Source organism: Citrobacter sp. VF227 (assembly GCF_052950715.1).
Genome location: NZ_JBRFVF010000013.1, coordinates 1 through 57,671, shown reverse-complemented (window position 1 = coordinate 57,671; position 57,671 = coordinate 1). Strand labels below are relative to the sequence as shown.

General features: G+C 53.0%; 52 protein-coding genes, 6 tRNA genes and 1 pseudogene (1 of these 59 running past the window's edge). 15 read left to right on the top strand and 44 right to left on the bottom strand.

The genetic code is table 11. From position 1 onward, the window contains the following. Nucleotides 1-97, top strand: partial view of a homoserine/homoserine lactone efflux protein gene (rhtB, locus tag ACU8YC_RS23115; RefSeq protein WP_003828938.1) — the final stretch only. 524 nt of this gene lie to the left of the window's left edge; 97 of the gene's 621 nt are visible here — the last part of the coding sequence; its start codon lies off the left edge, out of view; its stop codon occupies nt 95-97. Between the two features lie 44 nt (nt 98-141). On the opposite strand, the gene rhtC is transcribed toward rhtB, so the two are convergent. The 3 genes from rhtC to pldA all read right to left on the bottom strand — a co-directional run bounded on the left by rhtC (nt 142) and on the right by pldA (nt 3,614). After that, nucleotides 142-762, bottom strand: a complete 621-nt coding sequence (gene rhtC, locus ACU8YC_RS23110) for a threonine export protein RhtC (RefSeq protein ID WP_151217236.1) — start codon at nt 760-762, stop codon at nt 142-144. 64 nt (nt 763-826) lie between these two features. After that, the gene (gene recQ / locus ACU8YC_RS23105) at nt 827-2,656 is read right to left on the bottom strand and encodes an ATP-dependent DNA helicase RecQ (protein ID WP_151217238.1); all 1,830 of its coding nucleotides are present in this window, start codon (nt 2,654-2,656) and stop codon (nt 827-829) included. 88 nt (nt 2,657-2,744) lie between these two features. After that, nucleotides 2,745-3,614 (bottom strand): phospholipase A, encoded by an 870-nt coding sequence (gene pldA / locus ACU8YC_RS23100; RefSeq protein WP_151217240.1) that lies wholly within the window; start codon nt 3,612-3,614, stop codon nt 2,745-2,747. A gap of 165 nt (nt 3,615-3,779) precedes the next feature. Between pldA and yigI the strand changes: the two genes are divergently transcribed. Continuing rightward, nucleotides 3,780-4,247 (top strand): acyl-CoA thioesterase YigI, encoded by a 468-nt coding sequence (gene yigI / locus ACU8YC_RS23095; RefSeq protein ID WP_003017917.1) that lies wholly within the window; start codon nt 3,780-3,782, stop codon nt 4,245-4,247. Between the two features lie 51 nt (nt 4,248-4,298). Continuing rightward, nucleotides 4,299-5,192: an EamA family transporter RarD gene (gene rarD, locus ACU8YC_RS23090; RefSeq protein WP_151217242.1), complete on the top strand. Its 894-nt coding sequence runs from the start codon at nt 4,299-4,301 to the stop codon at nt 5,190-5,192. A 41-nt stretch (nt 5,193-5,233) separates the two neighbouring features. Here rarD and corA read toward each other — a convergent pair whose 3' ends face one another. The 8 genes from corA to lptM all read right to left on the bottom strand — a co-directional run bounded on the left by corA (nt 5,234) and on the right by lptM (nt 12,167). Then, the gene (corA, locus tag ACU8YC_RS23085; RefSeq protein WP_003017920.1) at nt 5,234-6,184 is read right to left on the bottom strand and encodes a magnesium/cobalt transporter CorA; all 951 of its coding nucleotides are present in this window, start codon (nt 6,182-6,184) and stop codon (nt 5,234-5,236) included. Nucleotides 6,185-6,339: 155 nt separating this feature from the next. Then, entirely contained in the window at nt 6,340-6,396 is a 57-nt protein-coding gene (gene ysgD, locus ACU8YC_RS23080) for a YsgD/CorL family protein (RefSeq protein WP_212723238.1), read from the bottom strand. A gap of 148 nt (nt 6,397-6,544) precedes the next feature. Next, complete coding sequence (gene uvrD, locus ACU8YC_RS23075; RefSeq protein ID WP_003017922.1) at nt 6,545-8,707, bottom strand: DNA helicase II; 2,163 nt, start codon at nt 8,705-8,707, stop codon at nt 6,545-6,547. A gap of 64 nt (nt 8,708-8,771) precedes the next feature. Then, nucleotides 8,772-9,488 (bottom strand): 5-amino-6-(5-phospho-D-ribitylamino)uracil phosphatase YigB, encoded by a 717-nt coding sequence (gene yigB, locus ACU8YC_RS23070; RefSeq protein WP_151217244.1) that lies wholly within the window; start codon nt 9,486-9,488, stop codon nt 8,772-8,774. Beyond that, complete coding sequence (gene xerC / locus ACU8YC_RS23065) at nt 9,488-10,390, bottom strand: tyrosine recombinase XerC (protein ID WP_114681699.1); 903 nt, start codon at nt 10,388-10,390, stop codon at nt 9,488-9,490. The genes yigB and xerC overlap by 1 nt, the downstream gene beginning before the upstream one ends. Continuing rightward, a complete protein-coding gene (locus ACU8YC_RS23060; protein ID WP_151217245.1) occupies nt 10,387-11,094 on the bottom strand; it encodes a DUF484 domain-containing protein in 708 nt (235 codons plus the stop codon). Before ACU8YC_RS23060 ends, xerC begins: the two co-directional genes overlap by 4 nt. Beyond that, complete coding sequence (gene dapF, locus ACU8YC_RS23055) at nt 11,091-11,915, bottom strand: diaminopimelate epimerase (protein ID WP_151217298.1); 825 nt, start codon at nt 11,913-11,915, stop codon at nt 11,091-11,093. The genes ACU8YC_RS23060 and dapF overlap by 4 nt, the downstream gene beginning before the upstream one ends. A gap of 48 nt (nt 11,916-11,963) precedes the next feature. Then, a complete protein-coding gene (lptM, locus tag ACU8YC_RS23050) occupies nt 11,964-12,167 on the bottom strand; it encodes an LPS translocon maturation chaperone LptM (RefSeq protein ID WP_003017937.1) in 204 nt (67 codons plus the stop codon). 138 nt (nt 12,168-12,305) lie between these two features. On the opposite strand from lptM, the gene cyaY reads away from it, so the two are divergent. Then, nucleotides 12,306-12,626, top strand: coding sequence for an iron donor protein CyaY (cyaY, locus tag ACU8YC_RS23045; RefSeq protein ID WP_151217248.1), 321 nt, complete (start codon nt 12,306-12,308; stop codon nt 12,624-12,626). Between the two features lie 40 nt (nt 12,627-12,666). Here cyaY and cyaA read toward each other — a convergent pair whose 3' ends face one another. Beyond that, nucleotides 12,667-15,213, bottom strand: coding sequence for a class I adenylate cyclase (gene cyaA, locus ACU8YC_RS23040; protein ID WP_040230071.1), 2,547 nt, complete (start codon nt 15,211-15,213; stop codon nt 12,667-12,669). A gap of 391 nt (nt 15,214-15,604) precedes the next feature. On the opposite strand from cyaA, the gene hemC reads away from it, so the two are divergent. Genes hemC through hemY form a run of 4 tightly spaced genes read left to right on the top strand, consistent with a single transcriptional unit; the run spans nt 15,605 to nt 19,682 of the window. Then, nucleotides 15,605-16,546 carry a hydroxymethylbilane synthase gene (gene hemC, locus ACU8YC_RS23035; RefSeq protein ID WP_151217250.1) on the top strand — a complete coding sequence of 314 codons (942 nt, stop codon included), beginning with the start codon at nt 15,605-15,607 and terminating at the stop codon, nt 16,544-16,546. Next, nucleotides 16,543-17,283, top strand: a complete 741-nt coding sequence (hemD, locus tag ACU8YC_RS23030) for a uroporphyrinogen-III synthase (protein ID WP_151217251.1) — start codon at nt 16,543-16,545, stop codon at nt 17,281-17,283. Before hemC ends, hemD begins: the two co-directional genes overlap by 4 nt. A 21-nt stretch (nt 17,284-17,304) precedes the next feature. Continuing rightward, nucleotides 17,305-18,480, top strand: coding sequence for a uroporphyrinogen-III C-methyltransferase (gene hemX / locus ACU8YC_RS23025; RefSeq protein ID WP_151217253.1), 1,176 nt, complete (start codon nt 17,305-17,307; stop codon nt 18,478-18,480). Nucleotides 18,481-18,482: 2 nt separating this feature from the next. Then, the gene (gene hemY / locus ACU8YC_RS23020) at nt 18,483-19,682 is read left to right on the top strand and encodes a protoheme IX biogenesis protein HemY (RefSeq protein ID WP_446895781.1); all 1,200 of its coding nucleotides are present in this window, start codon (nt 18,483-18,485) and stop codon (nt 19,680-19,682) included. Nucleotides 19,683-20,087: 405 nt separating this feature from the next. On the opposite strand, the gene ACU8YC_RS23015 is transcribed toward hemY, so the two are convergent. The 20 genes and pseudogenes from ACU8YC_RS23015 to trxA all read right to left on the bottom strand — a co-directional run bounded on the left by ACU8YC_RS23015 (nt 20,088) and on the right by trxA (nt 37,241). Next, a tRNA-Pro gene (locus ACU8YC_RS23015) sits at nt 20,088-20,164 on the bottom strand. A gap of 41 nt (nt 20,165-20,205) precedes the next feature. Then, a tRNA-Leu gene (locus tag ACU8YC_RS23010) sits at nt 20,206-20,291 on the bottom strand. Nucleotides 20,292-20,311: 20 nt separating this feature from the next. After that, nucleotides 20,312-20,387, bottom strand: a tRNA-His gene (locus ACU8YC_RS23005). Nucleotides 20,388-20,443: 56 nt separating this feature from the next. Continuing rightward, a tRNA-Arg gene (locus ACU8YC_RS23000) sits at nt 20,444-20,520 on the bottom strand. Between the two features lie 102 nt (nt 20,521-20,622). Beyond that, nucleotides 20,623-22,007: pseudogene (thrP, locus tag ACU8YC_RS22995) on the bottom strand (bifunctional threonine/serine APC transporter ThrP). 277 nt (nt 22,008-22,284) lie between these two features. Beyond that, nucleotides 22,285-23,025 (bottom strand): lipopolysaccharide N-acetylmannosaminouronosyltransferase, encoded by a 741-nt coding sequence (gene wecG / locus ACU8YC_RS22990; RefSeq protein WP_187254150.1) that lies wholly within the window; start codon nt 23,023-23,025, stop codon nt 22,285-22,287. Continuing rightward, on the bottom strand, nt 23,025-24,380 hold the full coding sequence (gene wzyE, locus ACU8YC_RS22985; protein WP_187254149.1) for an ECA oligosaccharide polymerase: 1,356 nt from the start codon (nt 24,378-24,380) through the stop codon (nt 23,025-23,027). Before wzyE ends, wecG begins: the two co-directional genes overlap by 1 nt. Further along, nucleotides 24,377-25,456, bottom strand: a complete 1,080-nt coding sequence (locus ACU8YC_RS22980) for a TDP-N-acetylfucosamine:lipid II N-acetylfucosaminyltransferase (RefSeq protein WP_151217257.1) — start codon at nt 25,454-25,456, stop codon at nt 24,377-24,379. The genes wzyE and ACU8YC_RS22980 overlap by 4 nt, the downstream gene beginning before the upstream one ends. Beyond that, complete coding sequence (wzxE, locus tag ACU8YC_RS22975; protein ID WP_187260253.1) at nt 25,453-26,703, bottom strand: lipid III flippase WzxE; 1,251 nt, start codon at nt 26,701-26,703, stop codon at nt 25,453-25,455. Before wzxE ends, ACU8YC_RS22980 begins: the two co-directional genes overlap by 4 nt. 1 nt (nt 26,704) lies before the next feature. After that, nucleotides 26,705-27,835, bottom strand: a complete 1,131-nt coding sequence (gene rffA, locus ACU8YC_RS22970; RefSeq protein ID WP_278238713.1) for a dTDP-4-amino-4,6-dideoxygalactose transaminase — start codon at nt 27,833-27,835, stop codon at nt 26,705-26,707. 4 nt (nt 27,836-27,839) lie between these two features. Next, complete coding sequence (gene rffC, locus ACU8YC_RS22965; RefSeq protein ID WP_446895779.1) at nt 27,840-28,517, bottom strand: dTDP-4-amino-4,6-dideoxy-D-galactose acyltransferase; 678 nt, start codon at nt 28,515-28,517, stop codon at nt 27,840-27,842. Continuing rightward, nucleotides 28,495-29,376 (bottom strand): glucose-1-phosphate thymidylyltransferase RfbA, encoded by an 882-nt coding sequence (gene rfbA, locus ACU8YC_RS22960; protein WP_151217262.1) that lies wholly within the window; start codon nt 29,374-29,376, stop codon nt 28,495-28,497. The genes rffC and rfbA overlap by 23 nt, the downstream gene beginning before the upstream one ends. A 33-nt stretch (nt 29,377-29,409) precedes the next feature. After that, nucleotides 29,410-30,477, bottom strand: coding sequence for a dTDP-glucose 4,6-dehydratase (gene rffG, locus ACU8YC_RS22955; RefSeq protein ID WP_151225753.1), 1,068 nt, complete (start codon nt 30,475-30,477; stop codon nt 29,410-29,412). After that, nucleotides 30,477-31,739, bottom strand: a complete 1,263-nt coding sequence (gene wecC / locus ACU8YC_RS22950) for a UDP-N-acetyl-D-mannosamine dehydrogenase (RefSeq protein WP_151217265.1) — start codon at nt 31,737-31,739, stop codon at nt 30,477-30,479. Before wecC ends, rffG begins: the two co-directional genes overlap by 1 nt. Beyond that, the gene (gene wecB / locus ACU8YC_RS22945) at nt 31,736-32,866 is read right to left on the bottom strand and encodes a non-hydrolyzing UDP-N-acetylglucosamine 2-epimerase (protein ID WP_210905537.1); all 1,131 of its coding nucleotides are present in this window, start codon (nt 32,864-32,866) and stop codon (nt 31,736-31,738) included. The genes wecC and wecB overlap by 4 nt, the downstream gene beginning before the upstream one ends. Nucleotides 32,867-32,921: 55 nt before the next feature. After that, entirely contained in the window at nt 32,922-33,968 is a 1,047-nt protein-coding gene (wzzE, locus tag ACU8YC_RS22940; RefSeq protein ID WP_446895778.1) for an ECA polysaccharide chain length modulation protein, read from the bottom strand. 12 nt (nt 33,969-33,980) lie between these two features. Next, on the bottom strand, nt 33,981-35,111 hold the full coding sequence (gene wecA / locus ACU8YC_RS22935) for a UDP-N-acetylglucosamine--undecaprenyl-phosphate N-acetylglucosaminephosphotransferase (RefSeq protein WP_247605080.1): 1,131 nt from the start codon (nt 35,109-35,111) through the stop codon (nt 33,981-33,983). Nucleotides 35,112-35,313: 202 nt separating this feature from the next. After that, entirely contained in the window at nt 35,314-36,573 is a 1,260-nt protein-coding gene (rho, locus tag ACU8YC_RS22930; RefSeq protein WP_002437993.1) for a transcription termination factor Rho, read from the bottom strand. A gap of 64 nt (nt 36,574-36,637) precedes the next feature. Beyond that, nucleotides 36,638-36,781, bottom strand: coding sequence for a hypothetical protein (locus tag ACU8YC_RS22925; protein WP_252839018.1), 144 nt, complete (start codon nt 36,779-36,781; stop codon nt 36,638-36,640). Nucleotides 36,782-36,911: 130 nt separating this feature from the next. Next, nucleotides 36,912-37,241: a thioredoxin TrxA gene (trxA, locus tag ACU8YC_RS22920; protein WP_001280776.1), complete on the bottom strand. Its 330-nt coding sequence runs from the start codon at nt 37,239-37,241 to the stop codon at nt 36,912-36,914. Nucleotides 37,242-37,384: 143 nt separating this feature from the next. Here trxA and rhlB point away from each other — a divergent pair, with 143 nt between their 5' ends. Both rhlB and gppA read left to right on the top strand, forming a co-directional pair. Further along, nucleotides 37,385-38,653: an ATP-dependent RNA helicase RhlB gene (gene rhlB / locus ACU8YC_RS22915; protein WP_423390995.1), complete on the top strand. Its 1,269-nt coding sequence runs from the start codon at nt 37,385-37,387 to the stop codon at nt 38,651-38,653. An 8-nt stretch (nt 38,654-38,661) separates the two neighbouring features. Then, nucleotides 38,662-40,146 (top strand): guanosine-5'-triphosphate,3'-diphosphate diphosphatase, encoded by a 1,485-nt coding sequence (gene gppA, locus ACU8YC_RS22910; RefSeq protein ID WP_278238711.1) that lies wholly within the window; start codon nt 38,662-38,664, stop codon nt 40,144-40,146. An 11-nt stretch (nt 40,147-40,157) separates the two neighbouring features. On the opposite strand, the gene ACU8YC_RS22905 is transcribed toward gppA, so the two are convergent. Then, on the bottom strand, nt 40,158-41,114 hold the full coding sequence (locus ACU8YC_RS22905) for a hypothetical protein (RefSeq protein WP_151217277.1): 957 nt from the start codon (nt 41,112-41,114) through the stop codon (nt 40,158-40,160). A 59-nt stretch (nt 41,115-41,173) separates the two neighbouring features. Continuing rightward, on the bottom strand, nt 41,174-43,195 hold the full coding sequence (gene rep / locus ACU8YC_RS22900) for a DNA helicase Rep (protein ID WP_187254142.1): 2,022 nt from the start codon (nt 43,193-43,195) through the stop codon (nt 41,174-41,176). Between the two features lie 84 nt (nt 43,196-43,279). Here rep and ppiC point away from each other — a divergent pair, with 84 nt between their 5' ends. Beyond that, a complete protein-coding gene (gene ppiC, locus ACU8YC_RS22895; protein ID WP_003017999.1) occupies nt 43,280-43,561 on the top strand; it encodes a peptidylprolyl isomerase PpiC in 282 nt (93 codons plus the stop codon). 52 nt (nt 43,562-43,613) lie between these two features. Here the strand turns inward: ppiC and ilvC are convergent, their stop codons facing one another. Next, entirely contained in the window at nt 43,614-45,089 is a 1,476-nt protein-coding gene (ilvC, locus tag ACU8YC_RS22890) for a ketol-acid reductoisomerase (RefSeq protein ID WP_151217281.1), read from the bottom strand. 158 nt (nt 45,090-45,247) lie between these two features. Here ilvC and ilvY point away from each other — a divergent pair, with 158 nt between their 5' ends. Both ilvY and fabV read left to right on the top strand, forming a co-directional pair. Then, nucleotides 45,248-46,150 (top strand): HTH-type transcriptional activator IlvY, encoded by a 903-nt coding sequence (gene ilvY, locus ACU8YC_RS22885; RefSeq protein WP_446895777.1) that lies wholly within the window; start codon nt 45,248-45,250, stop codon nt 46,148-46,150. Nucleotides 46,151-46,325: 175 nt separating this feature from the next. Continuing rightward, nucleotides 46,326-47,519 carry an enoyl-ACP reductase FabV gene (gene fabV, locus ACU8YC_RS22880; protein ID WP_446895776.1) on the top strand — a complete coding sequence of 398 codons (1,194 nt, stop codon included), beginning with the start codon at nt 46,326-46,328 and terminating at the stop codon, nt 47,517-47,519. Nucleotides 47,520-47,582: 63 nt separating this feature from the next. Here fabV and ilvA read toward each other — a convergent pair whose 3' ends face one another. The 6 genes from ilvA to ilvL all read right to left on the bottom strand — a co-directional run bounded on the left by ilvA (nt 47,583) and on the right by ilvL (nt 54,135). Then, the gene (gene ilvA / locus ACU8YC_RS22875) at nt 47,583-49,127 is read right to left on the bottom strand and encodes a threonine ammonia-lyase, biosynthetic (protein ID WP_151217287.1); all 1,545 of its coding nucleotides are present in this window, start codon (nt 49,125-49,127) and stop codon (nt 47,583-47,585) included. A gap of 5 nt (nt 49,128-49,132) precedes the next feature. Beyond that, nucleotides 49,133-50,983, bottom strand: coding sequence for a dihydroxy-acid dehydratase (gene ilvD, locus ACU8YC_RS22870; RefSeq protein WP_003844609.1), 1,851 nt, complete (start codon nt 50,981-50,983; stop codon nt 49,133-49,135). A gap of 60 nt (nt 50,984-51,043) precedes the next feature. Further along, nucleotides 51,044-51,973: a branched-chain amino acid transaminase gene (locus tag ACU8YC_RS22865; protein ID WP_151217290.1), complete on the bottom strand. Its 930-nt coding sequence runs from the start codon at nt 51,971-51,973 to the stop codon at nt 51,044-51,046. Nucleotides 51,974-51,990: 17 nt separating this feature from the next. After that, nucleotides 51,991-52,254, bottom strand: coding sequence for an acetolactate synthase 2 small subunit (ilvM, locus tag ACU8YC_RS22860; protein WP_003018017.1), 264 nt, complete (start codon nt 52,252-52,254; stop codon nt 51,991-51,993). Then, nucleotides 52,251-53,897 (bottom strand): acetolactate synthase 2 catalytic subunit, encoded by a 1,647-nt coding sequence (gene ilvG, locus ACU8YC_RS22855; protein ID WP_210905541.1) that lies wholly within the window; start codon nt 53,895-53,897, stop codon nt 52,251-52,253. Before ilvG ends, ilvM begins: the two co-directional genes overlap by 4 nt. Before the next feature lie 139 nt (nt 53,898-54,036). Continuing rightward, on the bottom strand, nt 54,037-54,135 hold the full coding sequence (gene ilvL, locus ACU8YC_RS22850; RefSeq protein WP_001311244.1) for an ilv operon leader peptide: 99 nt from the start codon (nt 54,133-54,135) through the stop codon (nt 54,037-54,039). Nucleotides 54,136-54,487: 352 nt separating this feature from the next. Here ilvL and ACU8YC_RS22845 point away from each other — a divergent pair, with 352 nt between their 5' ends. Then, complete coding sequence (locus ACU8YC_RS22845; RefSeq protein ID WP_187260247.1) at nt 54,488-56,008, top strand: YifB family Mg chelatase-like AAA ATPase; 1,521 nt, start codon at nt 54,488-54,490, stop codon at nt 56,006-56,008. Between the two features lie 25 nt (nt 56,009-56,033). Here the strand turns inward: ACU8YC_RS22845 and maoP are convergent, their stop codons facing one another. Beyond that, entirely contained in the window at nt 56,034-56,372 is a 339-nt protein-coding gene (gene maoP, locus ACU8YC_RS22840) for a macrodomain Ori organization protein MaoP (RefSeq protein ID WP_003018025.1), read from the bottom strand. 106 nt (nt 56,373-56,478) lie between these two features. Between maoP and hdfR the strand changes: the two genes are divergently transcribed. After that, entirely contained in the window at nt 56,479-57,324 is an 846-nt protein-coding gene (gene hdfR, locus ACU8YC_RS22835) for an HTH-type transcriptional regulator HdfR (RefSeq protein ID WP_151217296.1), read from the top strand. A gap of 99 nt (nt 57,325-57,423) precedes the next feature. Here the strand turns inward: hdfR and ACU8YC_RS22830 are convergent. Both ACU8YC_RS22830 and ACU8YC_RS22825 read right to left on the bottom strand, forming a co-directional pair. Then, nucleotides 57,424-57,499, bottom strand: a tRNA-Trp gene (locus tag ACU8YC_RS22830). 52 nt (nt 57,500-57,551) lie between these two features. Further along, nucleotides 57,552-57,628 (bottom strand) — tRNA-Asp (locus tag ACU8YC_RS22825). Nucleotides 57,629-57,671: the final 43 nt, after the last annotated feature.

The following is a 57,671-nucleotide window of genomic DNA, read 5'->3' as shown; positions in this document are numbered from 1 at the left end:
GATTAAAGGGCCAAAGCAAATGAAGGCGCTGAACAAAGTGTTTGGTTCGCTATTTATGCTGATAGGCGCCCTGCTGGCATCGGCAAGGCATGCCTGATTACAGGACCGGACCCGCTAACGCTTATCGGGTCTGGAACGAACTCAGCGCGAAATGATCAGGTGGATACCGAAGCCCGCGAACAGCGCGCCAGCAAAACCGTCAATCCACTTCGCCAGGCGCTGATAGCCACGACGCATTTTCGGCAGCGCAAACAGGCTGGCAACCACGGTAAACCACGCCAACGTTTCCACGATGATCAGGGCAAAAATTCCCCAACGCGCGCCAGTTCCCACGTTGTCGCCAACGAATAATGAGAAGACAGAGCCAAAATAGATAATGGCTTTAGGATTCGCCAGATTGGTCAGCAGACCTTTCAAGAAGCTGCGTCCGCTCTGCGCCAGCTCAACCTGCGGATTGGAAGGAGCCACGTCCTGTTTTTTAAACGCGCCGCGCAGCATCTGATACCCCATCCAGCACAGATACAGACCCCCGCCGACCATAATAATGGTATGTAGCCAGGCCATTTTTTCAATAATCAGATGCAGGCCGAGCAGCGCCACGCCAGCCCAGACCATGACGCCACAGGTAATACCCAGCACGCCCATCATCGCTTCTTTGCGCGAACGGCTAACGGCCGTTTGAGAGACAAAGAAAAAATCGGGGCCGGGACTCATCAGCGCAACGATGTGCACCAACGCAACGGTGAAAAATAGCGTTAACATAAAAAATGACTCGCGGGGGAATAGTTCAGTGAGTCACCATCCTGGCACTTTTTTGCCCGGCTGACTACTCTTCGTCGTCACCATCCACATGTGCGCGGATAAGTGCCATAAACTCTTTGCCAAAACGCTCAAGTTTACGCATTCCCACGCCATTAACGCTCAGCATTTCGCTCGGTGAAACCGGCATTTGTTCGGCCATTTCAATCAGTGTGGCGTCGTTGAACACCACGTAAGGCGGGATATTCTCTTCATCAGCAATGGCTTTACGCAGCTTACGCAGTTTGGCGAACAGTTTGCGATCGTAATTACCGCCAAAGGATTTCTGCATTGCGCGCGGTTTCAGCGCCACAATACGCGGCACGGCAAGCTGTAGTGGAACGTCACCGCGTAGCACCGGACGCGCGGCTTCGGTTAACTGTAATGCCGAGTGATGGGCAATATTCTGCGTCACCAGACCAAGATGAATAAGCTGGCGAATAACGCTGACCCAGTGTTCATGGCTTTGCTCACGACCAATGCCGTAGACCGGCAGCTTGTCATGGGCCAGCTCGCGAATACGCTGGTTATTCGCCCCACGCAGAACCTCGACGACATAACCCATACCAAAACGTTGATTCACACGGTAGATGGTCGACAGCGCTTTACGCGCATCCATGAGTCCGTCGTACTGCTTTGGCGGATCGAGACAAATATCGCAGTTACCACACGGCTCCTGACGCCCCTCGCCAAAATAGTTCAGCAGCACCAGACGACGACAGGTTTGCGCCTCGGCAAACGCCCCCATCGCATTGAGTTTATGCCGTTCGATATCCAGCAGTTGTCCGGCGGGTTTCTCTTCGAGACAACGGCGTAGCCACGCCATATCTGCCGGATCGTAAAACAACATTGCTTCCGCAGGCAGGCCATCACGCCCGGCGCGACCGGTTTCCTGGTAGTAAGACTCGATGTTACGTGGAATATCGAAATGCACCACGAAACGTACGTTGGGTTTGTTGATCCCCATGCCGAACGCCACGGTTGCCACCACAATTTGCAGATCATCGCGCTGGAATTTCTCCTGCACGTCGGCGCGTACGGTATTTTCCAGCCCGGCATGATAAGCCCCGGCACTGATGCCCCGGCTTTGCAGGCGCGCGGCGGTGTCTTCAACTTTAGCACGGCTGTTACAGTAGATAATGCCGGACTTACCGCGCTGCTCTTGCACATAGCGCATCAGTTGATCGAGCGGCTTAAACTTCTCCATCAGCATGTAGCGAATATTTGGGCGGTCGAAGCTGCTGATCTGAATTAACGGGTCGTTGAGGCCCAGCAGACGCACAATGTCCAGCCGGGTGGTTTCGTCCGCGGTGGCGGTCAGCGCCACAAACGGCAGGGTTGGGAAACGTTGACGTAACTGTCCCAGCGCCGCGTATTCCGGGCGGAAATCATGTCCCCATTGCGAAATACAGTGCGCTTCATCTACCGCCAGCAGCACCGGGTTCCAGTGCGCCAGGTTTTCAAGGAAGTTATCCAGCATCAGGCGCTCAGGCGCAATGTACAGCAGGCGAATCTGTCCGCTGCGACAGCCTGCCATCACCTCAAGCTGCTGCTCGCGACTTTGAGTGGAGTTAAGGCATGCTGCCGCCACGCCGTTGGCCAGCAGTTGATCGACCTGATCTTTCATCAGAGAAATCAGCGGAGAAACAACAACGGTGAGCCCGTTGAGCAATAATGCGGGAATCTGATAGCACAGGGATTTACCGCCGCCGGTCGGCATAACGACCAGGCAGTCGCGACCAGAGATCACGGTATCAATGATTTCTTCCTGACCCGGGCGAAACTGTTGGTAGCCAAAGGTTTCTTGCAAAACCTGTTTAGCGCCCATTTCCAGATTCAACACTTCCGCCTGCGCCACATTAACCCCATTAGCCTGAAATAAAAACAGGCGCTATTTTCAGCGCCTGAGAGAGAAACTGCAATGATTAAAATACTCTCAATACCTGTCAGAAGATATCGTTGAGCATCACGCCCACGCCAACACGGGTCTGATTGAAGTTATAGTCAATCAGCGATTCGCCGTAACCGCTGTAAACCTGGGTGTAAAAGCGCACATGCTTCGTAATGGGGTAACTGACACCCAACTCAGCACCGCCGTAACCGGTATTCCAGTTGTACTGACCTTTCGCACTTAAGACGGCGTCACCGAGGTGATAACCCAGTTTGAGCTGATAGTAGCCCATATATTTTGTGATATCCGGGTTATCGTCGGTGCTGCCGATGACGTACCACGGCTTAACTTCCACCAGCCAGTTACCGTTTTCAGCCATCAAACGCGTGTAAAGACGATTCCAGCTACGTGAAGTGGGGTCAGACCGACCGTTGGAGTCATGGTTATAACCCATTTCGACATCGCGGAGCGTCCAACCAGCGAAGCGATAGTCGGTAGCGAAACCAAGGAACAATTGCGGTTCATAATTGGTTTCGCGAAATGGGGAAGATTCTTCGCTATTCGAAAGCTGCCACCAGGACTTCTGGGTATAGGAGCCGCCAAGTACCGAGTTCGGACCTAAGATCCCGCGCCAGAGCGGAAACGCCAGGCTTAGCTGAAACTTAACCTCATCTTTGCGCGCATTTTCGGACCAGCTATAGCTGCTGATCGCTTCTTTGTTCATGTCGCTGGTATTGGTGTAGATAAGATAGTTGGTGTCATAAGGATAAAGCGTGAAAGGATTGTCATGCTCCTGCAGCATGTTGGCGATAATACTGCCGCGAACCGCGGGTGCATCATGAATCTCTTTCACTGTCGCTTCCTGCGCATACGCGGTCAACGGCAGCATGACTGCTGGTAGTAACCATCCCAGAATCGCCCGCATCGGTACTGTTCTCCTGAACCAAAATATTGATGAATTGTATAATTATCTGGCAAGTATTCTACATACTTAGCGAGTTCCTCGTTAGTTATCCCGTCCTAAAGTAGAAAACAACAAATAATAAGCATAATATCAACATTTCATTAACCATTAAGATGTAGGGATCGTATGTCTGCCGTACTTACTGCTGAGGAAGCGCTGAAGTTAGTGGGTGAAATGTTCGTCTATCATATGCCGTTTAACCGGGCACTGGGACTGGAGCTTGAACGCTATGAGAAAGAATTCGCTCAATTAGCCTTTAATAACCAACCGATGATGGTCGGCAACTGGGCGCAAAGCATTTTGCATGGCGGCGTGATCGCCTCGGCGCTGGACGTCGCCGCCGGTCTGGTGTGCGTTGGCAGTACGCTAACCCGCCATGAGACGATCAGTGAAGACGAATTACGTCAGCGGATGTCACGCATGGGAACCATCGATTTGCGCGTTGATTACCTGCGCCCGGGGAGAGGGAATCGCTTTACCGCCACCAGCAGCCTGCTGCGGGCGGGTAATAAAGTCGCCGTGGCGCGCGTGGAACTGCATAACGAAGAACAGCTTTATATTGCCAGCGCAACCGCCACTTATATGGTGGGGTAAGCAGCCAAAAAAAGGTAAACTGCTGTTACATTTCTGCAATGAGTTTTCCCGATGGATGCTAAACAAACGCGGCAGGGCGTGTTACTCGCTCTTGCTGCTTATTTTATTTGGGGTATCGCACCTGCCTACTTCAAGCTGATTTACTATGTCCCGGCGGATGAAATCCTGACGCACCGCGTCATCTGGTCATTTTTCTTCATGGTGGTGCTGATGAGCATCAGCCGCCAGTGGTCGGGTGTCAAAACATTACTCCAAACGCCAAAGAAGATATTCCTGCTGGCACTCTCTGCAGTGCTCATTGGCGGAAACTGGCTGCTGTTCATTTGGGCAGTCAATAATCACCATATGCTGGAAGCCAGCCTCGGCTATTTTATTAACCCGCTGGTGAATATTGTGCTGGGAATGCTTTTCCTCGGCGAGCGCTTCCGTCGCATGCAGTGGCTGGCGGTACTATTAGCCGCCTGTGGCGTACTGGTACAGCTGTGGACCTTCGGATCGCTGCCAATAATTGCGCTGGGACTGGCGTTCAGCTTTGCTTTTTATGGTCTGGTGCGCAAGAAGATTGCCGTCGAAGCACAAACCGGCATGCTGATCGAAACGCTGTGGCTTTTACCCATCGCGGCCATCTATCTGTTTGGCATTGCCGACAGCCCAACCAGCCATATGGGGCAAAACCCAATGTCGCTCAATCTGCTGCTGATTGCTGCGGGTGTCGTGACCACCATTCCGCTGCTGTGCTTTACCGGCGCCGCAACCCGCCTGCGTCTGTCGACGCTGGGTTTCTTCCAGTACATTGGCCCTACGCTGATGTTCCTGCTGGCGGTAACGTTCTACGGTGAAGTCCCGGGTGCGGACAAGATGGTCACCTTCGCGTTTATCTGGGTCGCACTGGCGATTTTCGTAATGGATGCGATTTATACGCAACGACGGGCGCGCCGGAGCTGAAGAAGTGCCGGATGGCGGCTGCGCCTTATCCGGCACAGTCCTTACAGCCAGTTTTTGCGCTTAAAGTACAGATACGGCGCCAGACCGGCGAGCATCATAAAGACAATTGCCCCCGGATACCCGAAGCTCCAGTGCAGTTCCGGCATGAACTCAAAGTTCATCCCATAACTTGAAGCTACCAGCGTCGGCGGCAGGAACACCACAGAGACCACCGAGAAGATCTTGATGATGCGGTTCTGCTCAATGTTGATAAAGCCCATCGCCGCCTGCATCAGGAAGTTAACCTTCTGGAACAGCGATTCGTTGTGCGGCAGCAGAGATTCGATATCGCGCAGGATCTCACGCGCCTGTTCCAGCTGGCTGCCCGGCAACCGCGCTTTACGTACCAGGAAGTTCAGTGCGCGTTGGGTATCCATCAGACACAAGCGTACCTTCCAGCCGATATCTTCAAGTTCCGCCAGCGTCGACAGCGCTTCGTCATATTCATCGCCCTGACGCCCTTCCATGATCACACGGCTGAGTTTTTCCAGGTCGCTGTAGATATTTTCGATCTCATCCGCCAGCTGTTCAATTTTTGTTTCGAACAAGTCGAGCAACAGCTCGTAGGCGTTGCCATCCACCATCGCCTGGTTACGCGCACGCATGCGGTACAGGCGAAAGGCCGGTAATTCGCGCTCGCGCAGGGTAAACAGTCGACCTTCGCGAATAGTAAATGCGACGGTTGAGTTACCCGCGTGATCGTCGGCGTCTTCATAAAAGAAGAAGGAGTGAATGTGCAAACCGTCTTCGTCTTCAAAAAAACGCGCGGATGCTTCGATGTCTTCCAGTTCAGGGCGCGTAGCCAGATTCTGGCCCAAGTCCTTTTGCACACGGTTTCGTTCTTCGTCATCCGGCTCGACTAAATCGACCCAAACCGAACTGGCCAGGTGCTCGATCTCGTCTGCCTCAAGGCGAGTTAAACGATTGTTTTCCAGTTGAAATGCGCTCAGCATGACCGGGACTCCCAATGCAAAAAATTATCGGACAGTTCGGAGGGCACACAGAAACAAATTGGGTTTCAGACCATTAAACAGCCTGACTCAGCGCGACGGGAAAAAAACAGAAGGTCGCTGACAACCGCGAAGGCTATCAGCAAAAAGGGATAGCCTTAGGAGTTGATCCTGGATGACAGGATAATGAGCCAGTATCTACTGGGTGTGTCCAAGGCGAATGTCCTCTTAGCGTAATCGTGCGCGCATGTTACGCCAGCAAAATTTTGACGTCAACACGCAACGAAACGCTAGCCTGGATAAATTACCTGCTCATCAGTAAGGCTAGCAGATCGTTACAAAATAATGATATTTTTCTGAAAGTTATACCGTTTCCAGTCGGGCATAGGCTGCCACCAGCCATTTGATCCCCTGCCCCTGGAACGCGACCTGCAAACGACTGTGCTCACCGCTGCCTTCCAGATTGACAATGGTGCCCTCGCCAAACTTGGCGTGGCGCACGCGCTGGCCAAGCTTATAGCCAGTGTCGTTTTCCGCCATTGGCGTGCCCATCCGCTGATGGCTCACCGGACGGCTGACCGTGGCGCGCAAACGTACCTCTTCAACGCACGCTTCCGGCAGTTCACCAATAAAGCGTGACGGACGATGGTAAACCTCTTTGCCATACAAACGACGCGTTTCAGCGTAGGTTAGCGTCAGCTTTTGCATCGCACGGGTCACGCCGACGTAGGCCAGTCGGCGTTCCTCTTCGAGACGTCCGCCTTCGTCCAGCGACATCTGGCTGGGGAACATGCCTTCTTCCATGCCGACGATAAACACCTGAGGGAACTCCAGACCTTTCGCCGAGTGCAGGGTCATCAGCTGTACCGCGTCCTGCCAGGTATCCGCCTGTCCTTCGCCCGCTTCCAGCGCGGCGTGAGACAGGAACGCCTGCAGCGGCATCAGGTCTTCGTCTTCTTCGTTGTAACTAAACTGACGCGTTGCCGTCACCAGTTCGTCTAAGTTTTCGATACGCGTCTGGCCCTTCTCGCCTTTTTCCTGCTCGTACATCATGCGCAGCCCGGAGTCTTTAATCACCCGGTCAGTCTGCACGTGCAGCGGCATATCGGCGGTCTCCTGCGCCAGAGCGTCAATCAGCTCCATAAAACGCTGTAAGGCGCTGGCGGCACGACCCGCAAGGGCTTTTTCCTGCAACAGTTCACGACAGGCCTGCCACAGCGTTAGCTGGCGGTCACGTGAGGTCTGGCGCACCACATCCAGCGTACGATCGCCAATCCCGCGCGTCGGTGTATTCACCACGCGCTCAAACGCCGCATCGTCATTGCGATTGGCGATCAGGCGCAGGTAGGAGAGTGCATCTTTGATTTCCTGGCGTTCAAAGAAGCGCATCCCGCCATAAATACGATACGGCATACTGGCTTGTAACAACGCCTCTTCCAGCACGCGCGACTGGGCGTTGCTGCGGTACAGAATAGCGCATTGTTCAAGCGCACCGCCGTTGTCCTGCCAGGTTTTGATGCGGTTAACGACAAAGCGCGCTTCATCGAGTTCGTTGAACGCGCAGTATAGCGAGATCGGTTCACCGTCGACGCCGTCGGTCCACAGCTTTTTACCCAGACGCCCATTGTTGTTTTCAATCAGGGCGTTAGCCGCGCTGAGGATATTGTTGGTCGAGCGGTAATTCTGCTCCAGGCGAATGGTTTCTGCGCCTGGGAAATCGGTGAGGAAGCGCTGGATATTTTCCACCTGCGCTCCGCGCCAGCCGTAGATCGACTGGTCGTCATCGCCCACGATCATCACTTTGCCGGTGTCGCCCGCCAGCAGGCGGATCCAGGCGTACTGAATGTTGTTGGTATCCTGGAACTCATCCACCAGGATATTGGTAAAGCGTTCGCGGTAGTGCTGCAGGATATGCGGTTTGTTGAGCCACAGTTCATGGGCACGCAGTAGCAGCTCGGCGAAATCCACCAGCCCGGCGCGATCACACGCTTCCTGGTAAGCCTGATACACTTTCTGCCAGGTTTGCTCAACCGGGTTGCCATAGCTCTGCAGATGGTGCGGGCGCAGCCCTTCGTCTTTCTGACTATTGATAAACCACATCGCCTGACGCGGCGGCCACTGCTTCTCATCCAGGTTCATCGCCTTGATCAGGCGCTTGAGCAGACGCAGTTGGTCTTCGCTGTCGAGGATCTGGAAATCCTGCGGCAGGTTGGCATCCATATGGTGCGCGCGCAGCAGACGGTGCGCCAGACCGTGGAACGTACCCACCCACATACCGCCCTGGCTGGTTCCCATGATCTGACCAATACGGTGGCGCATTTCCGCCGCCGCTTTGTTGGTAAAGGTGACCGCCATAATGGAGTACGGCGAGTTGTTCTCTACCGTCAGTAACCAGGCGATGCGGTGCACCAGCACGCGCGTTTTACCACTCCCCGCGCCTGCCAGAACCAACATGTTGCTGCGTGGCGCGGCCACAGCCTGGCGCTGTTCGTCATTGAGGCTATCGAGCAGGTAAGAAACGTCCATTGGCACCGCCGGAATCAACAGGGTCCAGCCGGACCCCTGGGAATTTATACAGAGTTGTTGGTGATTATATCAGCGAGGTCAGAGATGCCAACTGTGAAATTTCGATATGCGGCAGCAAACGGCTGTCAGCGATGTGCATCAGGTCGGCATTTTCCGGTTTGATCCAGCAAGCCTGCATACCGCAACGGATGGCTCCCGCGACGTCTGTCGTCAGGTCATCGCCCACGTGCAGAATGTCACCCACGGGCATGTTCAGTTTTTCCGCCGCCAGCGCGTACATGTCGCTGAACGGTTTTGATCGCCCGTCGGGACCGGCGCGCAGCACAAACTCAAAATAATCGCCCAGGCCAAACAATTCCGGCTGCGCGTTACCGTTGGTAATCGCCACCAGCGGCCATTTTCGGGCCAGCGCCTTCAGCGTGTCATGTGTCGCCTGCGGGACATCAATACGGCTACGCCATTTGGCGAAATTCATCATCGCCGCATTCGCTCCCATTCTGGCTTCGGCTTCTGACAACCCCGCCTCCAGCATAGCGCGTTCTACGGCGCGGTGGCGCCATTGAGTAACGTCGTGGTAGATTTCCGGCTCAGCGTCGCGAACGGCCTGACGTAAGCGCTGGAGGTCGCTATTTTGCAGCGAACTCAGCGCCGGATGATAATTCTGTACAAACGCGAGCGCTTCCTGCTCGGTGCGTGTGATAACGGGACGGTTATCGTAAAGGGTGTCATCAAGGTCAAAGGTGAGCGCAGAAATGCGCCCCAAAGGCCGGTAAAAACGCATTATTTCCCCCGTTTGGCGCGCGGATGCGCCGCATCGTACACTGAAGCCAGGTGTTGAAAATCAAGATGGGTATAGATTTGGGTCGTGGAGAGATTGGCATGGCCTAATAATTCCTGCACACCACGCAGATCGCCGCTCGACTCCAGCATATGCGTCGCAAATGAATGCCGTAGCTTGTGGGGATGTACATGGCTGTTCAGCCCCTGCTTGATACCCCATTCAGCAAAACGTTTCTGCACGTTCCGTGCAGAGATGCGTTTGCCCAGTTTTGACAGAAATAACGCATCGTCATCGCAGCCAAAGAGTCCGCGCAGATCCAGCCAGTGCTCAATCCACGCCACCGCATTGCGGCCAATCGGCAGGCGACGCTCTTTACTGCCCTTGCCCATCACCCATACTTCGCCGGTGTCGAGATCGAGATGTTTAATATCCAGCCCAACCAGTTCAGATAAACGCAGCCCGGCGCCGTACATCACTTCCAGCATCGCGCGGTCGCGCACGGCGAGGGGATCGTTGAGATCGATATCCAGCAGGCGATTAACGTCGTCGACATCGATATTTTTAGGCAGATGACGCGGTGCTTTGGGTGCGGAAACGCTTTTTGCCGGATTGGCTTTCAGCTCGCCCTGATTAACCAGCCAGTCGAAAAAACTACGTAGCGCGGAAAGTCGCAACGCCAGGCTCGCCGGTCCCAGCCCTTTACGACGACTGCGCACGGCAAAGCTTCGCACCATAGCAGCGTCACATTGTTGCCAGCTTTGCAAACCGGTTTCTCCGGCTAACGCGATGATGGCATCAAGCTGGCGCTGATAATTAAGCAATGTGATCGGGCTAAGCTGGCGCTCAACGCCCAGATAGCGCAAAAAGCGCGCCACATCCTGAGAAAGGGGTGAATCGGTCATATGCGTTCAATCCAGCGCTCCAGCAGTTCCGGCAACATCAACGAGATTTCCTGCAATAACTGCGTACCTTGTCCCTGCTGGTAATGATTAACGTCACGACTGCTGAACAGCATCACGCCAAGGGAGCCATCTTGCCCGAGCATCGACATCGCGACTGAGCCTATCGCTTTCGCCTCCGGCATCATCACCAGCAACTCGGGGCCATTGAGCGGCCCAAGATAATGCCGAGACTGGCCCAGACGCTGAATTCGCAGCGGTTCAAAAGCCTGACGGCTTAATGCCAGATGGGTGAATTTTGAGGGCGCGCCTAGTCGCCAGCGATCCGGGAACAGACGAACCGTCGCTCCTGCCAGCCCTAACTCACGCGCCCAGCGATGAAATCGCATCAGCATATCGTCAAGGCTGCTGGCCGCCACCAGACGTCCTTGCAGATTTAACAGACGATAGAACAGGCTTTCATTGGCGTTGGCCTGTTCCATCAACAGCGCCATGTTCTCTTCCAGCACGTTAATATGATTACGCGCCCGTGCCATATGCCATTCCACTAAAGAGACCGTGCCGCGCACCGGGTGCGGAACACGCATCGCCTCAACTGCCTGGGCATTACGGATAAAAAACTCAGGATTACGTTGCAGGTAATCGACGACCGCCCGATCGTCGAGCTCCATGAGCGTTTCCTGTAGTTCTTCCCCTGGTTGCTTCATAAGTGAATAAATCCGTCGTAGACATGTGCCGCCGGGCCTGTCATATACAGCGGATGACCCGGACCTTTCCAGGCGATATCAAGTCGACCGCCCGGTAATTCCACCCTCACCTCTTCTGCCAGCAGACCCTGCTGAATACCAACCGCAACAGCGGCGCACGCCCCGCTACCGCAGGCCTGCGTTTCACCCGCTCCACGCTCATAAACCCGCAGTCGGATATGCTCGCGCTTCACCACCTGCATAAAGCCAATATTGGCGCGTTCAGGGAAGCGCTCGTGGCTTTCCAGAACCGGTCCCAGTGTTTCTACTGTGGCCGTATCAACATCATCAACCTGAATCACGCAGTGCGGGTTCCCCATTGAAACCACGCCGCACAATACTGTCTGTTCGGCCGCGCGCATAATATAGGTCTTCTCTGCTTTATTGGCGCGAAACGGAACCTGCGAGGGTTCAAAATTGGGTTCTCCCATATTCACCTGCACCAGCTCGTCGTCGGTTACGGTTAATACCATACGACCATTGGCGGTACTGACGCGAATATCGCGCTTATTGGTCAGCCCTTTCAGGCGAACAAAGCGGGCAAAACAGCGGGCGCCATTGCCACATTGTGACACTTCACTGCCGTCGGCATTAAAAATACGGTAGTGGAAATCCAGCTCCGGATCATACGGAGGTTCAACCACCAGCAGTTGATCAAATCCAACGCCGAGATGCCTGTCGGACAGGCGGCGGATCAGCTCTGGTGAGAAAAAGACATTCTGCGTTACCGCGTCGACGACCATAAAATCGTTGCCAAGGCCATGCATTTTAGAGAATTGCATCATTCACTCCGTTCACGCGGGTACAGAAATGTAAATCTATTCCTGCCGTCAGTAATTCACCTGGGAAGGCCCGTCACTAATCCCACGATCGTTTTTCTCAGGCGTGGTGGATTGCGATTGCGGCTGAACGCTCTTGGTCGGAGGCGGCGCGGTTTTATCTGCTGGCGGGAAATACAGCGGGCCTTTGAGCCCACAGCCCGTCAGGCTGAACAGAGTAAAAATGACAGCGAGTGGCTTTAACACGTTTTTCATTATGGATTGCCTGTAAAGTTCATGCTTTCTGTTTTCTATCATCGCAGGAGAAGGCGTAAAAGCAAGAGTTAGCCTGTAATCTGCAACGCGTTTTGTTTCAGGTTATACTGCCGTCATCACGAAAAACAGGATAAGAAAATGAACGACAGTGAATTTCATCGCCTTGCTGACACCCTGTGGATGACCATTGAAGAGCGTCTGGACGACTGGGACGGCGACAGCGATATCGATTGTGAAATCAACGGCGGCGTGCTGACCCTCAGCTTCGAAAACGGCAGCAAAATTATTATTAACCGCCAGGAGCCGCTGCACCAGGTGTGGCTGGCAACCAAGCAGGGCGGCTACCACTTTGACCTGAAAGGCGACGAGTGGATCTGCGATCGTAGCGGCGAAACGTTCTGGGATCTGCTGGAACAGGCGGCAACACAGCAGGCAGGTGAAGAAGTGAGCTTCCGCTAAGTGTGATTGCCGGATGCGCTTCGCTTATCCGGCATCATGTTCAGGAAAAATACTGCTGCAACTGCGGCGCGTCGTTGTCCTGATTGACGGGCGGAACAGCGCTAATCGGCTGGGTACGGAACGGAATTACCTGCGCGCGCCCGTCGGTTTTCACAATCTGGTAGAACTGCGGCAGGTTAAAGTTGATAAAGCTTGAGCCATAGGTGAAGCGATCGTGCGACGATGAGTAGAAACGGCTGACGTCGCGTACCAGTTCCTCTTTGCTGCCTTCGCAGTGGTGATACACCTCGGCCCGGTTACTCTCGTCCAGAATGTAGATATTAAAGCCCTGCTCATCACCCGTTTCTTCGAAAAAGAACTGAATGATCCCTTCGCTGGCAAACCCGTCCACTACCGACGGAAGTTTCACATGGTTAGTCTCAACCTGAACGGAAAGTCCGTGCAGTTTGTTATGTGAAATCGCACCATAGAATTCAATCGCGTTTTCCAGCTTCTGTACCGAGACGTTCAGACGTTCGAAGAACAGCCCCCACGTCTGACCGGAAACACGCAGCGCTTTGAAGCGTCCAGTTTCCTGACGGGTACTGGAGAGGCGTAATTCGATGCACTCAGACACCAGTTGCTGTACGCGAGTACGAATTAACCCGCGCAGATGCTGGCTATAGCAGAAGACCTCGACGCTATCCGGCGGCGCGGCATCCTGATGCATTTTGCCCAGAATCGTTTTTAACGCTTCAATCATCGCCTGCTCGCCGTTGAAGTGCAGCGTACGCACCTCATTCCACGAGTTGCGATACAGCAGGTCTACGCTACCGACCAGGCAATTTTGCTCTTCGCCAAAACTGAAGACGTCCAGCTTACGGAAATCAAAATGCACCACCTGATTGCGAAATGCCGCCGTCGGGTCATATTCGAGGTTAACGATAATTGCCAGATGCCGAATTTCGCACGGACTATAAAGCGCTTTCGGCGTTGGCGCTGGTAAACGCAGCGGGAAGTGGTGCGACACATCGGCGACCATTTCCTGCAGCTTCGGCAAATCAACGATGCCGTTACCCTTAATAAATAGATGCGTACGCGAGGTCAGCAGGCCATTAAACCAGGCCCACGCCACCAGCTTGTTGAGATAGCGGTTATATTCCAGTGGCTGATGGCTGATGATCGAGTCCATGTTCGGCGCTCGGTTGTAAAGATACCACCCCGAACGGTTGGCACGACCCGGAGGCACATGGATAAAGGTCAGATTCGGTTCCGAGAGGTCTGGAGATATCTGCGGGTTCACCAGCGTGACTTTACCCGGCAACGCTTCAAACGCGGCATACAGCTTACGGGTCAGCACGCCGATATCTTGCGGGCTGGCGCTGACGCTGAGGTTATTACGCCGTGCAAAGCGGATCAGGTTACGATAGCTCTGCATCATCGCATCGAGCAGTTCGTTATGCGCTTCACGCACCTGGTCAATCTTCCAGTTAGCGCGGTTATCCAGCATGGTCAGACGGGCATCATCCCAGCCCCACTCTGTCACTAATTGACTTAATACTTCACGGCGCCAGCCCACGCAGGCGCGCTCACGGCTCAGTTTCTCACACACTTTTAAGTAGAAACATCGACGCACTAAATCCAGACGTGTCGGGTCTTCGATCGCCGTAAGGTATTCGGTTACACGCTCCAGCATCATGCAGTAAGGGTCGAGACCAAATGAGACGATCTCACCATCGTGCAAGCGCTGTTTAATATCTTTCGCCAACAGGCGTGGATTGGGGTATTCCCAGGAATACGCCTCCAGCAGCAGCGTTTTCAGCACTGCTTTGTACGGAGAGTCGATACTCTTGTACAACTGCCAAAGGCTGGCGCCGAAATACTCTTCGGCAGAGAGCGAACTGAGCCCGCCGAGATCCAGCCATTCGTTTGGCGTTAGCACCCCTTGTGCGTAGAGCGTCATGACGTAATCGTCGTAATGCTCTTCTTCGTCGCCCGGTACCATATTCCACAGAATACGTTTACCCGCGAGGCGCACAGCGGTGCGATAGAATTCATCCAGCAACAGGATATGCTGCGTCGAGCCACAGTCTTCCCCACCCAGACTGCCGCTTTCATTGTGACGGAAACGGTTTTCGTCAATCAGGAAGAAACTGACTTCCACGCCCAGCGAGGCCGCCCAGCTTTCCAGCAGGCTACATTTACGCTGCAGCAGTTGGCGCTCTTCGCTATCCAGCCAGGATTGATGGCAGACCCAGATATCAAGGTCAGACGAACAGCTTTGCCCTACCGAAGAGGTACTGCCCATCGAGTAAACGCCGGTGATCGGCAGTTCGCCCTTCGGCGGGTCCTGCGGCGACATGCCGCGGTACAGTTCCAACTCGTTCAGGTAGTGGCGTTGGGTTTCATCAGGCGTGTAAAGGCATATGCCTTTGGGAACGTTACCATCAAGGTAACCCGGCATCAGCGGATGGTGGTAGTGCAATAATGTCGGCAGCAGACTGTATACCTGCTGGAAAGCAGGTCCCATGGCAGCAAGCGCGCGATCCACACGCAGTTGATTTATGGCATCCAGTCTCTGTTTCAGAGTCTCAATATAGAGGTACAAGACGTATCGCCTGATGTTGCATCCGTCATGGCGTCGATAGCGGCGGCGCAAACGCTTACCACCCTCGTCATCAATCCGGATAAACCGTATGTCAAAAATAACCGTTACCTTTTTCACCTGCACTTTTATTAGTTACAGATGAAAAAATGGTCTAAAACGTGATCAATTTAACACCTTGCTCATTGACCGTAAAGAAAGATGCGCTACATACAAGTGTAGCACCGTTCGTTACGTGTAAATTCCTTCATACGGTCGGGAGGTTTTTCTCGTCATTCTTCACTGACAGTGATGATGCAGCGCCTTTTCCTCTCACTTACGTTTGAGCGTAACGCTGACATCCCTTTGATAAGGATGTTAGGATGGTCAATGATTGATAATGACGGTAACAAGCATGTTAGACAATGTTTTGAGAATTGCCACACGCCAAAGCCCCCTTGCGCTCTGGCAGGCACATTATGTCAAAGACGCCTTAATGGCAAACCACCCCGGTCTGATCGTGGAACTGGTTCCTATGGTAACCCGTGGCGATGTGATCCTTGATACTCCGCTGGCGAAGGTCGGGGGGAAAGGGCTGTTTGTTAAAGAGCTGGAAGTCGCGCTGCTGGAAAAACGCGCCGATATCGCCGTGCACTCCATGAAGGATGTGCCGGTTGAATTCCCTGACGGTCTTGGACTGGTCACCATTTGCGAGCGAGAAGATCCGCGTGATGCTTTCGTCTCCAATAAGTACAACACGCTGGATGAACTCCCGGCTGGCAGCATCGTCGGGACATCCAGTTTGCGCCGTCAGTGCCAGTTGGCCAAACGCCGTCCGGACCTCATCATCCGTTCGTTGCGCGGTAATGTAGGCACACGTCTCGGCAAACTGGATAACGGTGATTATGACGCGATTATTCTGGCGGTCGCCGGATTAAAACGTTTAGGTCTTGAGTCGCGCGTCCGTACCGCTCTGCCGCCGGAAGTCTCTCTGCCAGCTGTCGGGCAAGGCGCAGTTGGCATAGAATGTCGACTGGATGATATGCGCACTCAGGCGCTGTTAGCGCCGCTCAATCATGAAGAGACAGCGCTACGCGTCAAAGCCGAACGCGCCATGAACACCCGCCTGGAAGGAGGATGTCAGGTACCTATCGGCAGTTATGCCGAGGTCATTAACGGTGAGATTTGGCTGCGGGCGCTGGTTGGCGCACCTGATGGTTCGCAGATGGTATGTGGAGAACGTCGCGGTGCCGCGCAGGATGCTGAACAGATGGGCATCTCTCTGGCTGAAGAGCTACTGGAGAACGGTGCGCGTGCCATTTTGGCTGAAGTTTACAACGGAGAAGCCCCCGCATGAGTATTCTGGTCACCCGCCCGTCTCCCGCTGGGGAAGAGTTAGTGAGCCGTCTGCGCACACTGGGGCAGGTGGCCTGGAGTTTTCCGCTCATCGAGTTTTCACCGGGTCGGGAACTGGCGATGCTTGCTTCCCGACTGTCAGCGCTGACGGAAAACGATCTGGTCTTCGCACTCTCACAGCACGCCGTCACCTTTGCTGATGCCGAGCTTCAGCAGCAAGGGAAAAGTTGGCCCTCCCTTCCGCATTATTTTGCTATTGGCCGCACAACGGCGCTGGCACTGCATACCGTTAGCAGCTGCAATATTCACTACCCTCTGGATCGGGAAATTAGCGAAGTCTTGCTACAATTACCTGAATTACAAAATATTGCGGGAAAACGCGCGCTTATTTTACGCGGCAACGGTGGTCGCGAGCTGATAGGTGAAACCCTGACGGCACGTGGAGCTGATGTCGATTTTTGTGAATGTTATCAACGCAGTGCAAAACACTACGATGGCGCGGAAGAAGCGATGCGCTGGCAATCTCGTGGCGTGACCACGCTGGTTGTCACCAGCGGAGAGATGCTACAACAGCTCTGGTCGCTCATTCCTCAATGGTATCGTGAGCACTGGTTACTACGCTGTCGGCTGCTGGTCGTCAGTGAGCGTCTGGCGCACCTCGCCCGGGAACTGGGCTGGCAAGATATTAAGGTCGCTGATAACGCCGACAACGATGCGCTGTTACGCGCATTACAATAACTCTCATAATGGGATGCCATAATGACGGAACAAGAAAAATCCTCCGCCGTGGTTGAAGAGACCAGGGAGGCCGTGGAAACCACGTCACAGCCAGTCAATACTGAAAAAAAGAGTAAGAACAGCACGGCGCTGATTCTGAGCGCCGTGGCGATTGCAATCGCGCTGGCAGCAGGCGTTGGGCTGTACGGCTGGGGGAAACAACAGGCAACAACACAGACAGCAACCAGCGACGCGCTGGCAAACCAACTGACGGCGCTGCAAAAAGCGCAGGAAAGCCAAAAAGCTGAGCTGGAAGGCATTATTAAACAGCAGGCCACGCAGCTGGATGAAGCCTCTCGCCAGCAGGCCGCTCTGGTCAAACAGCTTGACGAAGTCCAGCAAAAAGTCGCCACTATCTCCAGCAGCGATGCCGGAACATGGTTACTGGCGCAGGCTGATTTCCTGGTGAAACTGGCCGGTCGCAAATTATGGAGCGATCAGGACGTGACCACCGCCGCGGCGCTGCTGAAAAGCGCTGATGCCAGCCTGGCGGATATGAACGACCCGAGCCTGATTACCGCCCGCCGCGCGATTACCGATGATATCGCTAGTCTCTCCGCGGTGACTCAGGTCGACTATGACGGCATTATCCTCAAAGTAAATCAGCTCGCAAACCAGATTGATAACCTGCGTCTGGCCGACAATGACACCGATGATTCGCCGATGGACTCCGACAGCAACGAGCTTTCCAGCTCGATCAGCGAATGGCGTATCAATCTGCAAAAAAGCTGGCAGAACTTTATGGATAGCTTTATCACCGTTCGCCGTCGTGATGAAACCGCCGTCCCGCTGCTGGCACCGAACCAGGACGTTTATTTACGTGAAAACATCCGTTCACGCCTGTTAGTGGCCGCCCAGGCTGTGCCGCGTCATCAGGAAGAAACCTGGCGTCAGGCGCTGGAAAACGTCTCTACCTGGGTGCGCGCCTACTACGACACCGATGATGCAACGACCAAAGCTTTCCTTGAAGAGGTAGACCAGCTGAGCCAACAAAGCATCAGTATGGATGTCCCGGAAACACTGCAGAGCCAGGCTCTTCTCGACAAGCTAATGCAGACCCGCGTACGTAATTTACTGGCGCAACCTGCCACAGCGCCAGTTGCACCTGCACCTGCGCCTGCAACAGACGCTCCGGCGACTGCGCCGCAAGGAGAATAATGATGCTAAAAGTATTATTGCTCTTTGTGCTGCTGATTGCCGGGATCGTTGTTGGTCCGATGATTGCCGGTCATCAGGGCTACGTATTGATCCAGACGGATAATTACAATATCGAAACCAGCGTGACGGGACTGGCGATCATCCTGATCGTCGCCATGGTCGTCCTGTTTGCAATTGAATGGCTGCTGCGCCGAATTTTCCGCACAGGTGCGCATACCCGCGGATGGTTTGTCGGTCGTAAACGTCGTCGCGCCCGTAAGCAGACCGAACAGGCGCTGCTCAAGCTGGCGGAAGGTGACTATCAGCAGGTTGAGAAGCTGATGTCGAAAAATGCCGATCATGCAGAACAGCCGGTAGTGAATTACCTGCTGGCGGCAGAAGCGGCTCAGCAGCGCGGTGACGAAGCGCGTGCCAACCAACACCTTGAGCGTGCCGCCGAACTGGCAGGCAATGATACGATCCCGGTTGAAATCGCTCGCGTTCGCCTGCAGCTGGCGCGTAATGAAAATCATGCCGCGCGCCACAGCGTGGACAAACTGCTGGAAGTGACACCTCGTCATCCGGAAGTGCTGCGTCTGGCTGAACAGGCCTACATTCGTACCGGCGCATGGAGTTCGTTACTGGATATCATTCCATCCATGGCAAAAGCGCACGTGGGCGATGACGAACATCGCACTATGCTGGAACAGCAGGCATGGGTTGGCCTGATGGATCAGGTTCGCGCCGATCAGGGCAGCGAGGGGCTACGCGCATGGTGGAAAAATCAGAACCGTAAAACCCGTCATCAGGTTGCCCTGCAGGTAGCGATGGCTGAACATCTGATTGAGTGTGACGATCACGACACGGCGCAGCAGGTCATTATTGATGGCCTGAAACGTCAGTACGACGATCGCCTGGTGCTGCCGATCCCGCGTCTGAAAACCAATAACCCGGAACAGATAGAGAAAGTGTTGCGCCAGCAGATTAAAGCCGTGGGCGATCGCTCGTTGCTATGGAGCACGCTGGGGCAGTCGCTCATGAAGCATGGCGAATGGCAGGAAGCCACGCTAGCCTTCCGTGCAGCCCTCAAACAGCGCCCGGATGCCTATGACTACGCCTGGCTTGCTGACGCGCTGGACAGACTGCATCAACCGGAAGAAGCCGCCACCATGCGCCGTGATGGCCTGATGCTGACGCTGCAGAACAACAATCCCCCGCAGTAATTCCCCATTGCCCGGTGACGCTTCGCCTACCGGGCATTTTCAATGATGCATAAATAAAAAAACGCCCGCTCTTTTGGAGCAGGCGTTAAACAGGTCTGTATGACAACATAAATGGGTGCTTCACTCAACGTTATGTCCATGGTGTTTGATGAGGCTACGCGACATCTGTCTGTGGACGATAAGCACCGTAAACGGCTCTGCATCATTCCTGAGTTTATGAGGCCAGATGGCGAACATAAGAGATGGAATGAGCATCTACCCGTATATTATTGCACAACGCGTGCCACGATTGCACTGCAAAAACCAGGTATTCGGACTTTTTAAGACAGCAGGTAATTCTTGGGAATAACGACTGAGAAAGGAAAATCAGAAAACAAAAAACCCCGCCGAAGCGGGGTTCAAAATTGGTCGGCGAGAGAGGATTCGAACCTCCGACCCACTGGTCCCAAACCAGTTGCGCTACCAAGCTGCGCTACTCGCCGTTTTACTGCTTTTTGAATTTTTAGTTCAATTCTTTAAGTCGTGGTGCGAGGGGGGGGACTCGAACCCCCACATCCTAAGGACACTAACACCTGAAGCTAGCGCGTCTACCAATTCCGCCACCTTCGCATTTCACAACTTTAAATTAATGGGGTGGCTAATGGGATTCGAACCCACGACAACTGGAATCACAATCCAGGGCTCTACCAACTGAGCTATAGCCACCACTGCAAATCTTTTACGCGGTATTAAAACCACCGCAGCTCCGGCACCTTACTAAATGGTGCGCCCGACAGGATTCGAACCTGAGACCTCTGCCTCCGGAGGGCAGCGCTCTATCCAGCTGAGCTACGGGCGCTTAGCGCCGTTGCGGGGCTGGATATTACGGAGGTCTCGGTCTGCTGTCTAGTGGTTTTTTAAAATAAATTATCGTTTGGTCATGGTTTGTGCGTTTTGTCGCTTATTCCTGCAATTTTTGGGCGTGCCATGACGATTCAGGCCAAAAACCTTATAAATGAGTGTCACCGCCAGTAAGAAGCCAATGCCAACAAACAGTGACATTCGGGTATCTTCATTAAAGTACATGCCGATTAATACGCAAATCAGGAACGCCATCGTCAAATAATTCGCCCACGGGAACAGAATCGAACGGAAAGGATGACTGGCGATCGCCGCTTTATGGGCCTGGCGGAACCGCAGCTGGCTTATCAGGATCACAAACCACGGCACCATCCCCGGTAGCACGCTGGCGCTATAAACATAAACGAATACGCGCTGCGGGTTGGGAATAATGTAGTTCAGGCACGAACCAATCAGCAGTATCGCGATAGAAATGGCTACGCCGGCAACCGGTACGCCATGGCGAGAAACTTTTCCAACAGCGGCGGGGAGCTGACGATTCTTTGCCAGTGCGTAGAGCATGCGCCCGCAGCTGTACATCCCGCTGTTACAACCCGACAGCGCCGCAGTCAGAACCACAAAGTTAATAATCCCTGCCGCGGCGGTAATACCAATCTTGGCAAAGGTGAGAACAAACGGACTGCCGTTGCTGCCAATCTCGTTCCACGGGAAAATAGTGACGATAACAAAAATCGCCCCAACGTAGAAAATCAGGATACGCCACAGCACTTTACCTACTGCGCTACGCAGCGTGACCTGTGGATTCTTCGCTTCACCTGCAGTAATGCCGATCAGCTCCACGCCCTGGTAAGAAGCCACGACAATACACAATGCCGTCAGGAAGCCCTTCCAACCACCAGCAAAGAAGCCGCCATGCTCGGTCAGGTTGCCAAAACCGATCGCCTGACCACCGTTGCCAAACCCGAAGAAAATCACCCCTAACCCAATGACGATCATCACAATGATGGTGGTCACTTTGATCATGGCAAACCAGAATTCAATTTCACCATACAAGCGAACTGCGGCGAGGTTTGCCAACGCAACCAGTCCAACAGCAATCAGTGCGGGTATCCATTGCGCCATTTCCGGGAACCAGAACTGGACGTACACCCCGATGGCGGTAATCTCTGATATCCCCACTGCCATCCACATAAACCAATATGACCAGGCGGTGAGATAACCAAAGAAGGGGCTCATATAACGATGGGCGTAAACAGCGAATGAACCGGCAACCGGCTCGAGGAATAACATCTCCCCCATAGAACGCATAATGAAAAAGACGAACAGCCCGGCCACGATGTATGCCAGCAGAACCGACGGCCCCGCCCATTTCAGGGTACTGGCAGCCCCCATAAAGAGTCCGACGCCAATAGTGCCCCCAAGGGCAATTAATTCGATGTGACGAGCCTCCAGCCCACGCTGTAGCTCAGGTTTGTTCTCGGCCATAAATCCTCTTGTTGTGTTTGCATGCTGTCCGGTATTACCGGTTCTCGTTATGGGTACATCTTGTTATGCCATAACAGGCCACACGACACCGACCGCTTAGCGGTTGGCGTCAAAACTCCACGGCACTGGAATGATTGTTGCGAATGGTTTCCTAAAATCGCTTAAATGGCAATTAAAGCATTCAAAAAATAGATGGATTGTGCGATAAAGCAGCGATAATGTGGTGAATAAGTAGCGTAATTAGTAGAAAACGCTACTTATCAGAGAAGAGAAGGTGTCAGAGGTTGCCGGTATAGTGCCAGCGGAGATAACGCAATAAGCGCAGTTGACGAGTGATGCGGCTTGGCTGCGACAGTAAGCGATACAGCCACTCCAGACCCAGATTCTGCCAAATTTTAGGTGCGCGCTTAACGTGACCGGTAAAGACGTCGTAGGTACCACCCACGCCCATATACAGCGCTTCTGGGTGAGTCTTGCGGCAATCACGCATAAAGATCTCTTGTTTCGGCGAGCCCATCGCCACCGTCACAATTTGCGCACCGCTGGTGTGGATACGCTCAAACAACGCCTGACGCTGCTCCGGGGTAAAATACCCGTCCTGGCTACCCACTATGTTCACGCGCCACTGCGCACGCAGTTTGGCTTCTGTTTGCGCCAGAACGTCAGGCTTACCGCCAATCAGGAATACCGGCGTTCCCTCCTGCCCGGCTCGCGCCATCAGCGCTTCCCACAGATCAGCCCCCGCCACGCGTGAAACCTGCGCCTGCGGGAATTTTTTGCGCACTGAACGCACCACGCTAATGCCATCCGCATATTTGAACTCAGCGGCGTTGATCAATTCCCGCACTTCAGGGTTATCTTCTGCCGTCAGCATTTTCTCGGCGTTGATCGCCACCAGTGTCCCCTGCCTGAGATGTCCCTCGGCAAACAGGTAATTTAGCGCATGCTGCATATCGCGCCAGCCAATCAGTTGTAGCCCGCGCAGCGAATAGAGTGGCGCTGTTGTGTTATCTGTCATTACGATCCTTCAATCTGTGTCCGGGGCAGCGATTTTATTCGTTTATGGATGAGTCCCGCACTATCGAATAGCCAGAACAGCAATTTTGCTACCAGCAGACAAACGCCAAAAATCACGAGGAAAAAGACTACTCGTGAGACAAACGAATCCAGTCCTTCACGTGCCAAAACGATCATATTGAAAATGGCACCAAAACAGAAACTGTGCAGAATCGCCGCCTTATAGCGATTAGCTTCGCGATTGCCTAACTCATACAACCAGTCGAACCATTTAATAATTAACCCGACGACAATCGCGCCTAACGGAATAAACAGCGCCCCGCCCATCACCACCAGAGAACCAATTAGCGTCGGCGAAATCGCCAGTCCCGAGTGGTTATTCAACACTTCCCAGGTAAAGTAGTTCGCTGAGTTGAGAACAATACTCGGCCGCCCTGGCCACAGCCAGGAAGGGATAAAGACATAGAAGTCACGAACAATCGGCGCCAGCCCCTGGAACTCAATATTGTGGTAATTTTGCAGCAACAGCGCCAGATTCTCCCACGGCGAGAAAGTGTCGCGCGTAAGATACAAGAACGTATAGAACGCCTCATCTCCGCTGACGTTCATTCCGTAGCGCTTCAGCGCAAGCCAGAACATTCCGACAATACCCAACACACCCGCAGCGGCCAGCATCCACAGCGAAATCCAGCCGCGAATAATGCCGATAAACAGGAAGATGGCAAACGCAATAATGATATTGGCGCGTGTCCCGCCCACAATCATATAGGTCAGCAAACCAAACGCGACAGTGCTTACCAGGAAGAACAACCACGCTTTGCTGTCCTGACGCAGGAAATAGACGACCAGCATGGCCGGAATGAAGAAGTAGAAGAAACGCTTCAGAGCGACCCCAGAGACTTCGCTGGAAAAAATCTGGCTGTAGGATTGCAGTCTGAACAGCAGGAATCCGTTGTTCATAAAGAAGACGCCTACGCTTACCAACGCAATCGCCATCAGGATAATCCAGGTCAAATGGGCTTCAACGCGGTTAATAGTAAACAGCGGCCTGCGCGGCTTACCCTCTACTCGCTTACGCAATCGCGTTTTATACGTCACATAGTAGACGGCATAGAAACAGGCGGCTGACAGCAAGGCCTGCAGCAAGATCTCCGGTGGAGCGACAGCCACATCAAAACGGAACACCAGGATGCTGGTCAACGGGAATCCAAAAAAGAACGTCAGCAAAAACAGCAGCGAAAAGAAAACGTTGAAGTTAAAACGTACGCGACGGAATTCGAACCAGGTCAGCGTGGCGATAAACAAGGTGGAAAGCAACCATACCACCAGCAGGCCGCTAAATTGCATCAGGCTCATACGATTTCTCCTGAAGCAATGCGCAGCGCGTTATGCCACGGCTGCAGATAATTAGGGCTAAAGAAGGTGATTGTATTTTTATCTACCGATGCCAACTGGCGCTGCGCTTCGCGTACGACGTCTTCATTGAGCTCATCAGTGGTAAATAACACCGGGAGATTCTGCTCCACCATATCCTGCCAGAAGGGATTTTCACGGTTCAGCACGCAAGGAATACCGGCCTGAATCAGCAAACACAGAGTACCGATCCCTTGCTGACGGGCAAAAATGAAGTACCCCAAATCACACTGACGCAATAATGCCAGATAGGCATCAAATTCCAGTTTTTCACTTAAAATTTGCAGATTATCAGCGCTAAATAATGCCAGCCCCGCCTGGCGAACCTCATCGATGTAGGCCGTATTATTAGCGGGGTAACCCATCGGCACAATCACGTTCACCGTGTCGCCGAACTGCTGATGAACAGCGCGTAGCGCGGCAACATGCTCATTGCTGCGATCGCCTGAGTTGCCAACCAACACCGTCATCTTGCCGCTACGCTGACATTCACTGCTCATATTATTGAGTCTGGGATCCATTCGCGTTGGGAAATAGAGCAACTCACCACGCACACGCGGATGTTGTCCGGCGAAATAGCTCAAGTCACCACGCGTGGCAAATACGCAGCCCACGCGGTTCTGCGCCATGCGACGAATCGGGTAAAACAGGCGGAATTTCAGTCCACTGGAGACTTCGTATAAATCTGCGCCCCAGATATGCCAGTTAAACTGCGTCGGTTTAATTCCCCCGCTCAGCAGCGCCAGCCACAGGCTGGTATTGAACTGACCGTGGAAGAAGAAGCGCTGTTGGCGATCCGCTTTTGCTTTCGCGATAACCGCTTCAGCCAACGCCTTTTTCCCGCTGTAGAAACTCAGCGATAACGCCGGGCAGCTCTCACTGAATCCCGCATCCGGACCTGCAACCATAAACGAGCGCGCGTGCTCGCTGGTTGCGGCCAGCGAGTCGTTGAAAAACCGCAGCACGGTTTGATTATGGTGAGGGATATCCGATCCCAAAACGTGAATCAGTACAGTCATGCCCGCCTACGCCAGAGTAAAAATACGCCACAACAAAGAGAAAAATAGACGATGTACGTTGCCATATACGCCTGTGCCGCGCCCAGCGCACCGTGAGCAGGGATCAACCAATGAGCAAACGCCGTCAATAATATGAACTGGCTAATTTCAGCCAAAATATAAAACCGCAGCGACGCTTTCGCGATCACCAGATACCCAAAGACATACGCCCCCACTTTCAGCACATCGCCGACCAGTTGCCAGGCAAACAGGTCGCGCATCGCGGTGAATTTAGCGGAGAAAAGCAGCCAGATAGCAAAGTCACGCAGTAGCCAAACGCTAAAGCTTGCGGCGGCAACCGCCGGCAACACAAACTTCAACGACTTGATCACTTCGCGTGTAATGTCGCGCTTTTCGGTCAAACGCGACAACGTCGGCAGCAAGTAAACGCTAAATGAGGCGGTGATAAATTGCAGGTAAGCATCGGAAATACTGCTTACCCCTTGCCAGATCCCCACATCATCCCAGCCGTACTGCGCCGCCAGCAGGTTTCGCATCATCACATATGCGACAGGTAGCGTTATGGAGGTAATCAGCGCCATCAGCGTAAACTTGCTTAGCTGCCCTGCCAGACCGTTATCCCACGAGGGCTTCAGGTAATGCAGAGGAATAGTGCCACGCTTAATCAGCATGATGGCTGCTGGGATAACCACCAGCGCAGGAACCAGCGCCAGCCCCAGCAAGGCCCCCTCATACCCACCCAAGCGATAACAGCCATAATAAGCCACCACGCCTACCAGGCTACCCACAATTAGCGACAGCGCGTTACCCGCCGCATCGCGGAAACCCTTCATCAGCGCCAGCAGTAGATTCGCCCATGCAATACCCATCTGCACCAGCGCAACCAGTCGTACCAGCCCCTGATAATGAGTATGGCCAAATAACCCCTGACTGATAGGCGCGGCTGCCAGCAAAAAAATCACCGCCATTAGGGTAGAGAATCCCAACACCATTGCGGAAGAGGTACCGACTACCCTCCGCAATCGTGCCGGGTCATCATGGTGCTGCGCAACGTATTTCGTGACGCCGTTAAAAATGCCGGCCCCCGCTAACACGCCAAGCACGGTGACCATCTGACGGAAGTTGCCCGCCTGCCCCACGCCAGCCGGACCAAATGACACTGCCAGCAGCTTCACGACCAGCAAACCCGCACCGATTTTTACCAGCGTACTGGCCGCCGTCCACAAGGACGCTTTTGCAAGCGACATATCAGGCGAAATAGTTGAGTAAGGTCGAAATTACCGTTCGCTGGTTAACCGGTGACAGGTTATAGAACAGCGGTAAACGCAGCAGGCGCTCGCTCTCTTTGGTGGTGTAACGATCAACACCGGCAAACACGCCATATTTATCGCCAGCCGGGCAATCATGCAGCGGGATATAGTGGAACACCGCCATAATTTCGGCTTCTTTCAGGAAGTTAATCAACGCGGTGCGATCATCGATATCGCGCAGCTTGATATAAAACATATGGGCATTTTGCACGCAGCTTTCCGGAACACAAGGCAGGTCAATCCGTCCGGCACGCGCCAGCGGTTCGAGGGCATCGTAATAATTCTGCCACAGCGCCAGACGCTGCTGGTTAATGCGGTCCGCCGCTTCCAGTTGCGCCCACAGATAGGCGGCCTGCAGATCGGACATCAGATAGCTGGAGCCGATATCACGCCAGGTATATTTGTCTACCTGACCGCGGAAAAACTGGCTGCGGTTGGTGCCTTTTTCACGGATGATCTCTGCGCGTTCGACTAATTTTTTATCATTAATCAGCGTCGCACCACCTTCACCGCCTGCGGTATAGTTTTTGGTTTCATGGAAGCTAAAGCAGCCAATGTGACCAATTGTCCCCAGCGCCCGACCTTTGTAGGTTGACATGACGCCCTGAGCGGCATCTTCCACCACAAACAGGTTGTACTTTGTCGCCAGCGCCATAATGGTATCCATTTCGCAGGCCACGCCCGCGTAATGTACTGGCACAATCGCGCGGGTTTTGTCGGTAATTGCCGCTTCAATCAGCGTTTCGTCCATGTTCATGGTATCCGGGCGGATATCAACAAAGACGATTTTTGCCCCGCGCAGCACGAAGGCATTGGCCGTGGAGACAAACGTGTAGCTTGGCATAATGACTTCATCACCAGGCTGGATATCCAGCAGTAATGCCGCCATCTCAAGCGATGCGGTACAGGAGGGTGTCAGCAGCACTTTCTCGCTGCCAAAATGCTGCTCCAACCATTGCTGACAGCGGCGGGTAAAGCCGCCATCACCACACAGTTTGCCGCTGTTCATCGCGGACTGCATATAATCAAGTTCAGTTCCCACCACCGGCGGTGCGTTAAATGGAATCATCGTTTCACCTGTATAACCAATACGCGGTGCTTTCCACATTCGCACCACTGTGTATGTAACGTTTAAGCGCGGCGGTGTTGCCCATTTGGGTCGCCACGCGCAATGTTGTTTTACCGCGAGCCTGTGCCCAACAAAGCGCCGCCTGCATCAGTTCTGCGCCCACACCATGCCCGGCCAGCAGACCAATTCGGGCCTCGGTCGCATTCAGTTCACGCAGCGAGACATAGCCACGAATTTCACCTGTCGGTTTACGAAAAATGAGGCATTGATGATCGAACGTCCCAAGCACCGCGTTTTCGATCCACTGCGCGTAAAAACGCGCACTGGCATCTGCGGGATACCACGGAGTGCGAAAACGACTTTGCGCAAACGCCTGGCCTGCCAGTTGGCGTAATGCCGGGATATCCTCAGGTTGTGCGACCTGCGCACCGGGGTTGCCGCTGAAACAGGTCACCGGCAGTACAAAATCCACTTCACCTTCTACCAGTGAGAATCCCAACTGCTGTAAGCCATCTAATTCATGGCTATTTGCGGCAGGAATTTTTGCCTGTACCCGCGACCAGGACTGCAACGCATTCGCAGTCAGAACCGGCGCATGTTGGTCAAAACGTACAATGGCGCTATTGACGCCAAAGAACGTATTTTCCCAGCTAAGCGGCTCAATACTGGCGCGGACGAGCACGGAGCAGCTCCAACAAATATTGGCCATAGCCCGTTTTGGCCAGTGAACTGGCGGCACGCTTCACGCCTTCGTCATCCAGCCAACCGTTACGCCAGGCGATTTCTTCCAGACAGGCTATTTTAAAGCCCTGGCGTTTCTCTACCGTCTGCACAAAAGTACTCGCTTCGATCAAACTGTCATGCGTACCGGTATCCAGCCAGGCAAAACCACGCCCAAGCAACTCTACCGTCAGGTGTCCGTCATCAAGATACATCTGGTTAATGGACGTAATCTCCAGTTCTCCACGCTCAGACGGTTTTACGCGTTTTGCATATTCCACCACTTTACTGTCATAGAAATAGAGTCCTGTCACCGCCCAGTTAGACTTCGGTTCTTTCGGCTTCTCTTCCAGTGAGACTGCGCGAAAATTTTCGTCAAACTCAACAACACCAAAACGTTCAGGATCCATCACCTGATAGCCAAACACCGTCGCGCCTTGCGTTCGGGCAGCCACATGACGCAGTTTTGGACTAAATCCCTGACCAAAGAAGATATTGTCCCCTAACACCAGACACGATGGTTCACCGTTAAGAAACGTTTCGCCGATAATAAACGCCTGCGCTAATCCATCCGGGCTCGGCTGCTCAGCATACTGCAATTCAATGCCGAACTCAGAGCCATCACCCAGTAAACGCTGGAAATACCCTTTATCTTCCGGGGTAGTGATAATCAGGATTTCGCGAATTCCCGCCAGCATCAGTACCGATAGCGGGTAGTAAATCATCGGCTTATCGTAAATGGGTAACAATTGCTTCGATACGCCGCGCGTGATGGGATACAGGCGAGTACCTGAACCACCCGCCAGAATGATACCTTTCATGCGTTGTCTCCTCCGGGAGCCAAAACCAGGCTGTTAGCCCTTCAGACCTAAACGTTCGCCCTGGTAACTGCCGTCCTGCACGGGTTTCCACCATGCTTGATTATCCAGATACCACTGCACGGTTTTGCGCATTCCGCTTTCAAACGTTTCCTGCGGCATCCAACCTAGTTCACGCGCTATTTTTGAAGCATCAATGGCGTAACGCAAATCATGACCTGGGCGATCGTCCACAAAAGCGATCAAATCGCGGTACTGCGCAATGCCCTGCGGTTTATGCGGCGCCAGCTCTTCCAACAGGCTGCAAACTGTTTCGACGACATCCAGGTTTTTACGCTCGTTATGACCACCAATATTATAGGTTTCTCCAACCACGCCCGCCGTCGCCACACACCAGAGCGCCCTGGCATGATCTTCTACATATAACCAGTCACGGATTTGTTGCCCATTGCCGTACACCGGCAACGGTTTCCCCGCCAGTCCGTTGAGGATCATTAGCGGAATCAGTTTTTCCGGGAAATGGTACGGACCATAGTTGTTGGAACAATTGGTAATCAGCGTTGGCAGACCATAGGTACGCAGCCAGGCGCGGACCAGATGATCGCTGCTGGCTTTCGACGCAGAATAAGGGCTACTCGGCGCATACGGCGTGGTTTCTGTGAAGAAATCATCGGTAGAATGGAGATCACCATACACCTCATCCGTCGAGATATGGTGGAACCGAAATGCGGCTTTTTCCTCGCTGGTTAATGCACTCCAGTACGCGCGCGCCGCTTCTAACAGCGTGTAAGTTCCCACAATGTTAGTTTCGATAAATGCGGCCGGCCCATCAATGGAGCGGTCAACATGGCTTTCTGCAGCCAGATGCATCACACAGTCCGGCTGATATTGTTGAAACACTCTGTCGAGAGATGCCCGATCGCAGATATCCACTTTCTCAAAGGCAAAACGGGGATTCTGTGCAACCGGCTCCAGCGACATCAGGTTTCCGGCGTAGGTCAGCTTATCGACCACCACCACCGCATCCTTTGTCTCATGAATGATATGCCGTACAACTGCAGAGCCGATGAATCCCGCTCCACCGGTAACCAGAATTCGTTTCATTAGCGCCAGACCCCTTTGGTATCAACCACGTACTGCTGTTGTACCGCATCGCCTTCAATGGCTTTAAATTCATTATGGTCGACCAGCATGACTAACACATCGGCACTTGCCAGCGCATCATCCAGTGCCGCCAGCTGGCAAAGACCATCCAGTTTTTTCGGCAGTTGACGGATATTCGGTTCCACCACCAGCGTTTCACCTTTGTGCCATTGCGCGATATGTTGCGCAATTCCCATCGCCGGGCTTTCACGCAAATCATCAATATTCGGTTTGAATGCCAGGCCAAAACAGGCAATTTTCACTTCGCTGGCGCGTTTGTTGGTGTCCGCCAAACAGTCGGCCACGGCAGCCTTAACACGCTCGACCACCCAATGAGGCTTACCATCATTGACCTCACGCGCAGTGCGGATTAATTTCGCCTGTTGCGGGTTCTGCGCCACGATAAACCACGGATCGACCGCGATACAGTGCCCACCTACGCCCGGGCCAGGCTGCAAAATATTCACACGCGGATGACGATTTGCCAGGCGAATCAGTTCCCAGACGTTAATCCCCTGTTCGGCGCAAATCAGCGATAGTTCATTAGCGAAGGCGATATTGACGTCGCGGAAGCTATTTTCCGTGAGCTTGCACATTTCCGCTGTGCGCGCGTTGGTCACGACACATTCTCCTTCAAGGAAGATGTTGTACAGCTCACTGGCGCGTGCAGAACAGACTGGGGTCATGCCCCCAATCACTCGGTCGTTTTTAATCAGCTCAACCATCACCTGACCCGGCAGCACGCGTTCAGGGCAATAGGCAATATTGACGTCAGCCTGGTCACCAACCTGTTGCGGGAAAGTCAGATCGGGCCGCATTTCTGCAAGCCATGCAGCCATCTGTTCCGTTGCCCCGACGGGTGACGTCGATTCAAGGATCACCAGGGCGCCTTTTTTCAACACCGGTGCAAGAGACTTCGCCGCGGCTTCAACGTAGGCCATATCGGGATCATGCTCACCCTTGAATGGAGTCGGCACGGCGATCAGATAAGCGTCAGCTTCGACGGGCGTAGTGACCGCTCGCAGAAATCCGTTTTCAACCGCCGTTTTCACCACCGCCCCCAGATCGGGCTCAACGATGTGAATTTCCCCGCGGTTAATGGTGTCCACCGCATGCTGATTTACATCTACGCCAATCACATGTTTTTGACGGGAAGCAAAGGCAGCCGCCGTTGGCAGTCCGATATAACCCAGCCCAATGACAGAAATGGTCGTAAAACTCATAGCGATATCCGATTATTTTTTAACGCGTGTAAAATTCGGTCACATGCCTGCCCGTCACCATACGGATTATGGGCGCGGCTCATGGTTTGATATTCATCGTCGTTATGAAGCAAACGCGTGACTTCTTCAACAATACGCTGCGGGTCTGTCCCCACCAGACGTACCGTACCAGCGGTAATGGCCTCCGGACGCTCCGTCGTTTCGCGCATTACCAGCACAGGTTTCCCCAAAGACGGCGCTTCTTCCTGAATCCCGCCGGAGTCGGTAAGGATCAGCCAGGCGTGATTCATCAGCCAGACGAATGGCATATAGTCCTGCGGTTCAATCAGAATCACGTTTTCAACGTGACCTAAGATTCGATTAACCGGCTCGCTAACGTTAGGGTTGAGGTGTACCGGATAGACAATCTGTACATTCTGATTAGCCGCAGCAATTTCCGCCAGCGCGTGGCAAATGTTTTCAAAGCCGCGGCCAAAACTTTCCCGACGATGGCCGGTCACCAGGATCATCTTTTTATCAGAGCTCAGGAAAGGATAATGCTCTGCTAATTCAGCACGCAATTCATCGTTCGCCAGTACGCGGTCGCGAACCCAGATCAACGCATCAATCACCGTATTGCCCGTGACGAAAATACGATTTTCGGGAATAGCTTCCCGTAACAAATTTTGGCGCGAGTTTTCTGTTGGCGCAAAATGATACATAGCCAGACGCCCGGTCAGCGTACGGTTCGCCTCTTCCGGCCAGGGAGAGTAGAGATCACCAGTACGTAAACCAGCCTCTACATGCCCCACCGGGATGCGCTGATAGAACGCAGCCAGACTAGTGGCAATGGTCGTTGTGGTATCACCATGAACCAACACCACATCAGGTTTAAAATCAGCCAGAATTGGCTTTAACCCTTCCAGTATTCGGCAGGTAATTTCTGTTAATCCCTGGCCTGGCTGCATAATATTGAGATCGTAGTCAGGTACAATGGTAAAGAGGTTCAACACTTGATCGAGCATCTGCCGATGCTGCGCCGTGACGCAAACTTTCGCCTCAAAATCAGGATCTTTTGCCAGCGCATGAACCAGAGGTGCCATTTTGATAGCCTCCGGTCGCGTGCCAAATACAGTCAGTACTTTCACATCGATTCTCTTCGGATTGGCAGTGAGGGCCCAGCCCCTCACTGCAACGGTATTGCTAAATCGTGCGGCGGCGGGTTAACGCGACACCAGCACCGATCAGAGCCCCAACGATGCCCCACATAATCATCAGGAAAGCACGACGAGGGCTGTCACGTTTTACCGGTTCTTCCGGCGTACGCAAATAACGATAGGTCTGAAAACGCGGATCCAGAGTTGGCCCAACGTTCAGTGTGTTAAGCATGGCTCGGTTTTGGAAGTAGTCCAGATCGAAATCAGGACCAACAGATTGCAGGTTCTCGAGTCGAGCCTGCAGCATAGGTCGTCCAAGCAAAAACAGTTCAGAATCAGGTAATTCTTCAGCAGGAATATCCGTGGAAGTACGCGAAATATTATGCTGTTCAGCAATTTTGAGCGCCTGCTCAATGTTGTGAACACGGCGGGAGAAGATCGATTTCGCCACTTCCTCCTGACGTTTAACCTGCGCCTTCATCTGCACGGTGCGTGCAGCCCAGGCACCCTTCAACTCATCATTCAGATGACGCGCCGCGCGCTGGCTGGCAAACGCGACGTACTGACGCAGCAGATTGTTAGCATCAGGCGCCGTATCGGCAATCAGCTTCACGCTGTCGTTGGTATTACGCACCGCATCGCCAGGCATAAACTGAATGTTATTAATCAGTTCATCCAGCATCGCCGCATCGGCCTTGCTGTTACCGACCATGCGCTGCTTATAGTAATCAGTCTGCTGCCAGAATTCACGACGCGTATCCCAGGAAGCAAGTTGCATGATGAATTCTTTATAGGCTTCATCCATCACCGACGGTTGGTCCGCAGAAGCGAGACTGGCCTTAATATCCAGGTTACGCAAAAACTGCTGCTGAGAGTAAAAACCGCCTAACATATTGACCGTTGGCCGGTCTGAAATCGCCGTGGCGCTCCACTCCTGACGCGCAAAAAACGTATAGGCTAAAGCGAAAATCGCAAAGGCGAGAGCCATACCGACGATCCACACCTTCCCAGCCCACAAGGTACGAAACAACCCACGGATGTCCAGTTCATTTTCAGCGCTCACGGCGTGTTCCCCCGGTAATGGTTGTGTCATCGTACCCTCATTTTATTTGGTTAAGTCTGGTTTGCCTTCACGAACTCTTCGCAATCTGCGCTTCACTCGCTTGATAAATCTCGCTACCTTCCAGGCGCGCTTGATACAGTAACCGTAGAGGCCAAAGGCCAGTAAAAAAAGCAACAACATGGCCCATTCAGGGACTAAGCGAAAATATTCAGCCAACACGCCAATAGACGCCAAAACCGCCGCAGCCAGCGTAATCAGAACAAATGCCTGTCGGGAAGTAAACCCCGCGCGCATCACCAAGTGATGTATGTGTTGACGATCTGCTGAGAAAGGACTCATCCCCTTGCGTAAACGACGGTACATAATTGCCACCATATCCATTAACGGAATGGCAATAATCCACAGGGCCGTAACCGGACTAATAGGATGCGTTGGCCCCTGGGTCGTCTCCAGCAGAATCCAAATCACCGTGAAGCCAATCAACGTACTTCCCGCATCCCCCATAAAGACTTTATAGCGGCGTCCGAGAATACCCAGGTTCAGCAGGATGTAAGGCAGAATGGCGGCGATCATGGCAAAACACCAGATAGCCAGGCTTGTCTGGCCATCGAACCACAGAATAAGTCCCATAGCGGCGAATGACACGCTGGATAGCCCACCGAGCAGACCATCGATCCCATCCACCATATTGAAGGCGTTAATCGCCGCCCAGACGGCAAACAAAGTAAGGAAATAACCAAAAGGACCGAGCACCAGCTCCCAAGGACCAAAAATCCCCCCCAGGCTACTTAAATAAAGATTTCCTTTTGCCATCATAAGAATAGCAATCAAAGCCTGGACAACAGCTCGTATTTTTACACTTATGTCAAAACGATCGTCGAGCGCGCCAACCAGTACCAGGACGCCAGCGCAAAAGAGGTATAACGGAGCATGCGGAATGTAATAATCCGAAAGGCCAAACATAAAATTGATTCCTGCGAACACAGAAATCCCGCCCACTAAAGGAACGATCCCCTGGTGCCTTTTGCGGAAGTTTGGCTTATCCACTAAACCTATTTTTATGGCTATTTTTCGTGCCAAAAAAATGAAAATGGTTGTGAATAAAAAAATACTAATTAGCTCAGATAGTGCAGCAAGAAGATTCACAGTGTATGTGTTCTCAGCATATATCATTTCCTTAAAGTATAATGCGTTACGGCGGCTCCTTGAAGAGAGCGGTTAAAACATTACACTTCCTACCTCTTGTAATTCATGCCGAACATTGTGACGCAACATGGCGCCGATAATAATGACGATTTTATCCGACCGCACGTTAGGATGAATCGTAAAAGCAAAACGCCACGTAAAAACGTGGCGTTTTCAGATGATGCCTGAATCAGGAACGCTTCATCATATCGAAGAAGTCGTCATTGGTCTTGGTCATCGCCAGCTTGTTAATGAGGAATTCCATTGCGTCTATTTCACCCATCGGATGGATGATTTTGCGTAGGATCCACATTTTCTGCAGCTCTTCCTGAGTGGTGAGCAACTCTTCTTTACGGGTACCGGAACGGTTGTAGTCGATAGCCGGGAAGACGCGTTTTTCAGCAATCTTACGAGAGAGATGCAGTTCCATGTTGCCGGTACCTTTAAACTCTTCGTAGATAACTTCATCCATTTTAGAGCCGGTATCGATCAGCGCAGTCGCGATGATGGTCAGGCTACCGCCCTCTTCCACGTTACGCGCCGCACCGAAGAAACGCTTCGGACGATGCAGGGCGTTGGCATCAACACCACCGGTCAGCACTTTACCGGAAGCCGGAACCACGGTGTTGTACGCACGCGCCAGGCGGGTGATGGAGTCGAGCAGAATGATAACGTCTTTCTTGTGCTCAACCAGGCGTTTCGCCTTCTCGATAACCATTTCCGCAACCTGAACGTGACGGGATGCTGGTTCGTCAAAGGTAGAAGCCACAACTTCACCTTTAACCAGACGCTGCATCTCGGTCACTTCTTCCGGACGTTCGTCAATCAGCAGCACCATCAGCACACAGTCCGGATGGTTGTAAGCAATGCTCTGCGCGATGTTCTGCAGCAGCATGGTTTTACCCGCTTTCGGCGGAGCAACAATCAGACCACGTTGGCCACGACCGATCGGCGATGCCAGATCCAGTACACGCGCCGTTAAGTCTTCAGTAGAACCGTTACCACGTTCCATACGCAGACGAGAGTTTGCGTGCAGCGGCGTTAAGTTCTCAAAGAGGATTTTGTTACGGGCGTTTTCTGGTTTGTCGTAGTTAACTTCGTTAACTTTCAACAGCGCAAAGTAGCGTTCACCTTCTTTCGGCGGGCGAATCTTACCAGAGATGGTATCACCAGTGCGGAGGTTGAAACGGCGGATTTGGCTGGGAGAAACGTAGATGTCATCAGGACCGGCGAGGTAGGAGCTGTCTGCAGAGCGGAGGAAACCAAATCCATCCTGCAATATCTCCAGCACACCGTCACCAAAGATATCTTCGCCACTCTTTGCGTGCTGCTTCAGGATGGCAAAAATAATGTCCTGCTTGCGCATACGAGCCAGGTTTTCAAGGCCCATATTTTCGCCGAGAGTGATCAGCTCAGAAACCGGCGTATTCTTTAATTCGGTAAGATTCATAATGGTGTGAGTTCTTAAACTTGGGGTAAATCTCGAACTTAATGTTGTGAATGGTATGGCAGGGTCATCCATGCCTGTTTACGGCCATCAAACTCATGTCTGTTCGCTGTCTGGTCACAGGAAAGTACGCAGAACTGAAACGACAAGACGGATTGAGCGATAAGCCAGGAATCTGTCCACTTCCTGCGCGAGAAACAACGGGAAGTATTGGATATAACTAGATTCAAACTTAATAAGGTATGTTTAATACGAAGTCAACACTAACTTAGCACGACTCAAGTCGGGCGTCCAGTCATCCGAATCATTTCGAAGTATGGTCGCCCGATCATGAGACTTCCTTACGCTAAATTAGCGTCGAGGAATTCTTTCAACTGACCTTTGGACAGTGCGCCGACTTTAGTCGCCGCAACTTCGCCGTTTTTGAACAGCAGCAGGGTCGGGATGCCACGGATACCATACTTCGGCGCGGTGCCTGGGTTTTGGTCAATGTTCAGTTTAGCAACCGTCAATTTGCCCTGATATTCGTCAGCGATTTCATCCAGAATTGGAGCGATCATTTTGCACGGACCGCACCACTCTGCCCAGAAATCAACGAGGATAGCTCCGTCCGCTTTGAGTACATCCGTGTCAAAACTGTCGTCAGTCAGGTGAATAATTTTATCGCTCATATTAACTCCACAGGAATAAGCCTGGTGCGTTGGTGTACCCTTAATCAACGACGTGTTGATGTAGCATTAACCAACTAAAGGTTGACTTTATTTCACCGGATACGCTTTCGTAAAGCAATAGTAAGCTGATATTCTACCACACTATGAGCAAAACACATTTAACAGAACAGAAGTTTTCCGACTTCGCCCTGCACCCAAAGGTGATCGAAGCCCTTGAAAACAAAGGGTTTCATAACTGCACGCCCATTCAGGCCCTCGCGCTGCCGCTAACGCTGGCAGGTCGTGATGTTGCAGGGCAGGCGCAAACCGGTACCGGAAAAACGATGGCGTTCCTGACGTCAACGTTTCATTATCTTCTCTCTCATCCCGCGATTGACGATCGCAAGGTGAACCAACCGCGTGCGTTAATTATGGCGCCAACGCGTGAGTTAGCCGTGCAGATCCACGCCGACGCCGAGCCGCTGGCACAGACCACCGGTCTGAAATTAGGCCTGGCTTATGGCGGCGACGGTTACGATAAACAGCTGAAAGTGCTGGAAAGCGGCGTCGATATTCTTATCGGCACGACCGGTCGTCTTATCGACTATGCAAAACAGAACCACATTAACCTGGGCGCGATTCAGGTCGTGGTGCTGGATGAAGCAGATCGTATGTACGATCTGGGCTTTATTAAAGATATCCGTTGGCTGTTCCGTCGTATGCCGCCAACCACCCAACGTCTGAACATGCTGTTTTCTGCAACCCTCTCTTACCGCGTTCGCGAACTGGCGTTTGAACAGATGAATAACGCCGAGTACGTTGAAGTCGAACCGGAACAGAAGACAGGTCATCGTATTAAAGAAGAACTCTTCTATCCTTCCAACGAAGAAAAAATGCGTTTGCTACAAACGCTGATTGAAGAAGAGTGGCCAGATCGCGCTATCGTCTTTGCTAACACTAAGCATCGTTGTGAAGATATCTGGGGTAGTCTTGCCGCCGATGGTCATCGCGTTGGTCTACTGACCGGTGACGTAGCGCAGAAAAAACGTCTGCGTATCCTTGATGAGTTCACTCGTGGCGATCTGGATATTCTCGTTGCGACTGATGTCGCCGCGCGCGGTCTGCATATCCCAGCCGTAACGCATGTATTCAACTATGACCTGCCGGATGACTGTGAAGATTACGTTCACCGTATCGGTCGTACCGGCCGTGCTGGCGCGAGCGGTCACTCGATCAGCCTGGCCTGTGAAGAATACGCGCTGAATTTACCCGCTATCGAGACCTATATTGGCCACTCGATTCCGGTTAGTAAGTACAACCCGGATGCGCTGATGACCGATCTGCCGAAGCCGTTACGTTTAACGCGCCCACGCACTGGCAATAGCCCACGTCGTACCGGTGGTGCTCCGCGTAATCGTCGTCGTTCAGGTTAACGTAAGATATGCTCACAACCACTTCGCTGTACGCCGCAATCGATTTAGGCTCGAATAGTTTTCATATGCTGGTTGTGCGCGAGGTGGCGGGAAGCATCCAGACGCTCACGCGTATTAAACGCAAGGTGCGTCTGGCCGCTGGACTCAACAGCGACAACGTTCTCTCCGCTGAAGCCATGGAACGCGGCTGGCAATGCCTGCGCCTGTTTGCTGAACGCCTGCAGGATATCCCGCAACCGCAAATCCGTGTGGTCGCCACGGCAACATTGCGCATCGCGGTAAACGCCGATGTCTTTATCGCTAAAGCGCAAGAGATCCTCAGCTGCCCAGTCCAGGTCATCAGTGGTGAAGAAGAAGCGCGTCTGATTTATCAGGGTGTTGCTCACACCACTGGCGGTGCCGATCAGCGTCTGGTCGTTGATATTGGCGGCGCCAGTACCGAACTGGTTACCGGCTCAGGTGCCCAAACAACCTCCCTGTTCAGCCTGTCAATGGGCTGTGTCACCTGGCTTGAACGGTACTTCACCGATCGTAATCTGGCACAAGAAAACTTTGACGAAGCCGAGAAAGCGGCTCGTGAAGTTTTGCGCCCCGTCGCCGACAAACTGCGTTTTCATGGCTGGAAAGTTTGCGTCGGTGCCTCCGGTACCGTCCAGGCGTTGCAGGAAATCATGATGGCGCAGGGTATGGATGAGCGCATTACGCTGGCCAAACTTCAACAGCTTAAGCAACGTGCTATTCACTGCGGTCGCCTGGAAGAGCTGGAAATCGAAGGGTTAACGCTGGAACGCGCGCTGGTTTTCCCCAGCGGATTGGCCATTCTGCTCGCCATTTTCACTGAGTTGAATATTCAATGCATGACCCTGGCCGGCGGCGCACTGCGTGAAGGTCTGGTTTACGGTATGCTACACCTGCCTGTCGATCAGGATATTCGCAGCCGCACGCTGCGTAATATTCAGCGTCGCTTTATGGTCGACACCGATCAGGCGAACCGCGTTGCACAGTTGGCTGTACATTTATTCGTTCAGGTGAAAGATGAGTGGCATCTTGAGGCCATTAGCCGCGAACTGCTGCAAAGTGCCTGTCAGTTGCATGAAATAGGGCTGAGCGTGGAATATAAGCAGGCTCCGCTGCATGCCGCCTGGCTGGTGCGTAATCTCGATCTTCCGGGCTTTACTCCCGCACAGAAAAAACTGTTAGCCACGCTGTTACTCAACCAGAGCAATCCTGTCGATCTCTCTTCGCTGCACCAGCAAAACGCTGTGCCACCGCGCATTGCGGAGCACCTTTGCCGTTTACTACGTCTGGCGATCATCTTCGCCGCACGCCGTCGCGACGATTTAGTGCCACACATCATCCTGCAAGCTCAGGATGAAAATCTGACGCTAACGTTGCCGGAAGGCTGGCTGGAACATCATCCATTAGGTAAAGAGTTAATCGATCAGGAAATCCAGTGGCAAAGCTATGTCCACTGGCCTCTGGACGTTCATTAACGCGGAATAGGCTACTTCAGCCCACTGGCTAAAACCCATCCTTCAGTCACCTTATGCGTCACCGGATGGGTATAGCGAACAAAGGAAAAGCCCGCGTACGCAGACCGATTTACCATCTGAACTTTGTCGTCAGCAATGATGAATGAATTATCTTCGCGAAGGCAGGCTTTATCCGGCGCATCATAGAAATAGAGGCGCGGTTGAGTCTGAGCGACTTTACGCTCAACAAACTCTTCCGGCGCAGGATTCTTTAACCCCGATTTATCCCTGGCATCGTTGCATACCAGATCGACCGCCTCCAAATGATTGGCCTCTATCCAACCAACGTAACCACCGTATCCTGCCAACAAATAACCATGTGAATCGTTACCCCGCACAGACTCATAAAACTTTTGCGTTTCTTCATCCCGGGCAATGCTGAACCCCGTTCTGGATACGATATCACCGGGTACGATAAAAATTGATTCACTGCGGCACTGCGCTACCGGAGCGGCATAGAACCAGGCGCGAGACTTACCCGTCAACGCATAACGCGGGAAATCAATGGTGGCATCCAGTTTCAGTTTCTGATTTAAATCCTGACATTCCCGCATACGGGTTAAACATTGTTGAAAGTGTTTGCCTTTTTGCGGGTCAAATTGCAGTTGTTCATCATTAATGTCCGTCAGGATATTTTTAGCCGGATGATAAGTCACCCAGCCAAGATGCCCGGCTCCGGGGGTATCCGGGGTGCTTTTTTTCCGCCGATCAAACAATTGGAGCATAACGTTACTCTCATCATCTTCTTCGGCTTCAATACGTAAATCTTTCGCACCAACATGCTCTGCAATCATTAATGGCTGATTACTGCTGGCAACCATATTCACCATCGACACAGAACAATAGTCAAAAAACTCAAATCTATCTGTTGCAGACGCCGTTGCGGTATAGAACATCCCTGACAAAATGACCAATACAAACTTCAACATCTCATCAACCTCCCTGTTGTGCTGGCTGCCGGATGACGCTGATACGCCCTGGAAAATATCTACTTCTCTTTTGCTTTCGCCATCATCGCCCGAATATTGGCGATGCTGGCCTGTCCCTTTTGCATCCGCTCCTCGGCGCTTACCACTTTACGCTCCTGTTCCCAGATAACGTCATCTTGTGGCAGTTCCAACAAGAATCGGCTCGGTTCTGGTCTCACCAGCTCACCGTACTGGCGGCGCTCTTTGCACAGCGTGAAGATAAGTTCTTTCTGCGCACGCGTAATTCCGACGTAAGCCAGACGACGCTCTTCATCGATGTTGTCTTCATCAATGCTGCTCTGGTGCGGCAAAAATCCTTCTTCCATTCCCACCATAAACACGTAAGGGAACTCCAGCCCCTTTGAGGCATGCAGCGTCATCAACTGCACCTGATCCAGCTCTTCTTCGCTCTCTCCGCGCTCCATCATGTCGCGCAGGGTAAAGCGGGTAACGACCTGAGTCAGGGTCATGGGTTCTTCCAGCTCACTGCCTTCCAGCATCTCCGTCATCCAACTGAACAGGGTGTTGACGTTTTTCATACGCATCTCTGCCGCTTTCGGGCTCGGCGAGGTTTCATACAGCCAGGATTCATAATCAATGCCGTGGATCAAATCGCGCACGGCGGCAACCGGCTCGCGCTCCGCCAGGCGTTGGATTTCACCCAGCCAGTGCGTAAAACGGGTCAGAGAATCATACCCACGTCCGGTCAGTGTCTGGCTAAGCCCCATATCAAAGCTGGCGGTAAACAGGCTTTTGTTGCGGGTCATCGCCCATTCACCGAGCTTTTGCAGCGTGGCAGGACCGATTTCACGTTTTGGCGTGTTTACGATGCGTAAAAATGCGCTGTCGTCATCCGGATTGCTCAGCACACGCAGGTAGGCCAGCAGATCTTTAATCTCCGGACGCGAGAAGAACGACGTTCCACCAGAAATTTTGTACGGGATGCGGTTCTGCATCAAAAATTTTTCAAATACCCGCGACTGATGATTACCGCGATACAGGATGGCGTAGTCTTTATATTGCGTCTTGTTCACAAAGTGATGGGCAATTAATTCCCCGGTGACGCGTTCCGCTTCATGCTCTTCATTATTCGCACTCAGCACCTTCAGCTCAGCCCCATAGCCCAGCTCGGAGAAAAGCCGCTTTTCAAAGACGTGCGGGTTGTTAGCAATGAGAATGTTCGCCGCCTTCAGGATACGCCCGGAGGAACGGTAGTTTTGCTCCAGCTTCACCACCTGTAGCGCCGGAAAATCTTTGCTTAGCAGTACCAGGTTCTGCGGACGCGCGCCGCGCCAGGAGTAAATAGACTGATCGTCATCACCCACCACGGTAAAGCGCGCACGTTGCCCCACCAGCAGCTTCACCAGCTCGTACTGGCTGGTGTTGGTATCCTGGTATTCATCCACCAGCAGGTAGCGGATTTTGTTCTGCCAGCGCTCGCGCACCTCTTCATTACGCTGAAGCAGCAGCGTCGGCAGTAGGATCAGATCGTCAAAGTCCAGCACGTTGCACGCCTTCATATGCGCGTCGTACAGGCCATAGCAGTGAGCAAAAATGCGATCGCGCTCGCCTTTCGCACTGGCCGCCGCCTGTGCCGGGGTCATCAGATCGTTTTTCCAGTTGGAGATCGTCGAGATCAGCTGTTGAAGAATAAGTTTATCGTCTTCAATTAACCCTTCGGTCAGTTCCTTAAGCAGGGCCACCTGATCGGTATCGTCAAATAACGAGAAGTTCGACTTCATCCCCAGCGCCGCATATTCGCGCTTTATGACGTCCAGTCCCAGCGTGTGGAATGTGGAGATCATCAGCCCACGCGCCTCTTTACGACCCAGCGTTTGCGCCACGCGCTCTTTCATCTCGCGCGCAGCCTTATTGGTAAAGGTCACGGCCGCAATATGGCGTGCCTGATAACCACATTCACGGATCAGATGTGCGATTTTGTTAGTGATAACACGCGTCTTGCCGGAACCCGCCCCCGCCAGCACCAGGCAAGGTCCGGTGACGAATTCGACGGCTTGTTGTTGTCCGGGGTTCAAACGCATAAAGGGTCACTCATGAAAGTCGGGAGGGGAGAATAACAGCGTGGTAGTATAGCCAGCCTTAACCACCCCACTCAAGGCACGATCATGGCAAAAACAGCAGCAGCAGTGCATATCCTTGTTAAAGAAGAGAAACTGGCACTGGATCTTCTGGAACAGATTAAAAACGGCGCCGACTTCGGCAAACTGGCGAAGAAACACTCTATCTGCCCATCAGGCAAACGCGGCGGTGATTTAGGCGAGTTCCGCCAGGGACAGATGGTTCCGGCGTTCGATAAAGTCGTCTTCTCTTGCCCTGTACTGGAGCCGACCGGCCCGCTGCATACCCAGTTCGGTTATCACATCATTAAAGTGCTATACCGTAACTAATAAAAAGCCCGGAGTATCAACCTCCGGGCTTTTTTGCCTGATAGCGTTATGCTTATCCAGCTACGGCAATGCGCTTCATATCGGTCATGTAGCCACGCAGTTTCTGGCCTACTTTCTCGATTTCATGGCTACGGATCGCGTCATTCACGTCGCGCAGCTGCGCGTTGTCTACCGCGCCTTCGGCAATCGCTTTGCCCAGGTCGCCAGTCTGCAGAGTCGTCATGAACTCTTTCAGCAGCGGTACGCAAGCGTAAGAGAACAGGTAGTTACCATATTCTGCTGTATCGGAGATAACCACGTTCATCTCGTACAGACGCTTACGAGCGATGGTATTCGCGATCAGCGGCAGCTCGTGCAGCGATTCGTAGTAAGCGGATTCTTCGATAATGCCGGAATCGACCATGGTTTCGAACGCCAGCTCAACGCCTGCTTTCACCATCGCGATCATCAGTACACCTTTATCGAAGTACTCCTGCTCACCGATTTTACCTTCAAACTGTGGGGCGGTTTCGAACGCGGTTTTGCCGGTCTCTTCACGCCAGGTCAGCAGTTTCTTATCATCGTTGGCCCAGTCAGCCATCATGCCGGAAGAGAATTCACCGGAGATAATGTCGTCCATGTGCTTCTGGAACAGCGGCGCCATGATCTCTTTCAGCTGCTCAGAGAGCGCGTAAGCACGCAGTTTCGCTGGGTTGGACAAACGGTCCATCATCAGGGTGATCCCACCCTGCTTCAGCGCTTCGGTGATGGTTTCCCAGCCGAACTGAATCAGTTTTTCCGCGTAAGCCGGGTCGGTCCCTTCTTCCACCAGCTTGTCGAAGCACAGCAGAGAACCGGCCTGCAACATGCCGCACAGAATGGTCTGCTCACCCATCAGGTCAGATTTCACTTCCGCCACGAAGGAGGATTCCAGCACGCCCGCACGGTGACCGCCGGTGGCTGCTGCCCACGCTTTGGCGATAGCCATGCCTTCGCCTTTCGGATCGTTTTCCGGGTGAACGGCGATCAGGGTCGGAACGCCGAAACCACGTTTGTATTCTTCACGGACTTCGGTGCCCGGACACTTCGGCGCCACCATCACTACGGTGATGTCTTTACGGATCTGCTCGCCCACTTCCACGATGTTGAAACCGTGGGAGTAACCCAGCGCCGCACCGTCTTTCATCAGCGGTTGTACGGAACGTACCACGTCAGAGTGCTGCTTATCCGGGGTCAGGTTAACCACCAGGTCAGCCTGCGGGATCAGCTCTTCATAGGTCCCGACTTTGAAGCCGTTTTCGGTCGCTTTGCGCCAGGAAGCACGCTTCTCAGCAATCGCTTCTTTACGCAGGGCATAAGAGATATCCAGACCGGAGTCACGCATGTTCAGTCCCTGGTTAAGACCCTGTGCGCCACAGCCGACGATGACCACTTTTTTACCCTGAAGGTAGCTTGCGCCATCGGCGAATTCGTCGCGGCCCATAAAGCGACATTTGCCCAGCTGTGCCAACTGCTGGCGCAGGTTCAGTGTATTAAAGTAGTTAGCCATGGTGGTGTACTCCGTGATGTTGTGTTGTGGTGCTTATTATTCGGTTCGCGTTTCAGCGGGATTAGACTCACATTACAACAGGAAATTTATTGCGGAAATTGATATATTCACAACGTCACATTGCAATATCTGCAACGTCAAAATAAAGAGGCTCGCCGGTGGATTTACGCGATCTGAAAATGTTCCTGCATCTGGCAGAAAGTCGCCATTTTGGCCGCAGCGCGCGGGCGATGCACGTCAGCCCTTCCACGCTTTCGCGCCAGATCCAGCGCCTGGAAGAAGACCTCGGCCAGCCGCTGTTTGTGCGCGATAACCGTACGGTCACCCTGACCGAAGCAGGTGAAGAGCTGCGCGTATTCGCCCAGCAGACACTGCTGCAATACCAGCAGCTGCGCCACACCCTCGATCAACAGGGACCGTCGTTGTCTGGCGAGTTACATATCTTCTGCTCTGTCACCGCCGCGTACAGCCACCTGCCGCCAATCCTCGACCGCTTCCGCGCCGAGCATCCTTCGGTGGAAATCAAGCTCACCACTGGCGACGCCGCCGATGCGATGGACAAAGTGGTCACCGGCGAGGCCGATCTGGCGATTGCCGGTAAGCCCGAGATGCTGCCCGGCGCGGTGGCGTTTTCGATGCTGGAGAATCTGACGGTCGTATTGATCGCCCCGGCACTGCCCTGCCCGGTGCGTAATCAGGTTTCTGTCGAGAAACCCGACTGGTCGACGGTGCCGTTTATCATGGCCGACCAGGGGCCGGTACGCCGCCGCATTGAGCAGTGGTTCCGCCGCCACAAAATCAGCAACCCATCGATTTACGCCACGGTGGGTGGTCACGAAGCGATGGTCTCGATGGTGGCACTCGGCTGCGGCGTGGCGCTATTACCGGAAGTTGTGCTGGAAAACAGCCCGGAGCCGGTGCGTAATCGCGTGATGATTTTAGAGCGCAGCGACGAGAAAACACCGTTCGAGCTGGGGGTCTGCGCGCCGAAAAAGCGGCTGCATGAGCCGCTAATTGATGCGTTCTGGAAAATTGTTCTGGAGCGTAAATCCACCGAGTAGCGCCAGCATCAGGCCTAAAATCAGTGGTAGATTCAGTATTGGCACTCCTTTTCTGTATAATGTCACGTGCCATAATAGATGTGGGGGGCTTGTTAACCATTACGTTTAGCAAGCCAGAACAGACGGTGTCATTGCGCACTTGACAGCGAAAATACAAACTTAATTAGCCATCATTATGATAATCAAACCAAAAATTCGTGGATTCATCTGTACAACGACCCATCCGACTGGCTGCAAAGTCAATGTGGAAAAACAGATCGATTATGTGAAGAAAAACGGGAAAATCGCTAACGGCCCTTCCCGCGTGCTGGTCATCGGTGCTTCCACCGGTTACGGTCTGGCGTCCAGAATTTCCGCCGCCTTTGGCAGCGGTGCCGCCACTATCGGCGTATTTTTCGAAAAACCAGGCACGGAAACCAAACCGGGTTCCGCGGGCTGGTATAACTCTGCAGCCTTCGATGAAGCCGCTAAGCGCGAAGGCCTGTACGCCAAAAGCATCAACGGCGACGCGTTCTCCGACGAGTGCCGTGATGAAGTCATCAAACTGATCAAAGAAGACCTGGGTCAGATTGATCTGGTGGTTTACTCGCTGGCTTCCCCGGTGCGTAAAATGCCGAAAACCGGTGAAATCGTCCGTTCGGCGCTGAAGCCAATCGGTGAGGTTTACACCTCTAAAGCGATTGATACCAACAAAGATCAGATCATCACCGCCAGCATTGAGCCGGCAACGGAAGAAGAAGTTCAGAACACCGTTTCTGTGATGGGCGGTGAAGACTGGGAACTGTGGATGGGCGCGCTGAGCGAAGCGGGCGTGCTGGCTGATGGCGTGAAAACCGTGGCCTACTCCTACATCGGAACCGACCTGACCTGGCCAATCTACTGGCACGGCGCGCTGGGCAAAGCAAAAGAAGACCTCGACCGCGCGGCAGGTGCGCTGCGTGATCAGCTGGCTCCGCTGCACGGTTCTGCGAACGTTGCCGTACTGAAATCCGTGATCACTCAGGCATCTTCTGCGATCCCGGTAATGCCGCTGTACATCTCTATGGTCTTCAAACTGATGAAAGCGCAGGGGATTCATGAAGGCTGTATCGAGCAGATCAACCGTCTGATGACCACCAGCCTGTACGGCGACAAAGTGGCGCTTGATGACAACCAGCGTATCCGTATGGATGACTGGGAACTGCGCGAAGACATTCAGCAGGCATGTCGCGATCTGTGGCCGCTGATCACCACCGAAAACCTGGCGCAAGAAACTGACTATGCAGGGTACAAGCAGGAATTCCTGAACCTGTTCGGTTTTGGCCTCGACGAAGTGGATTACGATGCTGACGTGAACACCGAAGTCGAATTCGACGTCATCACGCTGTAATTTGCAGATACAGTTGCAAAAAGGGTTCATGTGAAAACATGAACCCTTTTTTAATGGCGACTGCTAACCCGCGAGGAAAAAACGGAACGCCGGGTTATGCGTTTCATCATGACAATCATAGCCCAGTTCGTTCAGCCGCGTTTCGAAATCAGGCTCGTGCTCACCCAACTCAAACGCCGCCAGTACACGACCGTAATCGGTGCCGTGACTGCGGTAGTGGAATAATGAAATATTCCAGTGCGTACCCAGGGTATGCAGGAATTTGAGCAACGCCCCTGGCGATTCGGGGAATTCAAAGCTGAACAGACGTTCCTGCAAGGGTTTCGACGGACGGCCGCCAACCATATAGCGCACGTGCAGCTTCGCCATTTCGTCGTCAGACAGATCCACCACGCTGTAACCGCCGTCACTAAGCAACTGGAGGATTTCTTTACGTTCTTCCAGACCACGACTCAGGCGTACGCCGACAAAAATGCAGGCATCTTTGGCATCGGCAAAGCGGTAGTTAAACTCGGTCACCGAGCGTCCACCCAGCAACTGGCAGAACTTGAGGAAGCTGCCTTTTTCTTCCGGGATAGTGACTGCCAGCAGCGCTTCGCGCTGTTCTCCCAACTCACAGCGTTCAGACACGTAGCGCAGGCCGTGGAAGTTAACGTTCGCACCTGACAACACATGTGCCAGTCGTTCACCGCGAATATTGTGCTGGGCGATGTACTTTTTCATCCCTGCTAATGCCAACGCCCCGGAAGGTTCCGCCACCGCACGCACGTCTTCGAACAGGTCTTTCATTGCCGCGCAGATTGCATCGCTATCAACGGTAACGATGTCGTCGAGGTATTCCTGGCACAGACGGAAAGTTTCATCGCCGATACGCTTCACCGCCACACCTTCAGCAAAGAGACCCACACGCGGAAGATCGACCGGTTGTCCGGCATCCAGCGCCGCTTTCAGGCAGGCGGAATCTTCAGCTTCCACGGCAATCACTTTGATCTGTGGCATCAGCTGTTTGATCAACACCGCCACGCCTGCCGCTAATCCGCCGCCGCCTACCGGGACAAATACGCGGTCGAGGTGAGCATCCTGTTGCAATAACTCCAGCGCCAGCGTGCCCTGCCCGGCAATCACCATCGGATGGTCAAACGGCGGAACCCAGGTAAAACCCTGCTGCTGCGACAGCTCAATCGCTTTGGCTTTGGCTTCATCAAAATTCGCGCCGTGCAACAGCACTTCTCCACCGAAGCCGCGTACGGCATCAACTTTGATATCGGCGGTAGCCGTTGGCATGACAATCAGTGCCTTCACGCCTAATCGCGCAGAAGAGAACGCGACACCTTGAGCATGATTACCCGCCGATGCGGTGATGACCCCATGCGCTTTTTGCTCTTCGGTCAGGCCCGCCATCATGGCGTAGGCTCCACGCAGCTTGAAGCTGTGAACGGGTTGACGGTCTTCGCGCTTGACCAGAATCACGTTATCGAGGCGCGAAGAGAGCTTTTCCATTTTTTGTAGCGGCGTTACCTGCGCCGCTTCGTATACCGGCGCACGCAGTACCGCTCTGAGATACTCAGCGCCCTCAGGAGCACCGGATAGAGGTTGTGAATCCGCCATGATCATTATCCCCCGAGTTTTGACTTATCGCGCACCGCGCCTTTGTCGGCGCTGGTTGCCAGACTGGCATAGGCGCGTAGCGCAAAAGAAACCTGACGCTGACGATCTTTAGGCGTCCAGGCTTTGTCACCGCGTGCTTCCTGCGCTTCGCGACGCGCAGCGATTTCCGCATCACTTAGTTGTAACTGGATACCGCGATTCGGGATATCAATAGCAATCATGTCGCCATCTTCGATGATCGCAATGTTGCCACCGCTGGCCGCTTCCGGGGAAACGTGGCCGATAGACAGGCCGGATGTGCCGCCGGAGAAACGTCCGTCGGTGATCAACGCACAGGCTTTGCCAAGGCCCATCGATTTCAGGAAGGTGGTTGGGTAGAGCATTTCCTGCATGCCCGGCCCGCCTTTCGGTCCTTCGTAACGAATGACAACCACGTCGCCCGCCACCACTTTGCCGCCAAGGATCGCCTCAACCGCGTCATCCTGGCTTTCGTACACTTTCGCCGGGCCGGTAAATTTCAGGATGCTGTCATCCACACCTGCGGTTTTCACGATACAGCCGTTTTCCGCGAAGTTACCGTAGAGTACCGCCAGACCGCCGTCTTTACTGTAAGCGTGTTCCAGCGAACGGATACAGCCTTCGGCACGATCGTCATCCAGCGTGTCCCAGCGGCAGTCCTGCGAGAACGCCTGGGTGGTACGGATGCCCGCCGGGCCAGCGCGGAACATTTTTTTCACCGCATCATCTTTGGTCAGCATCACATCATACCGATCAAGCGTTTGCGGCAGAGTCAGTCCCAGCACGTTTTTCACGTCACGGTTCAGCAGCCCGGCTCGGTCCAGTTCGCCTAAAATACCCAGTACGCCGCCTGCGCGGTGCACGTCTTCCATATGGTATTTCTGCGTGCTCGGCGCCACTTTACACAGCTGTGGGACTTTGCGGGACAGCTTGTCGATATCACTCATGGTGAAGTCGATTTCCGCTTCCTGTGCGGCCGCCAGCAGGTGCAGAACGGTGTTGGTGGAGCCGCCCATGGCGATATCCAACGTCATGGCATTCTCAAACGCCGCCTTGCTGGCAATGTTGCGCGGCAGCGCAGAAGCATCATCCTGCTCATAGTAGCGTTTAGTCAGCTCAACGATGCGTTTACCCGCGTTAAGGAACAACGTTTTACGGTCGGCGTGAGTCGCCAGCAGCGAACCGTTACCCGGCTGCGATAAACCCAGCGCTTCGGTCAGACAGTTCATGGAGTTTGCGGTGAACATCCCGGAGCATGAGCCGCAGGTCGGACAGGCAGAACGTTCAACCTGCTCGCTCTGCGAGTCGGAAACTTTCGGGTCAGCGCCTTGAATCATCGCATCAACCAGGTCGAGCTTGATAATTTGGTCAGAGAGCTTGGTTTTCCCGGCTTCCATCGGGCCGCCGGAAACAAAGATCACCGGAATGTTCAGGCGCAAGGAGGCCATTAACATCCCCGGGGTAATTTTGTCGCAGTTAGAGATACAGACCATCGCATCGGCGCAGTGAGCGTTAACCATGTACTCAACGGAGTCAGCGATCAGCTCGCGCGACGGCAGTGAATACAGCATGCCCCCGTGGCCCATGGCGATACCATCATCCACAGCAATGGTGTTGAACTCTTTTGCCACACCGCCTGAGGCTTCGATTTGTTCGGCAACCAGCTTACCGAGATCGCGCAGGTGGACATGGCCCGGCACAAACTGGGTAAAAGAGTTCACCACAGCAATAATCGGTTTACCGAAATCATCATCGGTCATCCCGGTGGCGCGCCACAGTGCGCGGGCACCCGCCATATTGCGGCCGTGGGTGGTGGTAGCAGAACGATACTTAGGCATGCTTGATTAACTCCCGTCTGTCTAATAATTGGGACGGTGCGTGCCGTCCCAAATTTATGTTTATTGATTAACCTGATCCAACCAGCCGTATTTATCTTCCGTTTCACCGGTGAAGAGGCCAAAGAAGGCCTGCTGGATGCGTTTGGTGACCGGACCACAGCGGCCTTCGCCCACCTGGATACCATCGACGCTACGTACTGGGGTGATTTCGGCCGCAGTACCGGACATAAATACTTCGTCGGCCAGGTACAGCGATTCACGGGAAAGCACCTGCTCACGCACTTCAATATTGAGATCTTTCGCCAGCTTAATGATCGCGTCACGGGTGATACCCGGCAGGGCGGAAGAAGTAAATGGCGGAGTAAATAAAATGCCGTCTTTTACTTCAAACAGGTTTTCGCCCGCGCCTTCTGAGATGTAGCCATTCACATCCAGCGCAATACCTTCCTGGTAGCCATGACGACGCGCTTCGCTACCCACCAGCAGTGAAGACAAATAGTTACCACCAGCCTTGGCAGCGGTAGGGATAGTATTCGGTGCAACGCGGTTCCAGGAAGAAACCATCGCGTCGATCCCCTGTTCCAACGCTTCAGCTCCGAGGTAAGCCCCCCACGGGAATGCGGCGATAATCACATCAGTGGTGTAACCCGCTGGCGGGTTAACGCCCATCCCTACATCGCCAACAAACACCAGTGGACGGATATAAGCGCTGGTCAGGTTGTTTTTACGAATCACTTCGCGGCACGCTTCCATCAGCTCATCAACGCTCTGAGATACCGGAAAACGATAGATCTTGGCTGAATCACGCAGACGCTGCATATGTTCACGATGACGGAACACCACCGGCCCTTTGTGAGAATCGTAGCAACGAATACCTTCAAATACGGAAGTACCGTAGTGCAGCGCGTGGGACATCACGTGGACCTTCGCGTCTTCCCAACGAATCATCTCGCCATTAGACCAAATGTAATCAGCTTTTTTCGTCGTCATTTTTCTTCCTTTTGCGCTCAGGCGCGGATTTGTTGTGATGTGGTTGTGCTCTGACAGATGGCAACATGTGCAACATCCACCAGTTTACTTAACTGACTAAACAGTAAGTCGACCGACCGGGGGCTGGCAACGGTCAATTCGATATTTATATTCTGCGCATCGCTGGCGGCTTCCATATTCATGGAGCACACCTGAAAACCACGATGGCGTACCACGCGTAAAACACGTTCTAACGTTTCCGGATTGAAACGAGCCTCAACGGCGACCTGATGTTGCATCATGATAATTTCTCCAGCATTTCTGAGTTGCTGGCGCCAGGTGGCACCAGAGGCCAGACATTCTCAAGTTCGTCGATTGAGACATGAAGCAGATATGGCCCCTCGCTGTTCAGCATGGTGTCGAGTGCCGCTTCAACCTGGTCTTTACGGGTGATGTGCTGGCCAGGTATGCCGAAAGCGCTGGCCAACATGAGGAAATCGGGGTTATCGGTAAGGGTAGTTTCGCTATAACGTTCCTGAAAAAACAGCTGCTGCCATTGTCGCACCATGCCTAACCGCTGGTTGTCGAGTAAAACTATCTTCAGTGGCAACTGCTTGCGTTTTACGGTGCCCAGCTCCTGTACATTCATCATGAAGGAACCGTCACCGGAGATACAGATTACCGTATCATTCGGGCGAGCAACCTGCGCGCCAACCGCAGCAGGCAAGCCAAAGCCCATCGTACCCAAGCCGCTCGACGTGATAAAATTTTCCGGGCGGGTGTAGGTCATATGCTGTGCCGACCACATCTGATGCTGACCAACATCCGTTGTTACTACGCTGTCGGCTGGTTTGCGGTCTGAAAGCTGTTTCAGCAATAACGGCGCATAAATAGCTTCGCCCGGATGGTCATAGCGCCAGGTATGCTCTGTGCGCAGCTCAGCACTGTACTGACGCCATTCGTCAATCTTCAACGGTTGCTGTAATGCCGGCAGCAACGCATTTAAATCGCCTTGCAGCGCCACGTGCGCCTGGCGCAGTTTATTCATTTCCGCCGGGTCGATATCCATGTGGATCACGCTGGCGTTCGGTGCGAAAGTATTCAGCTTACCGGTCACCCGGTCATCAAAACGTGCGCCAACTGCAATCAGTAAATCACACTCTTGCACCGCGAAATTTGCAGCTTTAGTACCGTGCATTCCCAACATACCCAAATAGTATGGGTAGTTAGCATCTACTGCGCCCAGGCCTTTCAGCGTACAGGCGACCGGCATTTGGGTAAGCATAATAAACTCACGCAGGGCCGGAACTGCCTGCGCCATGCCTACGCCGCCACCTACGTACAGGATCGGTTTTTGCGCCTGCGCCAGCATGTTACGCGCCTGCTCAACATCAGCGTGCGGGAAAGCCTCAACGTTTTCGACGGTCGTAAAATATGGCTCCAGCGAACCGCTGGCTAATTGGATGTCTTTTGGGATATCAACCAGAACCGGGCCCGGACGACCGGAATTCGCCACGGCGAAAGCCTCAGCCATGATGCGCGGCAGTTCTTCCAGTGATTGCACCAGAAAACTGTGTTTGGTGCAGGACAGAGACATACCCAGAACATCCACTTCCTGGAATGCATCCGTTCCGATGAAAGGTGATGCCACCTGACCGGTGATCGCCACCACAGGAACAGAATCTAACAGCGCATCGGCAAGTCCGGTGATCAGGTTAGTAGCACCAGGACCGGAAGTGGCGATACAAACGCCGGTTTTACCCGTCGCTCGGGCATAGCCAATCGCCGCCATCGCTGCGCCCTGCTCATGTCTGCACAACAGGTGTTCTACGCCGCCGTCATACAGCGCATCGTAAACCGGCATAATTGCGCCACCGGGATAACCAAAGACGGTTTGAACCCCTTGTGCACGCAACGCATGTACCACCCACTGTGCCCCATTCATAGTTACATCCCCGCCGTAAATCTTGAGAAACAGAATTTTATGCTGATATTCACTTTCTGCTCCTCGTTTAAGTTTTTAAGGTCAAAAAAAACCCCCGAACCTTTCGGTGCGGGGGTCTTAGTTCGTTAAGGCTTGTTTTCTAAGCCTTTCCTCGTCCAAGTGCAGCCCCGCACGGTGGGATAATAATCACCACCACGCTAATCACGACCAGGCTAATCACTCGTAGAAGGGCTGTCATTTTTGTATTTTCTTGCATCTTGTTCGAAGGAATACCTAAAGAGTTACCATAGAATTTGCAAATGACACAAGATATTTTTTTATTCGTTTTTCTGACGCCATTAACGGTTTAGATAAATATCGTTGTTTTTTATACAAAAAATCAAAAATGAAAATATTTCACGTTTCAGGTAATTCTCAGCAGCCCGATCCCCAATAAAAAGTCTATTCAAAAGCATTTGCGGGCGTCATCCCAGACTAGATGCAACTTATTGTGAATTACACTAAAACACATGAATCAGCACCTAAAAGGCGTAATTATGTAAAATCTTGCCGCGATGTATTGCGACATAATACTGTCATCAGGAGGCATTATGTCACTATCGATCATTCATACACGCGCCGCGTTGGGCGTAAATGCACCCGCCATTACTGTCGAGGTACATATCAGCAACGGCCTGCCCGGTTTAACCATGGTGGGGCTGCCGGAAACGACGGTGAAAGAGGCTCGCGATCGGGTACGCAGTGCGATAATTAATAGCGGGTATGAATTCCCGGCAAAGAAGATAACCATAAATCTCGCTCCAGCCGATCTTCCGAAAGAAGGGGGGCGATATGATTTACCTATCGCTGTTGCGCTTCTGGCCGCTTCTGAGCAGCTTACAACCCATAATCTCGATGCATATGAGCTGGTCGGTGAATTAGCGCTTACAGGCGCGTTACGCGGCGTTCCCGGCGCGATATCAAGCGCAACCGAAGCCATTCGTGCAGGCAGGAGAATTATTGTCGCCACAGAGAATGCCGCTGAAGTTGGACTGATACACGGCGAAGGATGCCTGATCGCAGATCACCTGCAGACCGTATGCGCATTTCTCGAAGGTAAGCACGATTTAGACAGGCCCTCAACCGCAGATTTTACGCCCGACGCATTCGCCGACGACCTGAGCGATGTTATCGGCCAGGAACAGGGTAAACGCGGGCTGGAGCTTACCGCAGCTGGCGGTCATAACCTCTTGCTCATTGGCCCGCCGGGTACGGGCAAGACCATGTTGGCCAGTCGCCTCAGAGGTCTGCTCCCACCGCTTAGCAACGATGAAGCGCTGGAAAGTGCTGCGATACTCAGTCTGGTTAATTCCGAAACGATACAAAAACAATGGAAGCAACGCCCTTTTCGTTCACCACATCACAGTGCTTCATTAACGGCCATGGTCGGTGGAGGCTCTATTCCTGCACCAGGCGAGATCTCTCTGGCGCATAACGGCATACTGTTTCTGGATGAACTACCCGAGTTTGAACGGCGTACGCTGGATGCCTTGCGCGAACCCATCGAGTCCGGGCAGATCCATCTATCCCGCACCAGAGCAAAAATAACCTATCCCGCGCGCTTTCAACTTATAGCAGCGATGAATCCAAGCCCTACAGGCCATTATCAGGGGAATCATAATCGCTGTACTCCAGAACAGACGCTGCGCTACCTCAATCGACTGTCAGGACCATTTCTCGATCGCTTCGACCTCTCCCTCGAAATCCCCTTACCACCGCCCGGCATACTCAGTCAGAGCGCAGTGAAAGGGGAAGATAGTGCAACGGTTAAGCAACGCGTTATAGCAGCACGAGAGCGTCAGTATCTGCGGCAAAATAAGTTAAACGCGCACCTGAACAGCCAGGATATTCATAAATACTGCCCACTGCACAGCGACGATGCTCAATGGCTGGAAGAAACGCTCGCGCATCTCGGATTATCTATCCGCGCCTGGCTGCGTCTGATAAAGGTCGCTAGAACGATTGCGGATATAGAACAATGTGATCGCATCTCTCGCCAACACTTACAGGAAGCCGTTGGATACCGGGCGATAGACAGGTTACTCATTCATTTGCAGAAACTACTGGCATAAAAAAAGGGCTTTCGCCCTTTTTTTATTAATCATCAGATTCAGTGTAGTCTTCTGCGCCTTCCACCTGAGGTTTCCCACCAGAAAGCGTGTGGAAGCGTTTTGGACGCTTAATACGCGTCATGTATTTAGACCACACGCGTTCAGCTTCAGTAACCGGCTCACGTTCACCACGGCATACCGCAACAAACAGTTTCTCTTCTTCAGTTACCGGCTCACGCTTACCCAGATCCAGCTCGTTGAAAGCATAACCGTGACGCTCAAGCAGTTGTGCTTCTTTAATGGTGAAATCACCATGACGGGAGAATCCGCGGGGATAATATTTATTATCGAAATATCGATTAGTCGTCGTAAAGCTTTCCGCCATCCTGCACGCTCCTAATTCTTTGGCCGAGCTATTTATGGCGCGGAGTATTAGTTACGCTTGACAGAGCGTCAAACAAAAGATTTAAATCATAACGACAAATTATTTTATGGAGCGAGTTGTGGATACGGAATTGTTAAAAACTTTCCTGGAAGTTAGCCGGACACGCCACTTTGGCAGGGCTGCTGAAGCGCTCTATCTGACCCAGTCAGCGGTTAGTTTTCGGATCAGACAGCTGGAAAATCAATTGGGTGTAAACCTGTTCACTCGACACAGAAACAATATCCGTTTGACCGCCGCAGGTGAAAAATTATTGCCTTACGCTGAAACCCTGATGAATACGTGGCAAGCAGCACGTAAGGAAGTTGCGAATACCTCGCGGCATAACGAGTTTTCTATCGGCGCCAGCGCATCTCTCTGGGAGTGCATGCTTAATGACTGGTTGAGACGTTTATATCAATCTCAGGAGCCACAGTCCAGCCTGCAGTTTGAAGCGAGGATCGCTCAGCGCCAGTCATTGGTAAAACAGCTTCATGAACGACAGCTTGATCTACTGATTACGACCGAAACGCCCAAAATGGACGAATTTAGCAGCCAACTGTTGGGATATTTCACGCTGGCGCTCTATTGTAGTTCTCCATCGCAAACCAAAGATGAACTGAATTATCTACGTCTGGAATGGGGACCCGATTTTCAACAACACGAAGCGGGATTGATCGCGGGAGATGAAGTGCCGGTACTCACTACCAGTTCAGCTGAACTGGCCAGGCAACAGCTTTCTGTGATTAAGGGCTTTAGCTGGCTTCCTGTCAACTGGGCCAAAACCAAAAGCGATCTCCATACGGTTACCGACAGTACAACACTATCTCGCCCTTTATATGCAGTTTGGCTGCAAAACAGCGATAAACATGCACTGATCTGCGATCTATTGAGAACAAATATTCTGGAAGATTAAGGTAAATACTGGCAAGGATGCCGGGAGTAAAAACAGAAGGAAGACAATGTTGAATTGCACGAAAAAAAAATCCTTAGCAAGAATGCTAAGGATTGTTTCTGGCAGGGGCGGAGAGACTCGAACTCGCGACACCCGGTTTTGGAGACCGGTGCTCTACCAACTGAGCTACGCCCCTAAATTTTCTTATCATTAAGCCTGCTTGATAGCAGGCTTAATTTTCTAATAAGTGGCGGAACGGACGGGACTCGAACCCGCGACCCCCTGCGTGACAGGCAGGTATTCTAACCAACTGAACTACCGCTCCACCGAATTTCTTTGTCACTACCCGGATTATTCATCCCGGTTTA

Bases quoted from the DNA above. Each gene is read 5' to 3' on its own strand.
- yigI (WP_003017917.1), top strand. From the start codon at position 3,780: ATGTCTGCCGTACTTACTGCTGAGGAAGCGCTGAAGTTAGTGGGTGAA.
- fabV (WP_446895776.1), top strand. From the start codon at position 46,326: ATGATAATCAAACCAAAAATTCGTGGATTCATCTGTACAACGACCCAT.
- wzyE (WP_187254149.1), bottom strand. From the start codon at position 24,380: ATGAGCCTGATGCAATTTAGCGGCCTGCTGGTGGTATGGTTGCTTTCC.
- wecA (WP_247605080.1), bottom strand. From the start codon at position 35,111: ATGATATATGCTGAGAACACATACACTGTGAATCTTCTTGCTGCACTA.
- hemY (WP_446895781.1), top strand. From the start codon at position 18,483: ATGCTAAAAGTATTATTGCTCTTTGTGCTGCTGATTGCCGGGATCGTT.
- ppiC (WP_003017999.1), top strand. From the start codon at position 43,280: ATGGCAAAAACAGCAGCAGCAGTGCATATCCTTGTTAAAGAAGAGAAA.
- ACU8YC_RS22865 (WP_151217290.1), bottom strand. From the start codon at position 51,973: ATGACGACGAAAAAAGCTGATTACATTTGGTCTAATGGCGAGATGATT.
- ilvD (WP_003844609.1), bottom strand. From the start codon at position 50,983: ATGCCTAAGTATCGTTCTGCTACCACCACCCACGGCCGCAATATGGCG.
- wecG (WP_187254150.1), bottom strand. From the start codon at position 23,025: ATGACAGATAACACAACAGCGCCACTCTATTCGCTGCGCGGGCTACAA.
- ilvA (WP_151217287.1), bottom strand. From the start codon at position 49,127: ATGGCGGATTCACAACCTCTATCCGGTGCTCCTGAGGGCGCTGAGTAT.
- ilvM (WP_003018017.1), bottom strand. From the start codon at position 52,254: ATGATGCAACATCAGGTCGCCGTTGAGGCTCGTTTCAATCCGGAAACG.
- rep (WP_187254142.1), bottom strand. From the start codon at position 43,195: ATGCGTTTGAACCCCGGACAACAACAAGCCGTCGAATTCGTCACCGGA.
- rhtC (WP_151217236.1), bottom strand. From the start codon at position 762: ATGTTAACGCTATTTTTCACCGTTGCGTTGGTGCACATCGTTGCGCTG.
- uvrD (WP_003017922.1), bottom strand. From the start codon at position 8,707: ATGGACGTTTCTTACCTGCTCGATAGCCTCAATGACGAACAGCGCCAG.
- maoP (WP_003018025.1), bottom strand. From the start codon at position 56,372: ATGGCGGAAAGCTTTACGACGACTAATCGATATTTCGATAATAAATAT.
- rffA (WP_278238713.1), bottom strand. From the start codon at position 27,835: ATGATTCCATTTAACGCACCGCCGGTGGTGGGAACTGAACTTGATTAT.
- ACU8YC_RS22845 (WP_187260247.1), top strand. From the start codon at position 54,488: ATGTCACTATCGATCATTCATACACGCGCCGCGTTGGGCGTAAATGCA.
- trxA (WP_001280776.1), bottom strand. From the start codon at position 37,241: ATGAGCGATAAAATTATTCACCTGACTGACGACAGTTTTGACACGGAT.
- hemX (WP_151217253.1), top strand. From the start codon at position 17,305: ATGACGGAACAAGAAAAATCCTCCGCCGTGGTTGAAGAGACCAGGGAG.
- pldA (WP_151217240.1), bottom strand. From the start codon at position 3,614: ATGCGGGCGATTCTGGGATGGTTACTACCAGCAGTCATGCTGCCGTTG.
- hdfR (WP_151217296.1), top strand. From the start codon at position 56,479: ATGGAGCGAGTTGTGGATACGGAATTGTTAAAAACTTTCCTGGAAGTT.
- hemD (WP_151217251.1), top strand. From the start codon at position 16,543: ATGAGTATTCTGGTCACCCGCCCGTCTCCCGCTGGGGAAGAGTTAGTG.
- ilvL (WP_001311244.1), bottom strand. From the start codon at position 54,135: ATGACAGCCCTTCTACGAGTGATTAGCCTGGTCGTGATTAGCGTGGTG.
- rho (WP_002437993.1), bottom strand. From the start codon at position 36,573: ATGAATCTTACCGAATTAAAGAATACGCCGGTTTCTGAGCTGATCACT.
- dapF (WP_151217298.1), bottom strand. From the start codon at position 11,915: ATGCAATTCTCTAAAATGCATGGCCTTGGCAACGATTTTATGGTCGTC.
- rarD (WP_151217242.1), top strand. From the start codon at position 4,299: ATGGATGCTAAACAAACGCGGCAGGGCGTGTTACTCGCTCTTGCTGCT.
- cyaY (WP_151217248.1), top strand. From the start codon at position 12,306: ATGAACGACAGTGAATTTCATCGCCTTGCTGACACCCTGTGGATGACC.
- xerC (WP_114681699.1), bottom strand. From the start codon at position 10,390: ATGACCGATTCACCCCTTTCTCAGGATGTGGCGCGCTTTTTGCGCTAT.
- ilvC (WP_151217281.1), bottom strand. From the start codon at position 45,089: ATGGCTAACTACTTTAATACACTGAACCTGCGCCAGCAGTTGGCACAG.
- wzxE (WP_187260253.1), bottom strand. From the start codon at position 26,703: ATGTCGCTTGCAAAAGCGTCCTTGTGGACGGCGGCCAGTACGCTGGTA.
- corA (WP_003017920.1), bottom strand. From the start codon at position 6,184: ATGCTGAGCGCATTTCAACTGGAAAACAATCGTTTAACTCGCCTTGAG.
- rffG (WP_151225753.1), bottom strand. From the start codon at position 30,477: ATGAAACGAATTCTGGTTACCGGTGGAGCGGGATTCATCGGCTCTGCA.
- gppA (WP_278238711.1), top strand. From the start codon at position 38,662: ATGCTCACAACCACTTCGCTGTACGCCGCAATCGATTTAGGCTCGAAT.
- wecC (WP_151217265.1), bottom strand. From the start codon at position 31,739: ATGAGTTTTACGACCATTTCTGTCATTGGGCTGGGTTATATCGGACTG.
- rhlB (WP_423390995.1), top strand. From the start codon at position 37,385: ATGAGCAAAACACATTTAACAGAACAGAAGTTTTCCGACTTCGCCCTG.
- ilvG (WP_210905541.1), bottom strand. From the start codon at position 53,897: ATGAATGGGGCACAGTGGGTGGTACATGCGTTGCGTGCACAAGGGGTT.
- ACU8YC_RS23060 (WP_151217245.1), bottom strand. From the start codon at position 11,094: ATGAAGCAACCAGGGGAAGAACTACAGGAAACGCTCATGGAGCTCGAC.
- yigB (WP_151217244.1), bottom strand. From the start codon at position 9,488: ATGCGTTTTTACCGGCCTTTGGGGCGCATTTCTGCGCTCACCTTTGAC.
- ACU8YC_RS22980 (WP_151217257.1), bottom strand. From the start codon at position 25,456: ATGACTGTACTGATTCACGTTTTGGGATCGGATATCCCTCACCATAAT.
- wzzE (WP_446895778.1), bottom strand. From the start codon at position 33,968: ATGACACAACCATTACCGGGGGAACACGCCGTGAGCGCTGAAAATGAA.
- rfbA (WP_151217262.1), bottom strand. From the start codon at position 29,376: ATGAAAGGTATCATTCTGGCGGGTGGTTCAGGTACTCGCCTGTATCCC.
- ACU8YC_RS22905 (WP_151217277.1), bottom strand. From the start codon at position 41,114: ATGTTGAAGTTTGTATTGGTCATTTTGTCAGGGATGTTCTATACCGCA.
- hemC (WP_151217250.1), top strand. From the start codon at position 15,605: ATGTTAGACAATGTTTTGAGAATTGCCACACGCCAAAGCCCCCTTGCG.
- lptM (WP_003017937.1), bottom strand. From the start codon at position 12,167: ATGAAAAACGTGTTAAAGCCACTCGCTGTCATTTTTACTCTGTTCAGC.